50 protein-coding genes, 2 tRNA genes and 1 pseudogene (1 of these 53 running past the window's edge) are annotated in these 57,671 nt (G+C 69.5%); 32 read left to right on the top strand and 21 right to left on the bottom strand.

Annotated elements, in window-relative coordinates:
- Positions 1 to 2,306: 2,306 nt before the first annotated feature.
- From A3CQ_RS0139700 to rpmH, 8 genes are all read right to left on the bottom strand, one after another.
- Positions 2,307 to 3,305 carry a ParB/RepB/Spo0J family partition protein gene (locus A3CQ_RS0139700; RefSeq protein ID WP_020516536.1) on the bottom strand — a complete coding sequence of 333 codons (999 nt, stop codon included), beginning with the start codon at positions 3,303 to 3,305 and terminating at the stop codon, positions 2,307 to 2,309.
- The gene (locus A3CQ_RS0139705; RefSeq protein ID WP_281171535.1) at positions 3,302 to 4,462 is read right to left on the bottom strand and encodes a ParA family protein; all 1,161 of its coding nucleotides are present in this window, start codon (positions 4,460 to 4,462) and stop codon (positions 3,302 to 3,304) included. Before A3CQ_RS0139705 ends, A3CQ_RS0139700 begins: the two co-directional genes overlap by 4 nt.
- 912 nt (positions 4,463 to 5,374) lie before the next feature.
- Positions 5,375 to 6,127, bottom strand: coding sequence for a 16S rRNA (guanine(527)-N(7))-methyltransferase RsmG (gene rsmG / locus A3CQ_RS55705; protein WP_051115492.1), 753 nt, complete (start codon positions 6,125 to 6,127; stop codon positions 5,375 to 5,377).
- 326 nt (positions 6,128 to 6,453) lie between these two features.
- Positions 6,454 to 7,029, bottom strand: coding sequence for a Jag family protein (locus A3CQ_RS0139720; protein WP_020516540.1), 576 nt, complete (start codon positions 7,027 to 7,029; stop codon positions 6,454 to 6,456).
- Between the two features lie 119 nt (positions 7,030 to 7,148).
- Positions 7,149 to 8,183: a membrane protein insertase YidC gene (gene yidC / locus A3CQ_RS0139725; protein WP_020516541.1), complete on the bottom strand. Its 1,035-nt coding sequence runs from the start codon at positions 8,181 to 8,183 to the stop codon at positions 7,149 to 7,151.
- Positions 8,184 to 8,441 carry a membrane protein insertion efficiency factor YidD gene (gene yidD, locus A3CQ_RS59755; protein WP_084699432.1) on the bottom strand — a complete coding sequence of 86 codons (258 nt, stop codon included), beginning with the start codon at positions 8,439 to 8,441 and terminating at the stop codon, positions 8,184 to 8,186.
- Positions 8,438 to 8,794, bottom strand: coding sequence for a ribonuclease P protein component (rnpA, locus tag A3CQ_RS0139730; protein WP_020516542.1), 357 nt, complete (start codon positions 8,792 to 8,794; stop codon positions 8,438 to 8,440). The genes yidD and rnpA overlap by 4 nt, the downstream gene beginning before the upstream one ends.
- Before the next feature lie 35 nt (positions 8,795 to 8,829).
- On the bottom strand, positions 8,830 to 8,967 hold the full coding sequence (rpmH, locus tag A3CQ_RS0139735; RefSeq protein ID WP_020516543.1) for a 50S ribosomal protein L34: 138 nt from the start codon (positions 8,965 to 8,967) through the stop codon (positions 8,830 to 8,832).
- 679 nt (positions 8,968 to 9,646) lie between these two features.
- Between rpmH and dnaA the strand changes: the two are divergent.
- From dnaA to A3CQ_RS61385, 5 genes and pseudogenes are all read left to right on the top strand, one after another.
- Positions 9,647 to 11,368, top strand: a pseudogene (gene dnaA / locus A3CQ_RS0139740) (chromosomal replication initiator protein DnaA); the annotation flags it as partial.
- A 904-nt stretch (positions 11,369 to 12,272) separates the two neighbouring features.
- Positions 12,273 to 13,406 (top strand): DNA polymerase III subunit beta, encoded by a 1,134-nt coding sequence (dnaN, locus tag A3CQ_RS0139745; RefSeq protein ID WP_020516545.1) that lies wholly within the window; start codon positions 12,273 to 12,275, stop codon positions 13,404 to 13,406.
- 39 nt (positions 13,407 to 13,445) lie between these two features.
- Entirely contained in the window at positions 13,446 to 14,318 is an 873-nt protein-coding gene (gene gnd / locus A3CQ_RS0139750) for a phosphogluconate dehydrogenase (NAD(+)-dependent, decarboxylating) (RefSeq protein ID WP_020516546.1), read from the top strand.
- Between the two features lie 12 nt (positions 14,319 to 14,330).
- Positions 14,331 to 15,461, top strand: a complete 1,131-nt coding sequence (gene recF / locus A3CQ_RS0139755; RefSeq protein ID WP_020516547.1) for a DNA replication/repair protein RecF — start codon at positions 14,331 to 14,333, stop codon at positions 15,459 to 15,461.
- A gap of 313 nt (positions 15,462 to 15,774) precedes the next feature.
- Positions 15,775 to 16,257 carry a DciA family protein gene (locus A3CQ_RS61385; protein WP_157296907.1) on the top strand — a complete coding sequence of 161 codons (483 nt, stop codon included), beginning with the start codon at positions 15,775 to 15,777 and terminating at the stop codon, positions 16,255 to 16,257.
- Positions 16,258 to 16,321: 64 nt separating this feature from the next.
- On the opposite strand, the gene A3CQ_RS0139765 is transcribed toward A3CQ_RS61385, so the two are convergent.
- The gene (locus A3CQ_RS0139765) at positions 16,322 to 16,888 is read right to left on the bottom strand and encodes a hypothetical protein (protein WP_020516549.1); all 567 of its coding nucleotides are present in this window, start codon (positions 16,886 to 16,888) and stop codon (positions 16,322 to 16,324) included.
- A gap of 527 nt (positions 16,889 to 17,415) precedes the next feature.
- Here A3CQ_RS0139765 and gyrB point away from each other — a divergent pair.
- The 7 genes from gyrB (at position 17,416) to A3CQ_RS55710 (ending at position 24,551) form a co-directional block, all read left to right on the top strand.
- The gene (gene gyrB / locus A3CQ_RS0139770) at positions 17,416 to 19,362 is read left to right on the top strand and encodes a DNA topoisomerase (ATP-hydrolyzing) subunit B (RefSeq protein WP_026206727.1); all 1,947 of its coding nucleotides are present in this window, start codon (positions 17,416 to 17,418) and stop codon (positions 19,360 to 19,362) included.
- 116 nt (positions 19,363 to 19,478) lie between these two features.
- Positions 19,479 to 21,992, top strand: coding sequence for a DNA gyrase subunit A (gene gyrA / locus A3CQ_RS0139775; RefSeq protein WP_026206728.1), 2,514 nt, complete (start codon positions 19,479 to 19,481; stop codon positions 21,990 to 21,992).
- A 3-nt stretch (positions 21,993 to 21,995) separates the two neighbouring features.
- Positions 21,996 to 22,880, top strand: a complete 885-nt coding sequence (locus A3CQ_RS0139780; RefSeq protein WP_026206729.1) for a DUF3566 domain-containing protein — start codon at positions 21,996 to 21,998, stop codon at positions 22,878 to 22,880.
- A 76-nt stretch (positions 22,881 to 22,956) separates the two neighbouring features.
- Positions 22,957 to 23,030, top strand: a tRNA-Ile gene (locus A3CQ_RS0139785).
- A 157-nt stretch (positions 23,031 to 23,187) separates the two neighbouring features.
- On the top strand, positions 23,188 to 23,316 hold the full coding sequence (locus A3CQ_RS62330; protein WP_020516553.1) for a DLW-39 family protein: 129 nt from the start codon (positions 23,188 to 23,190) through the stop codon (positions 23,314 to 23,316).
- Between the two features lie 18 nt (positions 23,317 to 23,334).
- Positions 23,335 to 23,407, top strand: a tRNA-Ala gene (locus A3CQ_RS0139795).
- Positions 23,408 to 23,669: 262 nt separating this feature from the next.
- The gene (locus tag A3CQ_RS55710; RefSeq protein WP_245577555.1) at positions 23,670 to 24,551 is read left to right on the top strand and encodes a VanZ family protein; all 882 of its coding nucleotides are present in this window, start codon (positions 23,670 to 23,672) and stop codon (positions 24,549 to 24,551) included.
- Here the strand turns inward: A3CQ_RS55710 and A3CQ_RS0139805 are convergent.
- The 5 genes from A3CQ_RS0139805 to A3CQ_RS0139825 all read right to left on the bottom strand — a co-directional run bounded on the left by A3CQ_RS0139805 (position 24,474) and on the right by A3CQ_RS0139825 (position 28,235).
- Positions 24,474 to 24,872: an NUDIX domain-containing protein gene (locus A3CQ_RS0139805; RefSeq protein ID WP_020516555.1), complete on the bottom strand. Its 399-nt coding sequence runs from the start codon at positions 24,870 to 24,872 to the stop codon at positions 24,474 to 24,476. The two genes, A3CQ_RS55710 and A3CQ_RS0139805, sit on opposite strands and share 78 nt — an antisense overlap.
- A gap of 185 nt (positions 24,873 to 25,057) precedes the next feature.
- Positions 25,058 to 26,350 carry a class I SAM-dependent methyltransferase gene (locus A3CQ_RS0139810; RefSeq protein ID WP_020516556.1) on the bottom strand — a complete coding sequence of 431 codons (1,293 nt, stop codon included), beginning with the start codon at positions 26,348 to 26,350 and terminating at the stop codon, positions 25,058 to 25,060.
- Between the two features lie 128 nt (positions 26,351 to 26,478).
- Positions 26,479 to 27,033: a helix-turn-helix domain-containing protein gene (locus tag A3CQ_RS0139815; RefSeq protein WP_020516557.1), complete on the bottom strand. Its 555-nt coding sequence runs from the start codon at positions 27,031 to 27,033 to the stop codon at positions 26,479 to 26,481.
- Positions 27,034 to 27,104: 71 nt separating this feature from the next.
- The gene (locus A3CQ_RS58175; RefSeq protein WP_157296903.1) at positions 27,105 to 27,785 is read right to left on the bottom strand and encodes a DUF6461 domain-containing protein; all 681 of its coding nucleotides are present in this window, start codon (positions 27,783 to 27,785) and stop codon (positions 27,105 to 27,107) included.
- Between the two features lie 12 nt (positions 27,786 to 27,797).
- A complete protein-coding gene (locus tag A3CQ_RS0139825) occupies positions 27,798 to 28,235 on the bottom strand; it encodes a hypothetical protein (RefSeq protein WP_020516559.1) in 438 nt (145 codons plus the stop codon).
- A gap of 81 nt (positions 28,236 to 28,316) precedes the next feature.
- Between A3CQ_RS0139825 and A3CQ_RS0139830 the strand changes: the two genes are divergently transcribed.
- Together A3CQ_RS0139830 and A3CQ_RS0139835 are read left to right on the top strand one after the other, a co-directional pair.
- A complete protein-coding gene (locus A3CQ_RS0139830; protein WP_040433914.1) occupies positions 28,317 to 29,084 on the top strand; it encodes an SDR family oxidoreductase in 768 nt (255 codons plus the stop codon).
- A 21-nt stretch (positions 29,085 to 29,105) separates the two neighbouring features.
- On the top strand, positions 29,106 to 29,630 hold the full coding sequence (locus A3CQ_RS0139835; protein ID WP_026206730.1) for a YbaK/EbsC family protein: 525 nt from the start codon (positions 29,106 to 29,108) through the stop codon (positions 29,628 to 29,630).
- A 28-nt stretch (positions 29,631 to 29,658) separates the two neighbouring features.
- Here A3CQ_RS0139835 and A3CQ_RS0139840 read toward each other — a convergent pair whose 3' ends face one another.
- Genes A3CQ_RS0139840 through A3CQ_RS0139855 form a run of 4 tightly spaced genes read right to left on the bottom strand, consistent with a single transcriptional unit; the run spans position 29,659 to position 32,942 of the window.
- Positions 29,659 to 30,300: a DsbA family oxidoreductase gene (locus A3CQ_RS0139840; RefSeq protein ID WP_026206731.1), complete on the bottom strand. Its 642-nt coding sequence runs from the start codon at positions 30,298 to 30,300 to the stop codon at positions 29,659 to 29,661.
- A 15-nt stretch (positions 30,301 to 30,315) separates the two neighbouring features.
- The gene (locus A3CQ_RS0139845; protein ID WP_026206732.1) at positions 30,316 to 30,750 is read right to left on the bottom strand and encodes a SufE family protein; all 435 of its coding nucleotides are present in this window, start codon (positions 30,748 to 30,750) and stop codon (positions 30,316 to 30,318) included.
- Positions 30,751 to 30,788: 38 nt separating this feature from the next.
- Positions 30,789 to 31,181 carry a CBS domain-containing protein gene (locus A3CQ_RS0139850; RefSeq protein WP_020516564.1) on the bottom strand — a complete coding sequence of 131 codons (393 nt, stop codon included), beginning with the start codon at positions 31,179 to 31,181 and terminating at the stop codon, positions 30,789 to 30,791.
- Between the two features lie 27 nt (positions 31,182 to 31,208).
- On the bottom strand, positions 31,209 to 32,942 hold the full coding sequence (locus A3CQ_RS0139855; protein WP_020516565.1) for a proline--tRNA ligase: 1,734 nt from the start codon (positions 32,940 to 32,942) through the stop codon (positions 31,209 to 31,211).
- A 137-nt stretch (positions 32,943 to 33,079) separates the two neighbouring features.
- On the opposite strand from A3CQ_RS0139855, the gene A3CQ_RS0139860 reads away from it, so the two are divergent.
- The 12 genes from A3CQ_RS0139860 to A3CQ_RS0139915 all read left to right on the top strand — a co-directional run bounded on the left by A3CQ_RS0139860 (position 33,080) and on the right by A3CQ_RS0139915 (position 50,317).
- Positions 33,080 to 33,844 carry an SGNH/GDSL hydrolase family protein gene (locus A3CQ_RS0139860; protein WP_020516566.1) on the top strand — a complete coding sequence of 255 codons (765 nt, stop codon included), beginning with the start codon at positions 33,080 to 33,082 and terminating at the stop codon, positions 33,842 to 33,844.
- 25 nt (positions 33,845 to 33,869) lie between these two features.
- A complete protein-coding gene (locus A3CQ_RS0139865) occupies positions 33,870 to 34,769 on the top strand; it encodes a sulfurtransferase (protein ID WP_020516567.1) in 900 nt (299 codons plus the stop codon).
- Between the two features lie 64 nt (positions 34,770 to 34,833).
- The gene (locus tag A3CQ_RS55720; protein ID WP_020516568.1) at positions 34,834 to 36,603 is read left to right on the top strand and encodes an HSP90 family protein; all 1,770 of its coding nucleotides are present in this window, start codon (positions 34,834 to 34,836) and stop codon (positions 36,601 to 36,603) included.
- Positions 36,600 to 39,362, top strand: a complete 2,763-nt coding sequence (locus tag A3CQ_RS0139875; protein WP_020516569.1) for a hypothetical protein — start codon at positions 36,600 to 36,602, stop codon at positions 39,360 to 39,362. Before A3CQ_RS55720 ends, A3CQ_RS0139875 begins: the two co-directional genes overlap by 4 nt.
- Before the next feature lie 44 nt (positions 39,363 to 39,406).
- The gene (locus tag A3CQ_RS0139880) at positions 39,407 to 40,012 is read left to right on the top strand and encodes a TetR/AcrR family transcriptional regulator (RefSeq protein WP_020516570.1); all 606 of its coding nucleotides are present in this window, start codon (positions 39,407 to 39,409) and stop codon (positions 40,010 to 40,012) included.
- 2 nt (positions 40,013 to 40,014) lie between these two features.
- Positions 40,015 to 41,340, top strand: a complete 1,326-nt coding sequence (locus A3CQ_RS0139885) for an acetyl-CoA carboxylase biotin carboxylase subunit (protein WP_026206733.1) — start codon at positions 40,015 to 40,017, stop codon at positions 41,338 to 41,340.
- A 5-nt stretch (positions 41,341 to 41,345) separates the two neighbouring features.
- The gene (locus A3CQ_RS0139890) at positions 41,346 to 42,227 is read left to right on the top strand and encodes a hydroxymethylglutaryl-CoA lyase (RefSeq protein WP_020516572.1); all 882 of its coding nucleotides are present in this window, start codon (positions 41,346 to 41,348) and stop codon (positions 42,225 to 42,227) included.
- A 146-nt stretch (positions 42,228 to 42,373) separates the two neighbouring features.
- Entirely contained in the window at positions 42,374 to 43,411 is a 1,038-nt protein-coding gene (locus A3CQ_RS0139895; protein WP_157296905.1) for a hypothetical protein, read from the top strand.
- A 287-nt stretch (positions 43,412 to 43,698) separates the two neighbouring features.
- Complete coding sequence (locus A3CQ_RS0139900) at positions 43,699 to 44,862, top strand: chaplin family protein (protein WP_020516574.1); 1,164 nt, start codon at positions 43,699 to 43,701, stop codon at positions 44,860 to 44,862.
- A 227-nt stretch (positions 44,863 to 45,089) separates the two neighbouring features.
- On the top strand, positions 45,090 to 46,619 hold the full coding sequence (locus A3CQ_RS0139905; RefSeq protein WP_020516575.1) for an acyl-CoA carboxylase subunit beta: 1,530 nt from the start codon (positions 45,090 to 45,092) through the stop codon (positions 46,617 to 46,619).
- Between the two features lie 13 nt (positions 46,620 to 46,632).
- Positions 46,633 to 47,790: an acyl-CoA dehydrogenase family protein gene (locus A3CQ_RS0139910; protein ID WP_020516576.1), complete on the top strand. Its 1,158-nt coding sequence runs from the start codon at positions 46,633 to 46,635 to the stop codon at positions 47,788 to 47,790.
- Between the two features lie 100 nt (positions 47,791 to 47,890).
- Positions 47,891 to 50,317, top strand: coding sequence for an ATP-binding protein (locus tag A3CQ_RS0139915; RefSeq protein WP_026206734.1), 2,427 nt, complete (start codon positions 47,891 to 47,893; stop codon positions 50,315 to 50,317).
- Between the two features lie 271 nt (positions 50,318 to 50,588).
- Here A3CQ_RS0139915 and A3CQ_RS0139920 read toward each other — a convergent pair whose 3' ends face one another.
- Positions 50,589 to 51,080: a MarR family winged helix-turn-helix transcriptional regulator gene (locus A3CQ_RS0139920; protein ID WP_020516578.1), complete on the bottom strand. Its 492-nt coding sequence runs from the start codon at positions 51,078 to 51,080 to the stop codon at positions 50,589 to 50,591.
- A 104-nt stretch (positions 51,081 to 51,184) separates the two neighbouring features.
- Between A3CQ_RS0139920 and A3CQ_RS0139925 the strand changes: the two genes are divergently transcribed.
- Positions 51,185 to 51,760, top strand: coding sequence for a YceI family protein (locus A3CQ_RS0139925; protein ID WP_020516579.1), 576 nt, complete (start codon positions 51,185 to 51,187; stop codon positions 51,758 to 51,760).
- 168 nt (positions 51,761 to 51,928) lie between these two features.
- Entirely contained in the window at positions 51,929 to 53,407 is a 1,479-nt protein-coding gene (locus tag A3CQ_RS0139930; protein WP_026206735.1) for a glutamate-cysteine ligase family protein, read from the top strand.
- Positions 53,408 to 53,567: 160 nt separating this feature from the next.
- On the opposite strand, the gene A3CQ_RS0139935 is transcribed toward A3CQ_RS0139930, so the two are convergent.
- Positions 53,568 to 55,079 (bottom strand): Hansenula MRAKII killer toxin-resistant protein 1, encoded by a 1,512-nt coding sequence (locus tag A3CQ_RS0139935; protein ID WP_211216769.1) that lies wholly within the window; start codon positions 55,077 to 55,079, stop codon positions 53,568 to 53,570.
- A 112-nt stretch (positions 55,080 to 55,191) separates the two neighbouring features.
- Here A3CQ_RS0139935 and A3CQ_RS55725 point away from each other — a divergent pair, with 112 nt between their 5' ends.
- Positions 55,192 to 55,971 carry a PASTA domain-containing protein gene (locus A3CQ_RS55725; RefSeq protein WP_020516582.1) on the top strand — a complete coding sequence of 260 codons (780 nt, stop codon included), beginning with the start codon at positions 55,192 to 55,194 and terminating at the stop codon, positions 55,969 to 55,971.
- Here the strand turns inward: A3CQ_RS55725 and A3CQ_RS0139945 are convergent.
- Positions 55,968 to 56,264: a hypothetical protein gene (locus A3CQ_RS0139945; protein WP_026206737.1), complete on the bottom strand. Its 297-nt coding sequence runs from the start codon at positions 56,262 to 56,264 to the stop codon at positions 55,968 to 55,970. The two genes, A3CQ_RS55725 and A3CQ_RS0139945, sit on opposite strands and share 4 nt — an antisense overlap.
- A 69-nt stretch (positions 56,265 to 56,333) precedes the next feature.
- On the opposite strand from A3CQ_RS0139945, the gene A3CQ_RS63815 reads away from it, so the two are divergent.
- The 3 genes from A3CQ_RS63815 to A3CQ_RS0139960 form a co-directional block, all read left to right on the top strand.
- Positions 56,334 to 56,459, top strand: coding sequence for a hypothetical protein (locus A3CQ_RS63815; protein WP_020516584.1), 126 nt, complete (start codon positions 56,334 to 56,336; stop codon positions 56,457 to 56,459).
- 170 nt (positions 56,460 to 56,629) lie between these two features.
- Positions 56,630 to 57,511 carry a helix-turn-helix domain-containing protein gene (locus A3CQ_RS0139955; protein ID WP_026206738.1) on the top strand — a complete coding sequence of 294 codons (882 nt, stop codon included), beginning with the start codon at positions 56,630 to 56,632 and terminating at the stop codon, positions 57,509 to 57,511.
- Positions 57,481 to 57,671 carry the 5' portion of a DUF397 domain-containing protein gene (locus tag A3CQ_RS0139960; protein ID WP_040433919.1) on the top strand. Its footprint extends 28 nt past the window's final position, so the window shows 191 of its 219 coding nt (coding positions 1-191); the start codon lies at positions 57,481 to 57,483; its stop codon lies off the right edge, out of view. Before A3CQ_RS0139955 ends, A3CQ_RS0139960 begins: the two co-directional genes overlap by 31 nt.

Raw genomic sequence — 57,671 nt, forward strand, 5'->3', positions numbered from 1 at the left:
CTCCCGGCTCCCGGCTCCCGGCTCCCGGCTCCCGGCTCCCGGCTCCCGGCTCCCGGCTCCCGGCTCCCGGCTCCCGGCTCCCGGCTCCCGGCTCCGACGGAGTGTAGAGCGGGCTGTTTCACGTGAAACAGAGTGTCGGCGCGAAGGTTCCACGATCTTCAGTGCATGCGAGAGCACACGGCCGTGAGCTTGCCATTGAGCATCTCACCGTCCACGCACACCGGGCCCATTCGAGGTTGGCATCGCAAGACTCCGGACGGCATCGCTCGGCTTCTCCTCCTCGGCCCAAACTGCCGGCGGTAAGAAGCAGGCCTTGGAGCGAGTTGGATACCAACCCGCCCTCTTAACCCGCCGCGGGGGCGCCGGCGCTCATTGGCCAGACCTGGGAGCCGACGCGGGACGGGCGGTCGTCCGGCGGTGGGTGCGGGCTCGCGAGGTGCCTCCGACTGCGCCGCGACTGTCCGCTGCCGGGATTGGACGTTGGCCGGCAAAGGCCACTCGTCGAAACTCTCTGCATCCTGTTTCACGTGAAACGCGCTGCGGCACGCCTGTTCCCATCGGGGGCGTGAACAGGGCCCAGTGCCTGCGACCTCAGCGATCACGCCGACTGCATGAGTGCGACGGCCTGGACGCCGAGTGCCGCGGCCCTTGACCCGAGCTGGCCACCGTCGGGCGTCAGGGTGTGAGCCACTGAAACTGGACGGCGGGCGACCGGAGCACTCGAAAGGGAACAGCCGACGCCGACGAGGATCCTGGACGGGCAGGTGAACGGCGTGGCGGATGGGCGAGACGGCGGCTGAGGAGATGGCCGGGTGAGGGGACGTCGGCTGAGCGGCACGGCAATGAAATGCGACAGCCAGGAGCCGGGTGGCGAGAGGCAGGACGGCCAGAGGCAGAAGGTCGACAGTGGGACGTCGGGAGTTGAACAACTGAAGACAGGACCGCTCGGGAAGAAGCGAGCGCTGACTTAGATCTCCGAGAGCCCGGATAGAGGAACCGTCAGCAGCCGGCGCAGCCTGAGCCGTGTTTCACGTGAAACCTGTCGGGCGCGGCCACAGGCGAAGTCATGACCCCTCAGTGGGCGGTCGCGCCGGACCCATCTCTAGCTCGGGCAAGTCACAGGCTTCGGGCGGTCGAACGCACCAAGACGGATCCGGGAGGCTGTGGGGCGCCGATCCCACGAGACAAGTCCGCGCAGCGTGGGCGCGTGGCATTGGGTGGAACTCGGAAAGCGCCCGGGGACGTGCCTACGCCCGCCTGCCCGACGGCGACCTTCACACTCGCCGAGATCGGCCAGGCCCTCACGAACGACGCCTTCCGGATTCCGCACGACGATGGAACGCAACCGTCGTCCGCTCCTAAGAGGGCATCGAGAAAGGCTGACCGAGGACCCCGAGAAGGCTCGTCCTCGGAGCATTGGACACGATCGCCGGGCGGACCGCTGAGAAGCGGCCGGCCTCAACGCGAACTAGCCCGCACGATCCCGAGGGCGCCATAGTTGATCGCCAGACCGAGGACCAACGTTTCACGTGAAACATCAGCTCCATCTCGCAACGGATCCCCCGCCCATTCGCACGAGGGCAACGATTCCGCGATGTCGGGCCGGAGAGCTACTTCAGCTCAATCGGATCATCGTCACCGGAGGACGGCCACGGCTGGACGACGGATCTAAACAGCGACGCCCCGAGCCGGAACGATCAACCGGAACGGAGACCGTGGGCCGCAGCCGGCGACCCGAGTCACATCAAGAAGCCAGGAGCGAAATCTTGGCTCACCGAAGCCTCGATCTCCCGCGCCCGCTTCACCCGCGCGATCACCTACCCCGCCGGCGCTCGAGTGCGTTCGACCTCGGCCATGTGCGCCGAACCAGTCCGAGCAAGGTCAGCGTCCCCCCGGCAAATCTGCGTCCGAAAGGCTCTCGCATCTCACCGGCAGGGTCGCGCGATGGAAGCCGAGGAACACTCGCAGCATCTCCCGCTCACTACCGCCCCGCAGAGGTCCAGACACGACGGCAGTCAACCGCACCATCCAACAACTCATCGTCGAGACAAAGAGGGCCAACACGGAGGCCCCACCAGGGGCGATGGGACAGCAGAGATGAAGATCAAAGCGAACCAGGGACCCCCGTCCGTTTTGGTTCTCTCAGAGCCATTCTCCTGGGATTTCGGAAAGCGCCGGATCTGGAACGACAGGCAATTCTGAAGCCCCACAAAACGCCCAAACCAAAGAACAAGAAAGGCACGTGACGAATCACGTGCCTTAGACCAACCAAACCGAACCCGAACCGCCCATCTACCGAATAAAGCTCACTCCGAACCGCCCCCACCGCCACCGGAAGACAACCCCTCGTCCTCCACCCCGATCATGCCAACGATCCGCTCCAGGTCGTCGACCGTCGCGAACTCTATGGTGATCTTTCCCTTGTTCCGGCCGATGTCGACCTTCACTCGGGTGTCGAACCGATCGGACAAACGCTCGGCAAGCTCGTTCAGGGCCGGCGCGTGCACCTTGGCCCGCCGGGTCGGTGCCGCCTTCTTGGCCGGGCCGTCCGCCAGCGCGAGCGCCACAAGCTCCTCGGTCGCCCGTACGGAAATCCCCTCGGCGACGATCCGAAGCGCAAGCTTCTCCTGGGCCTCACCATCGTCAAGGCCGAGCAGCGCCCGCGCGTGCCCGGCCGAAAGCACCCCCGCGGCGACCCGCCGCTGCACCGGCGCCGGCAGGTTCAGCAAGCGGATCGTGTTGGAGATCTGCGGGCGGCTCCGGCCGATCCGTCGCGCCAGCTCCTCGTGCGTTGCCCCGAACTCCTCCAGCAGCTGCTGGTACGCGGCCGCCTCTTCGAGCGGGTTCAGGTTCGCCCGGTGGATGTTCTCGAGCAGCGCGTCCCGCAGCATCGCGTCGTCGCGGGTCTCGCGGACGATCGCCGGGATGGACTCCTTGCCGATCGCCTGCGCGGCCCGCCAACGCCGCTCGCCCATGACCAACTCGTACTGACCGTCGCCCAAATCGCGTACGACGATCGGTTGGAGAAAGCCGACCTCCCGGATGGAGGTCTTCAGCTCCTCGAGCGCTTCCTCGTCGAACACGTGCCGCGGCTGCTTGGCGTTGGGCACGATCGAGGTGACCGGCAGCTCGGCGAAGCGCGCCCCCGGCACCGGCGAAAGCTGATCATCCGGAAAGGCCGGCGGCGAATCGAGCGGAGCCGGAGCCGGCATCGGCGCCACCGGGGGAGAAGGGTCGACGGCCGGCGCCGTCGGAATCAGCGCGCCCAGGCCGCGGCCCAGGCCGCCCCGTGGACGGTTCTTCATGCCGTTCCTCCCGTGTTGACGCCACGCATCGCGATCTCAAGAGCGGCCTCGAAGTAGCTGGTCGCGCCCCTTGAACCCGGATCGTAGGTCATCACGGATTGTCCGTAGCTCGGAGCCTCCGACACCCGCACGTTCCGCGGGATGACGGCGTTGAGCACCTTGCTCCCGAAGTGGTTGCGCACGTCCTGCTCGACCGCGTCGGCGAGCCGGGTGCGCCGGTCGTACATGGTCAACAGGATCGTGGAGACGTCGAGCGTCGGGTTGAGGTGCTGCCGAACCAGGTTGATGTTGTTGATCAGCTGGTTGAGCCCCTCGAGCGCGTAGTACTCGCACTGGATCGGGATCAGCACCTCCTGCGCCGCGCAGAGCGCGTTGACCGTCAGCAGGCCGAGCGACGGCGGGCAGTCGATGAAGACGTAGTCGAACTTCTCCGGATGCGCCGAGATGGCCCGAGCCAGCCGGGACTCGCGCGCGACCACCGAGACGAGCTCGATCTCCGCGCCGGCGAGGTCGATCGTGGCCGGCACGCAGAAGAGGTTCGGAATGCCCTCCACCGGCTGCGCGACCTCGGACAGCGGAACGTTGTCGATCAGGCAGTCGTAGACGTCCGGTACGCCGGCGTGGTGAGGCACGTTGAGGCCGGTGGAGGCGTTGCCCTGCGGGTCGAGGTCGACGACGAGCACGCGGTTGCCATGCAGCGCCAGGGCGACCGCGAGGTTCACAGTCGTGGTCGTCTTACCGACGCCGCCCTTCTGGTTCGCGACGCAGAGCACCCTCGGGTGGTCCGGACGCGGCATGGTGATTTCGCCGCTCGGGTTGAGGATCTGCACAGCTCGCAACGCTTCCATGGCTAGCGGGGGATCGTCTTCATCCGCGCCCGGCGTTTCACGTGAAACATGCTCGTCAGCGCCGAACGTGGGGCTCGCCGGTCCGAACGAGGGTCCGGCCGGAGCAATCGGGTCACCCGATGTCGGCACCGGAGAAGCCGGGGAGGACGAGACGGGCGACGACGAGACCGGCGATGCCGAAACCGGGACTGGCGAAGACGCAACGGAGGGCGCGGGTGGCGCGGACCGCGGCGCAGGAAGGCGCGGCTCCTCGGGCCCGGGCGGCGGCACCGGCGTTCCGTAGACCTGCCCCGAGGCCGCGCGCGGCACATAACCGCTGCCTACTCGGGGCGATGGCACACCTTGATCCAAGGTGTTGGTGCCAAGGGGGTCGCCGAAGCCGATCCCCGCAGACCCACTGGGGCCGAGAGGCGACTCGGTTTCACGTGAAACACCGAACTCATGCACCGTTTTATCCCTGTTGGTGAGGAACGGGTCGGTAGGCGACACGTGCGTTCCGGAGACTGAAGACCGGTCCACACTATCGACGCCCGGCCAGCCTACGGCCGTCGGGCGAGCCTCGCCACGGCCGTCCGCCCGATGAGGCCCGTGCAAGGTAGACAGATCATCCACCTCGGGTGTCGCAAACACCATCACGCCCGGCACCAGCCTCAATGCCGCCGCCTCGGCGCATGATCCTCCCGCCTGCGCTTCCCCACCAAAGTCCCCCAAAAACCCCGCAACCACACCCGCATCTTCTTCTGAGTGCAGCGCGTCACTCTTGAGGCATTTTTTGTCCGTACGCGTGGAAGAGTCCCCAACCGCAAGACCGACAGAACCAATCTTCCCGGGCCCGAGCCCCCACCCGTGGCGCGCCCCCACTTCCCCTGAGTGCGGCCCCGAAACCGCCGCCCCCGAAGTCCAGACGTACCAGTCGCCCGACCACTCGGCCCCGACCCGCACGTCGACCGCATCGTCAACGACCCGAGGCGCCGGAACATCTCCCCGCCCCCGCTCGGAAGAACCGCGGACGCTCAGAGCCACACCGTCCCCGGGCCCTCCAACAGCCGAACGCCGCACCCCGTCATCCGGACGAGGGGCACCACCGCCACCAGAGCCCGTCCCGCCGAGCGCCTCACCGCCAGCGCGAACCGCACCACCGCCTCCGGGCAGCGGCGCGCCCTTGGCCTGGTCGGGACGTCGGTTCTTGACGGTTCTCTTCCGGGCGCCCCGCTTGGCCATCTAACCCCTCCGCGTTCTCCCTCGCCCGGAGTCGCGTCCGCCGGCTTGCCCGCCCGCGCCCCGCCCCCGAGTCGCCGCCCTGCCGGACGGCTTCGGCCGTGGTCGCACGACGTCCCGCTCCTTGACGATCTCCACGACCGTCGTCGGCGGGTCGATGACGCCCACCCCGCAGAGGTGCAGCACCGGGTCGGCTCCGCCCAGTTCGGCGATCACCGCACGGTGCTCCGCGGCCTCCTCGGCGGCCGAGCTGCCCTTGAGCGCGAGCAGTCGCCCGCCCGTACGGGCGAGCGGCAGGCACCAGCCGGCCAGCCGGTCGAGTGGAGCAACCGCCCGCGCGGTGACGACGTCGGCGCCGGCGGGGGGCCCGTCGACGACGTCCTCGGCGCGACCCCGGACGACCGTGACGGTCGACTCGAGGCCGAGTGCGGTCACCGCCTCCGACAGGAATGCGGTTCGTCGTGCCAGCGGCTCGACCAGGGTGATGCTGAGATCCGGCCGGGCCACTGCCAGCACGATACCGGGCAAACCGGCACCAGACCCCACGTCAACCACCGAAGCGCCGATAGGGATGATCTCGCTCATAACAGCACAATTCACCAGGTGGCGTTCCCAGATCCTCGGCGCCTCCCGCGGCCCGATCAGCCCCCGCACCACGCCATCGGTGACCAGCAGCCGCGCATAGTCAACCGCCAGTCCCAACCGCTCCCCAAAAACCCGCGACGCGGCCGCAGCAATCTCCGGCGGCGGCACAATCCCAACCGCGTCCGATGCCGAACCTGCGGAAGAAGCCGAACCCGCGGAAGAAACCGAACCCGCGGAAGAAACCGAGGACGGCAAGGCGCTTGATCCCGACGCCCGATCAGACCTGTCTGTCTGCCCGGTCAAAGGCGCAGAAGGGCCACCGTCTCCAGAAGAACGGGCAGAAGACCTCTTCCCCGGAAACGCAAGAGGCCGCCGCCCACCCCCACGCCCCGAGGAAGACGACGAAGAACCAGAAGACGAGCCCGGGAAAGACGACGGCCCGGGCGACGACTCGCCCGGGCCGCTCTCACCCGCGCCGAAGCGGGGTTCCGTCATTCTCAGTCCGCCGCCCGCACCACGATCCGGCGGTTGGGCTCGACGCCCTCCGACTCGCTCTGCACGCCCGGGATCGCGTTCACCACGTCGTGCACACACTTGCGCTCGAAGGCCGACATCGGCTCGAGCCGCACCGGGTCGCCGTGCTCCTTGACCTTCTCCACGGCGTTGCGGGCCACCGCGGCCAGTTCCTTACGACGGGACGCGCGGTAGCCGCCGATGTCGAGCAGCAAGCGGGAAGGCGACCCGGTGGCGCGGAAGATCGCCAGCCGGGTGAGCTCCTGCAGCGCCTCCAGCGTGGCACCACGCTGGCCGACGAGCGGCTGAAGCCGACCGCCGACCACCTCGACCATCGGGCGCCCGGCCGACACGAGCTCGTCGATGTCGCCGTCGTAGTCGAGGATGTCCAGCAGCCCCTCGACGTAGTCGGCCGCTATCTCGCTCTGCCGGAACAGGTCACTCTCGGAGGTGACGGTCTCCGACTTCTTGGTCTCCTCGGTCGCCTCTTCCGGGGCCGAAGCCTCGGACGATGGCGAATCGGCGGAGACCGGCGAATCGGGAGTACTGGTGTCGGTCACGGTTCATCTCCGTACTCATCGGGCCGGACCTGCTCGGTCCGCTGTTTCCCGCGGCGGCACCCGCGGGGAGGTTCAGGAAAGGGGAGCGCTCGGGCATCGCGACGACGCCCGAGCCGCGATCATCCCTTGGGTTTGCTCGCCGGTCGGGCGCCCTTCTTCGGATTCACCGGTTTGGCACCGGGCCGCGGGGCGAGCTTCTTGGTGTCGGCGACCGGCGGCTCCGGCTCGGCCTGGGCCTTGTTGCGGCCGAACAGGCCACCGGTGCGGCCGGGCTGAACCGGGTTCTTCGGGGCGTCGCCGGACTTCTTGGCCGGGCCGCTCATGGCGGGCTTCGCCGACGAGCCGCTGCCCTTCTTGCCGGCCATCTGCGGCGGCGGGAACTTGCGGAGCACCCACTGCTGCTGGGCCAGGGTGAAGCCGTTGTTCGTGACCCAGTAGATGATCACACCAATCGGGAACAGCGAACCGGAGACCAGCAGCGACAGCGGGATGCCGTAGAGCATCAGGCGCTGGATCATCTTCTGCTGCGGGTCCTCGGCCCAGCCGGTCTTGAGGATCATCTGACGGCTGGTCGCGTACGTGGTGGCCATCATGACCAGCACCAGGATGCCGGCGACGACCTTCACGGTCGTGCTGTTGGCGCCCAGGGCGGCGAGCTCCTGCGCCGTCGAGCCGAACTTCGAGGCCAGCGGCGCGTTGAACAGCGACGCGTGGGTGGCGTCGTTGAACTGCTCGGTGGTCCACCCGTACAGCGTGGTCTGCGTGTTCGCGGGGTTCAGCCGGCGCAGCGTGTGGAAGAGGCCGAGGAAGACGGGGATCTGCAGGAACATCGGAAGGCAGCCCATGAGCGGGTTCGCCTTCTCCGTCTTGTACAGCTCCATCATCTCTTTCTGGAGCGTCTCGCGGTCACCCTTGTGCTTCTCCTGCAGCGCCTTGACCTTGGGCTGCAACGCCTGCATCGCCCGCTGGCTCTTGATCTGCTTGACGAAGACCGGGAACAGGATGACGCGGACCGTCACCACGAGGAAGACGATGGCCAGCACCCAGGACCAGTTGGTCCCGAGGAACTTGCCGTCCATCCCGAGGGAGCTCCACAGGGATTGCCAGCGCAGGAGGATCCACGAAATGGCGTAGTAGATCCAGTCGAGGCTCATTCAGGCTCCAGTCACATCGGCAGGACGGTGACGGATCGGGTCAGGCACCGGGTCATACCCACCAGGGTGGAAGGGGTGGCAGCGCAGGAGCCGCCAGACAGTCAGCCCCGTCCCTCGTATCGCACCGTGCTTCTGCAGTGCCTCCAGGGAGTACGCGCTGCACGAGGGATAGAACCGACAGCGAGCCGGCAGCACCGGACTCACATAACGACGGTACGCGACGACCATCGCGGTCAGCACACGGGCGAGAACGCTCATCGCGGCCGCCGAGGTCGACGGGCCGCCGTGAGGGCCGCTTCCAGGTCGGCGCCGAGCGTGGCGAACGAGGCCGTCGCCGCCGCCGGCAGGGCCCTGACCACCAGCAACGATCCGTCCGGCAGGTCGGCGAGCAGCGGCCGGACCAGGTGCCGGAGCCGTCGGCGGACCGCGTTGCGGACCACCGCGTTGCCCACGGCCTTGGACACGACGAAGCCGGCGCGTGCCGCAGAGGCTCGCGCCGGCTCCTCGAGAAGCAGATGAACGACAACCGTGCCCCTGCCAACCCGCCGACCGCCGCGAATCGTCACGGCGAAGTCGGCGCTACGCCGCATACGCTGCGCGGCGGCCAGCACGACTACCTGGGCATTCTGGCCCGCAAGCCGCCGGCTCAGGCCGACAGCTTGTCGCGGCCCTTGGAGCGGCGGGCGGCGAGGATGGCACGGCCGGCCCGGGTGCGCATCCGCAGCCGGAAGCCGTGGGTCTTGGCACGCCGGCGGTTGTTCGGCTGGTAGGTGCGCTTGCTCACGTCAAAACTCCGTCTTCACTACGACGTCAGTGGAGGACAACGTCCAGGGGCATCAGGCTGCAAGACGCCACTTTATCAGAACGCGGCGGAGCAACCGCTCGACCCTACGCAGGCCAGCGATGCCGGTCAACTATAGCCTGGTCGCCACGCCGACCGCCGAGCCGGGGGTCACGCCCCAGACGAGTCTTTCTGCGCGGGTAGTGAACCTTTTCGTGCTCCCGGGCCGTTGTCGGGCGGTGCGACAGTTGTAGCTTCGGCAACCTCGCTGTTAGCGTGCCCGTTTGCTGGTCATCACTGCTCTGTGCATACCACGACGTACCGAGCCAAAACCGGACAAGCAGGTGAATCGTTCGGCACGGTGAGCCTGTTCAACCGCGCCGTTCCAGGCTCCGGTAAGTCTGCCGACCGTCCGGCCGGGGAGCGACCACCGGCAAGTGCACAGGTTGTGGATAACCTGTGGACAACCGGTGGCGTCGAGCGTGTTCAGCACGTTAAATGTGGTGCTGGATAGGGGGAGCCGTCGGGCGCCTGAGGTTGGGCGACGGCGGGGCAAAGGCGGGTAGCCGGACAAGGTCCACCGGGGGTCGGTGGCGATGGGGGTGGCGCGGCGGTGGCCGATCAGGTCGACCTGAGCGATGTGTGGAAGGCGACGCTGGAGGAGCTTGCCGACGAGATCTCGTCTCCTCAGCAGCGGGCCTATCTGCAGCTGACGAAGCTGCGCGCCATCGTCGAGGACACCGCTCTGCTGGCCGTCCCGGACGCCTTCACCCGGGACGTGATCGAGTCGCGCCTGCGTCCCGCGATCACCGAGGCGCTCAGCCGCCGGCTCAACCGCCCGATCCAGGTCGCCGTCACCGTGAAGCCTCCGGAGGACGGCACCGGCCTGCCCGGCACCGTCTACGGCACCCCGGTCGAGTCACCGGCCGAGGAGCCGCAGCCCCGGCATTACGCCGAGCCCGAGCAGCAGTCGGAACCGGAGTCGCGTCAGCATTCCGACATCCCCGCGTACGCACATGACGCGTACGCGGAAAGCCGACCCTCCTACCGCAACGTTCCCGCGGCCCGGGGTGGGCAGGAAGCTCTTTTCGCGGAGCCGGCCGCGGCCTCGGCCACGACCATTCCCCCCGCGCCGCCGATTCCGTCCCCCCTCACGAATCGCCCGTCGTACGACGCGCCCGACCAGACCCTCGGCCCGAACGAGCCCCCGCCGCACCGGATGGCCGCCGACCCGGTCCCGCTGCGCGACACCCAGCGCCGCCCCGACGACCGCCCGACGCTGATCGAGGACGCGCTGCCCACCCGCGGCGACAACGGCCCCGGCCGCGCCCCGATGGACATCCGCCCGTCCAGCAACCCGCGCGGCACCAACGACGGCAACCGGCTCAACCCGAAGTACATGTTCGAGACGTTCGTCATCGGCTCGTCCAACCGCTTCGCGCACGCTGCCGCCGTCGCCGTCGCCGAGTCACCCGCGAAGGCGTACAACCCACTGTTCATCTACGGCAGCTCGGGACTCGGCAAGACCCACCTGCTGCACGCGATCGGCCACTACGCGACGACCCTCGGCCACGCGCGCGCGGTCCGCTACGTCTCCACCGAAGAGTTCACCAACGACTTCATCAACAGCCTGCGCGACGACAAGACCCAGGCGTTCCAGCGGCGCTACCGCGACGTCGACATCCTGCTGATCGACGACATCCAGTTCCTGGAGAACCGCGAGCGCACCCAGGAGGAGTTCTTCCACACCTTCAATACGCTGCACAACGCCAACAAGCAGATCGTCATCAGCTCCGACCGCTCCCCGCGCCAGCTGGCCACGCTCGAAGACCGCATGCGCACGCGGTTCGAGTGGGGCCTGCTCGCCGACATCCAGCCGCCCGATCTGGAAACGCGTATCGCGATCCTCCAGAAGAAGGCCGCGCAGGAGCGGATGTACGCCCCCGACGACGTCCTCGAGTTCATCGCTTCGCGCGTCTCCAACTCGATTCGTGAGCTCGAGGGCGCCCTCATCCGGGTGACCGCCTTCGCCAGCCTCACCCGCTCGGTGGTCCAGCTCTCCCTGGCCGAGGAGGTCCTCCGCGACTTCATGCCAGACGGCGCGGGCCCCGAGATCACCGCCGACCAGATCATGGTCTCCACCGCCGACTACTTCGGCGTGAGCCTGGAAGATCTCCGCGGCCACTCCCGCAGCCGAGTTCTGGTCAACGCCCGCCAGGTGGCCATGTATCTGTGCCGCGAGCTGACCGACCTCTCCCTGCCGCGCATCGGACAGGCCTTCGGCGGCCGCGACCACACCACGGTCATGCACGCCGACCGCAAGATCCGCCAGCACATGGCCGAGCGCCGCTCGCTCTACAACCAGATCGCGGAGCTCACCAACCGGATCAAGCAAAACACCTGATTCATCCCGTACGCCCCGGCCGCTTCCACAACCGCAAGATCGCGGTCCCGCCTGCTCAGCCCCAGCTCGCCGCATGGCTGAGCCCTTGCCGGGCGTTCCGGGCTGAGCTGCCACGCCGGCCAAACCCCCAGCTGAATCCACAGCGGGACGAGTTACCCACAGCCCTCGACACCCGAAAGAGTGTCGTTTATCCGTTTTCCATAGTTTTTCCCACAGGCTGTGTATAACTCCGCCGCGCGCCTCAAAACTCTTTTCCCGAGCCCGATCCACGCTCAGACGCCGTTGTCAACGTCAGAACGCAACCGTCTCGTGCCAACGTTATCCACACTAATTCACAGGTCTCCACAGGTGTTTATCCCCAGCGGTGGACAACTGTCGGAGCGACTACCCACAGATGTGGAGAACTCCTGGGGAAATCGATGTGGACAGACACTCTCGGTGACAAAGCTGCCCACAGCCTGTGGACGGGTGTGGATTTCCTGTTGAAGGTTCTGGGGACGACGGGGCGGTAACGTCTCGACGTCATCCACAGGCCGGGGGACAAACCCCGTGGATATCCGGTGGATAGTCGGTGGACAACGGTGGACAACCGAAGTCCGGTCGACGACTGTGGACGCAGACCCGGGTTTGTACCCTGGTTGCCCACATGTGAATCACCGGTGGATAACCCTCTGACCTGCACCAACTTGAGTTCTCCACACTTTGCACAGCCCCGATGATTACGACTAGAGATTTTTCTAAGACAACAAAAAGCAATCAACGGCGTTGGGGATGTTGTGGATTGAGCCGCCAGCGGCTCCCCGCCCCTCCGCATCGGCAGGCCCGCGCACGCACGGACTTGCCGAGCGCAATAAAGTTCGTGGGGGTCCTGCCCCTGACATGAGGAAGCGACGCGGAGGACAGCATGAAGTTCCGGGTGGAGCGAGACGCACTCGCCGACGCCGTGGCTTGGACGGCGAAGAGCCTGCCGAGCCGGCCGTCAGTGCCGGTGCTCGCCGGCGTCATGCTGCGAGTCACCGACGGCCGGCTGCACGTCTCCGGTTTCGACTACGAGGTTTCCAGCCAGGTGAGCGTCGAGGTGCAGGCCGACGCCGACGGGGCCGCCCTGGTCTCCGGCCGCCTGCTCGCCGAGATCACCAAGGCCCTGCCGAACAAGCCGGTGGACATCGCCGCCGTCGGCGCGCATCTCGAGCTGGTCTGCGGCAGCGCCCGGTTCACGCTGCCGACGATGCCGGTGGAGGACTACCCGACCCTGCCGGAGATGCCTTCCAGCGCCGGCACGGTCGACGCCGCCGCCTTCGCGGCCGCGGTCGCCCAGGTGGCCATCGCCGCCGGCCGCGACGAGACACTGCCGATGATGACCGGCGTCCGCATCGAGCTGAACGGCTCGTCGATGGCGATGCTCGCGACCGACCGCTACCGCCTGGCCATGCGCGAGATGGAGTGGAACCCCGACGACCCCGAGATCAGCCTCAACGCGCTGGTCCCGGCGAAAACGCTGAACGACACGGCCAAGACCCTCGGCCCGCTCGGCGGCACGGTGACGCTGGCGCTCGCGCAGGGCAACGCGGGCGAGGGCATGATCGGCTTCGCGGGCGGCACCCGGCGTACCACCAGCCGCCTGCTCGACGGCGCCAACTACCCGCCGGTGCGCTCGCTGTTCCCGACCAGCCACAACGCGGAGGCCCGGGTCGCCGTGGCCGCCCTGGTCGAGGTCGTGCGTCGCGTCGCGCTGGTCGCCGAGCGCACCACCCCGGTGCTGCTGAGCTTCAGCGAGGACGGTCTGGTCGTCGAGGCCGGTGCGACGGAGGAGGCGCGGGCGAGCGAGGCGATGGAGGCCACGTTCACCGGCGAGGCGCTGACGATCGGCTTCAACCCGCAATATCTGATCGACGGCCTGCAGAACCTCGGCGCACCGCACGCGGTGCTCTCGTTCGTCGACGCGTTCAAGCCGGCTGTGATCTCCCCCGCAGGCGAAAACGGCGAAATCGTGCCCGGTTACCGCTATCTGATCATGCCGATCCGGGTAACGCGCTGATACTGAGCTGGAGAGAACCGCACATCTAGGGGGAACACCATGCAGCTTGGCCTTATCGGTCTCGGGCGGATGGGCGGCAACATGGCCGACCGCATCCGCAAAGCCGGGCATGAAGTGGTCGGATTCGATCACCACCCGGACAAGCGGGACGTCGGTTCGCTCGCCGAACTGGTCGACAAGCTCGCCGCTCCGCGGGTCGTGTGGACCATGGTTCCGGCGGGAGAGATCACCGAAAGCACGATCGACCAGCTGAGCGACCTGTTGTCGGCGGGTGACCTGATCATCGACGGCGGCAACTCCAAGTTCACCGACGACGGTCCCCGGGCCGAGCGGCTCGCCGCCAAGGGCATCGGGTACATGGACTGCGGCGTCTCCGGTGGCATCTGGGGCAACCAGAACGGCTACGCCCTGATGGTCGGCGGCACCGCTGAGCACGTGGCGATGGCCATGCCGATCTTCGAGGCGCTCAAGCCCGCCGGCCCGTACGGCTTCGTCCACGCCGGCCCGGTCGGCGCCGGCCACTACACCAAGATGGTCCACAACGGCATCGAGTACGGCATGATGCAGGCCCTCGCCGAGGGCTGGGAACTGCTCGAGGCCTCCGAGTACGTGGAGAACGTGCCCGGCGCGATCAAGAGCTGGCGCGAGGGCAGCGTCGTCAAGTCGTGGCTGCTCGACCTGCTCGACCGCGCCCTCGACGGCGACCCCGACCTCGTCAAGCTCAAGGGCTACGCGGAAGACACCGGCGAGGGCCGCTGGACGGTCGACGAGGCCGTGCGTCTCGCCGTGCCCGCCCACGTCATCGCCGCCTCGCTGTTCACCCGGTTCGAGTCGCGCCAGGTCGACTCGCCGGCCATGAAGGCCGTCGCCGCGCTGCGCCAGCAGTTCGGCGGCCACGCCGTCGTCGGCTGATCGCCGGCCGAAATGTATGTCCGCCGGGTCGAGTTGACCGACTTCCGTTCCTACGAGCGGCTGGCGGTCGACCTCGACCCGGGTGTGTCCGTGCTGGTCGGCCAGAACGGCATGGGTAAGACGAACCTCATCGAGGCGCTCGGCTACGTGGCCACACTGGACAGTCACCGGGTGGCCACGGACGCCCCGCTCGTCCGGGCCGGCGCCGCCTCCGCCGTGATCCGCTGCGCGATCGTCCACGATGGACGCGAGTTGCTGGTGGAGCTGGAGGTCGTCCCGGGCAAGGCCAACCGCGCCCGCCTCAACCGCTCGCCGGTGCGCCGCCCCCGCGAGGTGCTCGGGGCCCTGCGCATGGTCCTGTTCGCCCCGGAGGATCTCGAACTGGTCCGCGGTGACCCGGCCGCCCGCCGCCGCTACCTCGACGACCTGCTCGTGGCCCGCCAGCCCCGCTACGCCGGCGTGCGTGCCGACTACGATCGGGTGATCAAGCAACGCAACGCCCTGCTGCGCACCGCGTACCTGACCCGCAAGGTCGGCGGCACCCGCGGCCAGGACCTCTCCACGCTCATGGTCTGGGACCAGCACCTCGCCCACCACGGCGCCGAGCTGCTGGCCGGCCGGCTCGAGCTGGTCGCCGCCCTCGGCCCGCACCTGACCAAGGCCTACGACGCGGTGGCGGCCGGCCGGGCCGCGGCCTCGATCGCGTACACGTCGGGTCTGGGCGATGTCCTGGCGCCGGATCGCGCCGCCCTCGAGCAGGCGCTGCTCGACGCCCTGCAGGAGCGGCGCACCGCCGAGATCGAGCGCGGCGTCACCCTGGTCGGCCCCCACCGCGACGACCTCACCCTGTCCCTGGGCGACCTGCCGGCCAAGGGCTACGCGAGCCACGGCGAGTCCTGGTCGTTCGCCCTCGCCCTGCGCCTGGCCGCGTACGACCTGCTGCGCTCCGACGGCATCGAGCCGGTGCTGGTGCTCGACGACGTGTTCGCCGAGCTCGACGCCGGCCGCCGCGACCGCCTCGCCGCGCTGGTCGCCGACGCCGGCCAGCTGCTGGTCACGTGCGCGGTCCCCGAGGACGTGCCGCCTTCGCTGCGCGGCGTCCGCTTCGACGTCACGCTCGGATCGGTGACCCGTGCCCAGTGACGACGACCGCCGCGACGACGACCGCCGGTACGACCCGACCGCCGAGCGCTTCTTCCCCAAGGGCGACTTTCCACAGCCCGATCCGCACCTGGGCGAGGGCGACGTGGCCCCGTCCTGGTACGACACCCCGCCTCAGGACGGCCGCGACACCCCGCTCCGGGACGGCCGCGACACCCCCCGACGGCGCGATCGCGGCAGCCCGCCGCCGGACGAGCGGGGCGCTGCGCGCGATCCGGAGCCCGGTGCAGGAGGAGATCAGGGTCGGGCCGGTTCCGAGCCGCAGGGGACCGCTGAGGGCGCTGCCGGCCCGGAGCTGGCGCGGGCCGTGCTCGACGCCGCGCTCGCCAAGCGCCGGGCCGCCGCGTCCAATCCCCGGCGCCGCGACGGCGGGGGGACGACCGGCAAACGCCCCCGCGGCTATTCGGGCCCCGGCCCCGACCCGCGCGACCCCCAGCTCTTCGGCGACGTCCTGAACCGCCTCATGAGGGCCCGGGGCTGGGAGAAGCCGAAAGCCGAGGCCATGGTCTTCGGCGCCTGGGAAAAGGTCGTCGGGCCCGACATCGCCAAGCACAGCCGCCCGGTGAAACTCGACGGCGGCGTCCTGACGGTCGAGGCCGAGTCCACGGCCTGGGCCACCCAGCTGCGTATGCTGGCCGCCACCCTGCTCCGCAGCATCGCCGGCGAGGTGGGACACAACGTCGTCACCAAACTCAACATCCACGGCCCGGCGGCGCCGTCGTGGAGCAAGGGTCCGCGTCGCGTGCAGGGGCGGGGGCCGCGCGACACGTACGGCTGAGCCTGTTTTCAAAGATCGCGGAGCGTAGCCGCGTCAAGCGAATCGCCCGGGATTGAGAGTTTGCTCAGTAGTCGGCGAATACGGCGAAACCGCGGTCGGCGCAGCGGCGGTAGAAACCGCCCAGGATGGCCAGCTCGGAGCGGGCGAAGCTCCAGTGCGGCGCGTTGCCGGCGTCGTCGCGCAGGGCGGACAGCCGGTTCTCCAGCCAGCGCAGCTGCTGCTCGGCGAGACGGCCCTGGGTGATCGCCGTGCGCATGACCTCGGCGACGGTGTCGAAGGTGACCAGGTCGCCGAACTTCTCGTGGCCCTCGACGAACCGCTCGAGACCGCCGGCGATCCACGCGCAGCCGTCCGGATCGATCACCGGGTCCTCGTCCTCGGCCGCCGCGTCGGTCGCGTAGAGCACGCCGTCGAGGCCTAACAGCAGGTCAACGAGCTCGGTGTACGCGGTGGCGCGCACCGTGCCGGTCTTCGCGATGTGCAGGGCCAGCGCCCCGGTCGGTGCGGCGATCTCGGGCGCGTCGGCGATCGCCCCGAAGTCGACGAACTCGGCGGGAGCCACCGGGTCGTAGTACTGGTTCGTCCGGGGCCAGTGCACCGCGACGTTCTCCAGCCCCTTGTCATGCGCCATGTGGGGGCCACCCCTCCTCGACCTGCCGTCCGGCCGTCCGGCTCTGCACCGGTCCGCGCGGGCGAGGTTACGACACGACGGCCCGGTGTTGTGAGGCAGTGTCGCAGCGCGTGGCCGCTCGGCCCGGCAGGCGCGCGGTGGCGATCGACAGCCGGATGCTTTGTCGTTGCGTTGGGCGGTACTTCCGTGTAGGGGGAGACGTGGGTGGCAGCCTCGACGGCGCTACGGCGATCTGAGGCACCCGGACGGGGTGCCGGACCCTCACGAACGCGCTTCGGCGAGGTAGAATCGACACAGACCGGGAAAGCATTGCAGAGCGTTGACAGTCGTCACGCTACGCGGTTTTTCCAGCCGATCACGATCCGCGGGCCTGCCGCGGCGACCGGCGTGCACGGTTCCACCGGTGGTCCGCTCCTCTCCGCGGCGTCTGCCCCTGTGGCCCGTCATGCCCGCCGGCTGTCCGCCGCGTGTCCGCCAACCCCGTCGCGGGGCCCCTCACCGGGCCCGGCACGAGAAAGTGGCCCAGGGTGGCAGAGAAGAAGCAGGAATACGGTGCCGAGTCGATCACCGTGCTCGAAGGCCTCGAAGCAGTTCGCAAGCGTCCCGGTATGTACATCGGTTCCACCGGTGAGCGCGGCCTCCACCACCTGGTGTGGGAGGTTGTGGACAACGCCGTCGACGAGGCCATGGCCGGCTACTGCGACACCATCGATGTGGTCCTGCTCGCCGACGGTGGCGTCTCGGTCACCGACAACGGCCGCGGCTTCCCCGTCGACCTGCACCCGAAGCTGAAGAAGCCCGGCGTCGAGGTCGCGCTGACCGTCCTGCACGCCGGCGGCAAGTTCGAGGGCACGGTCTACAAGGTCTCCGGCGGCCTGCACGGCGTCGGCGTCTCGGTCGTGAACGCCCTCTCCACCCGGATGCACGTCGAGATCCACAAGACTGGCTTCGTCTGGCGGCAGGACTACAACGCCTCCAAGCCCGGTCCGCTGCAGAAGGGCGAGCCGACCACCACGACCGGCTCGACGGTGCAGTTCTGGCCCGACCCGAAGGTCTTCGAGACCACCGAGTTCGACTTCCAGACCATCTACCGCCGCCTCCAGGAGTACGCGTTCCTCAACCGGGCGCTGACGATCAACTTCACCGACCTGCGCAGCGTCGACGAGACCGGCGAGCACCGCAAGGTCTCGTTCATGTACAAGGACGGCATCTCCGACTTCGTCCGACACCTGAACATGACCAAGAACCCGATCCACAAGACGGTCATCGACTTCGGCACCGAGTCGGTCGATGAGGGCATGGCCGTCGAGATCGCCATGCAGTGGAACGAGTCGTACGGCGAATCGGTCTACACCTTCGCCAACTCGATCAACACGCACGAGGGCGGAACGCACGAGGAGGGCTTCCGTGCCGCGCTGACCACCATCGTCAACCGGTACGGCACCGAGAAGAAGTTCCTCAAGAGCGACGAGAAGCTCTCCGGTGAGGACATCCGCGAGGGCCTCGCCGCGATCATCTCGGTCAAGCTGGCCAACCCGCAGTTCGAGGGCCAGACCAAGACCAAGCTCGGCAACACCGACATGAAGAGCTTCGTCCAGCGGGTCGCGAACGAGCAGCTCGCCGACTGGTTCGACCGCAACCCCGCGGACGCCAAGATGATCATCACGAAGGCGTCCCAGGCCGCCCGCGCCCGCATCGCCGCCCAGCAGGCCCGCAAGCTCGCCCGGCGCAAGTCGCTGCTCGAGTCCGGCTCGATGCCCGGCAAGCTGGCCGACTGCCAGTCCACCGACCCCCGGGTCAGCGAGCTGTTCATCGTCGAGGGCGACTCGGCCGGCGGCTCGGCGAAACAGGGCCGCGACAGCCAGATCCAGGCCATCCTGCCGATCCGCGGCAAGATCCTGAACGTCGAGAAGGCCCGCATCGACCGGGTGCTGAAAAACAACGAGGTCCAGTCGCTGATCACGGCGCTGGGCACCGGCATCCACGACGACTTCGACATCGCCAAGCTGCGGTACCACAAGATCGTGCTGATGGCCGACGCCGACGTCGACGGCCAGCACATCCAGACGCTGCTGCTCACCCTGCTGTTCCGCTTCATGCGGCCGCTGGTCGAGCAGGGCCACGTCTACCTGGCCGCGCCGCCGCTCTACAAGATCAAGTGGAACAAGCGGGGTGACGACGCGCAGTACGCCTACTCCGACCGGGAGCGGGACGGCCTGATCGCGCTGCGCCAGCAGAAAAAGCCGAACGCCAAGCCCGACGACATCCAGCGGTTCAAGGGCCTCGGCGAGATGAACTTCCACGAGCTGTGGGACACGACGATGGACCCGGCCACGCGCACGCTGCGTCAGGTGACTCTCGACGACGCTGCAACGGCGGACGAGCTCTTCAGCGTCTTGATGGGTGAGGACGTCGAGGCGCGGCGCTCGTTCATCCAGCGCAACGCCAAGGACGTGCGCTTCCTCGACATCTGACGGCTTACGGGCGCTGTGGATATCCACAGCGTCCACCCGGTTTCCACAACGTTATCCACAGCAAGATGCGCGCTTCCGACGTACTTGTCTGGTTTCACCTTGAGTAAGGGTTAACAGTGACTGACACTCCCGAACCGCCTGCCGGCGACGAATCCCCCGAGGAAACCGGCGGTGGCGTGACCCAGCGAGTCGAGCCCGTCGGCCTCGAAGTCGAGATGCAGCGCTCGTACCTCGACTACGCGATGAGCGTGATCGTGGGCCGAGCGCTCCCCGACGTCCGAGACGGCCTCAAGCCCGTCCACCGCAAGATCCTCTACGCGATGTACGACTCCGGCTTCCGCCCCGACCGCGGCTACGTGAAGTGCGCCCGCGTCGTCGGCGACGTCATGGGCAACTACCACCCCCACGGCGACTCCTCGATCTACGACGCCCTCGTCCGCATGGGCCAGCCGTGGTCGTTGCGCTACCCCCTGATCGACGGCAACGGCAACTTCGGCTCCCCCGGCAACGATCCGCCGGCCGCCATGAGATACACGGAGTCGAAACTGTCGCCGCTGGCGATGGAGATGCTGCGGGACATCGACGAAGACACCGTCGACATGCAGGACAACTACGACGGGCGTACGCACGAGCCGACGATCCTGCCGGCGCGCTTCCCCAACCTGCTGGTCAACGGGTCCGAGGGCATCGCGGTCGGCATGGCCACGAAGATCCCGCCGCACAACCTGCGCGAGATCGCGGCGGCCGTGCAGTGGCAGCTGGACAACCCGAGCTCGACCGAGGAAGAGGCGCTCGAGGCCATGCTCGGCCTCGTCAAGGGTCCCGACTTCCCGACCAAGGGGCTGATCGTCGGTCAGCAGGCGATTCAGGACGCCTACCGCACCGGCCGTGGATCGATCCGGATGCGCGCGGTCGTCGAGGTGGAGGAGGACCCGCGCGGCCGGCCCTGCCTCGTCGTCACCGAGCTGCCGTATCAGGTCAACCCCGACAACCTTGCCGAGCGGGTCGCTGAGCTGGTCAAGGAGGGCAAGCTCACCGGCATCGCCGACATCAAGGACGAGTCGTCCGGGCGTACGGGCATGCGGTTGATCATTGTCTTGAAGCGCGACGCGGTCGCCAAGGTCGTGCTGAACAACCTGTACAAGCACACGCAGCTGCAGGAGACGTTCGGCGCGAACATGCTGGCGCTGGTCGACGGCGTGCCGCGCACGCTCAACCTGGCGCAGTTCATCCGCTACTACGTCGACCACCAGATCGAGGTCATCCGCAGGCGTACGGCGTTCCGGCTGCGCAAGGCCGAGGAGCGCGCGCACATCCTGCGTGGCCTGGTCAAGGCGCTGGACATGCTCGACGAGGTCATCGCCCTGATCCGGCGCTCGCCGACGGTGGACGACGCTCGTACCGGCCTGATCCAGCTGCTCGACATCGACGAGGTGCAGGCCGGCGCCATCCTCGACATGCAGCTGCGCCGTCTGGCCGCCCTGGAGCGCCAGCGGATCATCGACGAGCTCGCGAAGATCGAGATCGAGATCGCCGACCTCAAGGACATCCTCGCCAAGCCGGAGCGGCAGCGGGCGATCGTCTCCGAGGAGCTCCGCGAGATCGTGCAGAAGTTCGGCGACGACCGGCTGACGCAGATCATCCCGTTCGACGGCGAGGTCTCCATGGAGGACCTCATCGCGCGCGAGGACGTTGTGGTGACCATCACACGTACCGGATATGCGAAGCGCACGAAGGTCGACCTGTATCGATCGCAGAAGCGCGGCGGCAAGGGCGTGAGCGGCGCCACGCTGCGGCAGGACGACATCGTCTCGCACTTCTTCGTGATCTCGACGCACGACTGGATCCTGTTCTTCACGAACAAGGGCCGGGTGTACCGGGCGAAGGCGTACGAGCTGCCGGAAGCGGCCCGGGTCGCGAAGGGTCAGCACGTCGCGAACCTGCTGGCATTCCTGCCGGACGAGCACATCGCCCAGGTGATCCAGATCCCGAATTACCAGGTGGCGCCCTACCTTGTGCTCGCCACTAAGAATGGTCTCGTGAAGAAGACTCGTCTCGAGGAATTTGACTCCAACCGCACGGGTGGCATCATCGCCATCAACCTGCGGGAGGATGACGAGTTGGTGGGCGCGGCCCTGGCGGCATCGGAGAATGATCTTCTTCTGGTCTCCAAGCACGCCCAGGCGATCCGGTTCAACGCGACCGACGAGGCGCTGCGCCCGATGGGCCGGGCCACCTCGGGCGTGATCGGCATGCGCTTCGGTGACAACGACGAGCTCCTCGCGATGGAAGTCGTACGCGAGGGCATGGATGTGTTGGTCGCCACCGATGGTGGGTATGCGAAGCGGACACCGATCGAGGAGTATCCGGTACAGGGCAGGGGCGGCAAGGGGGTGCTCACCGCGAAAATCACGGAGCGTCGTGGTGGACTGGTGGGCGCGCTGGTGATCAGCCCCGAGGATGAACTATTTGCCATCACCAGCAATGGTGGTGTCATCCGGACTCCCGTGAAGCCTGTACGGCGCACGCGGGATCGGAACACAATGGGGGTCAAGCTGATGGACCTCCCAGAAGGTGTAACCATCGTGGCGCTTGCTCGCAATGCCGACGAGCCTGACGAACAGGACTAGTTGATGCCGGAGACACAGGCGAAGTCGGGGGCCGCGGGGGCCTCAGCGACTCCGGACGAGGCGGCCAAGAAGGACGCCGCCGCGAACGGGCGCGATGGCGCGGGTCGTCCCGCGAACCCCGCCGATGCTCCGTCCCCGCCGAAGTTCACCCGGGCGCCGGGCATGGCCCCGCCCCCGGGTGAGCCGCCCGCCGACAGCGACGGTTCGTCCGACCCGAAACGGCCCGGGCCCGCCGGCCCCGCGGTGGCCAAGGGCTCGGCGACCGTGCCGATCGTCACCAAGGGCAAGGGCGCCGCGCCGGGCCGTCCGGCGGGCCCCCCGCCCGGCACCGGCCCGCAGCAGCGTCCCGGCCCGGCCGGCCCGATCGGACCGGCCGGTCAGCCCGGCAACGTGACCGGCGGCAACAAGCCGCAGCAGCGCCCCGGTGGCGTCAGCGGCGCCGTCGGTGCGGCCCGCGTCACCGAGGCCGCGCGCTCCGCCCGGTCCACGGTTGCCGGCGCCGCCGCCCGCGGTCCCCGCCGTGCCCGGCTGAACCTCAAGCGGATCGACCCCTGGTCCGTGATGAAGTTCTCGTTCGCCGTCTCCGTGGTGCTGTTCATCGTCGTGGTCGTCGCCACCTCGGTGCTCTACCTCGCCCTGGACGCCATGGGCGTCTGGAGTGAGGTCAACAACAGCCTCAAGGAACTGGTGAGCGCCAGCGGCGGCACCGACACGTCCTCGAGCGGCGGTTTCCGCATCACCGCGTGGGGCGTCATCGGCACGTCCATGCTCATCGGCGCGGTCAACGTCGTCCTGTTCACGGCCCTTGCCACGCTCGGCGCGTTCATCTACAACGTGTGCGCCGACCTCGTCGGCGGCGTCGAGCTGACGCTCGCCGAGCGCGACTGATTCGCGAGCCGGCGCGGGCCACCCCGTTTTGGTGGCCCGCGACCCGGTGCGGTAACCTTCGGTGTCGCAATCGCGCGGGGCTATAGCTCAGTCGGTTAGAGCGCAGAGCTGATAACTCTGAGGTCGATGGTTCGATTCCATCTAGCCCCACGAGCGATGGGAGTTCCCTGTCTGCTGAAAGCGCAGACCCGGATCGCTCGTCATGTCTACTCCGGGGGCCGAGCCCCCGGAAACCCCGCGATCTACTGGTTGCGGTGAGTGAGCAGCTCGCGCACAATTCGCCGAAGCGAACTTGGGGGAACCAGCCGTGCTGAAGAAGCTCCTGATTGTGGCCGCGGTCGTCGGGGTTGCCGCACTCGTGGTGAAAAGGGTCAAGGCGTCCAGCGACGAGCGGGCGCTCTGGCACGAGGCGACCACCGCGCCCGACCTGCGATAGATCCTCTGGGTTTACCCGGGGGCCCTAGCTCAACTGGCAGAGCACCGCCTTTGCAAGGCGGGGGTTAGGGGTTCAAGTCCCCTGGGCTCCACAATCGATGGCCGCTGAACAGGACAAACGTCCAGGCAAGATCGCGGGGCCCAGATCGGCCCAAGCTCATCATCGGCCCCCCCGCGACCGGTCGGAACGCCTCGCCGTCGCGTCGAGCAGCTCGTGATACAGCCGAACGCTCGACGGCGCGATCCCGTCCGCGAGACACCGCATCAGCCAAGTCAGGGCGAGGCAACTGAAACACGGGCCAGTGGGCCGGCGTCGAGCGGTGCATCGGCAGGGCGGGCGCCCTTCATGGCGGCATGCTGCTCGGCCAAACCCTGCGGTGCCCCGAGCCGTTACGAGATTCTCTCAACGCCGTCCTCGGCCGCGTCGAGTCCTACGCCATCGTGCCGCCTGGGCTTCACAAAGTCGCTTTTTCGCTTACGTTGCCGCTACAGGTGTCCGGGTTGAATGCGCGCATGGACTACAGCGCATCCCCGTCAGTTCCGTTTCGCCGTGTGCGCACGATCGTGCTGCTTGGGCTGGCTCTCGTTGGCATCGTCGGCGCCGGGTTTGTGATGCGGCGGATGCTTATGATGCCCGCTTCCCGGTGCATGGCGGGGCAGTGGCACGGGTGCCTCGACACGGAGAACGGCGTTGTGCTCATGACGCTGGTTGGGCTGCCGTCGGCGGGGCTGGTGGTGTGGGTTCTGGCGCGTCGGCGGCTGGCCGCGGGGGTCGCGTCGGCTTGGCGGATTTCGGTGGCTGAGGTGGGCATGGTCTACGGGACGGTGCCGTTCGTGTGGATGACCATGATGCCTGGTCTCGACGCCGGCATTGCTCACGGCCGGGTCAGCCTGGTTCCGCTGCGGGACCTGGTCACGATGGGTGCGCTCGGGATCGGGGGAAACCTGCTGGTCCTCGCCTCGCTGGGGTTCTTCGCCCCGATGCGGTTCGCGGCGCTGGCGTCCCTGCCACGGATTCTGGCGTTGGGGGTGGGCTGCTCGGTCCTGATCGAGACCGCCCAGTACGTCCTGCGCCTGGATCGGGTGTCCTCCGTGGATGACGTCCTCGTCAACGCCACCGGCGCCGTGCTCGCCGGGCTGCTGTCGCGGCCGTGGTGGTCAGGCCGGCAAAACGACGATCATCGGCGGGATCGGCACGCCGTGGGCGGACTCGATGGGGAGATCGGGGGCCGGTAGCCAGTCGAGGCCCAGGGGCTCGGGGCCGATGCCGTCGTCGGTGCCGAGGCGGGGCTCGCCGTCGGCGACCGTGACCGAGAAGACGCTGGTCATGCCGGTGGGGTAGGGCATTTCCAGGACGTGCTTGGCGGCCGAGACTATGAGGCCGGTCTCTTCGAAGACCTCTCGGCGTAGAGCTTCCTCGGTGGTTTCACCCGGCTCCACGCCGCCACCGGGGAGGGTCCACCACTCGCCGCCGCCGGATCGTCGGCTTCGCTCGTGCACCATCAGCACACGGCCTTCCCGCACGATCACGGCGGCCGCCCGTTTTCGTTCGTCCACGAAGCGCAGGCTAACCGGCCCACGGAGATCGTGCTGAAGGCTGTGGATAACTTAGGGAGTTATCGGGCGGTAACCGGCAGCGACTGACCGATTTGGACGGTTAAGGAACCGGCGGATCAGCGGTTGAGGAGCCGTGGTGCCACGTCGGGGCAGGTGACGGGGCACCACGGCCGTCTTCGGGCTCGTCAGGCGATGAAGCCGGAGCGGGTGGGCGGCATGTCGCTCACGCCGTTGCGGTGTGTCTTGACGGCCAGAACCTGGTTGACGTTGATGCGGGCCTGCTCGAAGGCGAGAGCCGAAGCCGCCATGTACAGGCGCCACACCCGGGCCCGGCCGGGGCTGGTCAGGCGTACCGCGGCGGACCAGTCGGATTCCAGGTTCGCCACCCAGGCGCGGAGTGTGCGGGCGTAATGCTCGCGAAGGGCGTGCACGTCGCGTACCTCGAAACCGGCCTCCTCCAGGAGACCGACCGTGGTGCCGATCGGTGCGAGCTCACCGTCGGGGAAGACGTACGAGTCGATGAAGCTCCGCGGCTGATGCGGCTGCTTGTCGGGCAGGCGCAGTCGGCCGATCTGGTGGTTGAGCAGGCGGCCGCCGGGCTTGAGCTGGCCGTGGAGGATCTCGGCGTACTCCTTGTAGGGGCCGGTACCGACGTGCTCGGCCATGCCGACGCTGGAGATCGCGTCGAACGGGCCGTCGTCGAGGTCCCGGTAGTCCTGGATGCGGATCTCGACCTGGTCGGTGAGGCCGGCCTCGGCGACCTGCTTGCGGGCGTAGTCGGCCTGCTCGCCGGAGAGCGTGATGCCGAGCACCGAGACGCCGTACTCGCGGGCCGCGTGCATGGCCAGACTGCCCCAGCCGCAGCCGACGTCGAGCAGCCGCATGCCGGGCTCGAGGTCGAGCTTGCGGCAGATCAGGTCGAGCTTGTCGCGCTGCGCATCGGCCAGGCCATAGCCGGGCTCGTCCGACGTCCAGTACGCGCAGGAGTAGACCATGCTCTCGCCGAGCACGATCCGGTAGAACTCGTTGCCCACGTCGTAGTGCTGGCTGACGGCCTGCCTGTCCCGGCGCTTGCTGTGTCGGGTGCCGGTGACCTGCATCTCCTCCGGCGGCGGCTTGGGCTGGGTGCCGAGCACGCCGAGGCGTACGAGATCGGCGGCGACGGTGTGGAACGGCAGGTCCTTGACGTCGGGCGAGCGCCAGACGAGGGCCTGTAACCGATCCAGGGCGTCGTAGATGTCACCCTCGAGCTCGAGCTCGCCGGCTATGTAGCCGCGGGCCAGGCCCAGCTCGTTGGGCTGCCACAGGATGCGGCGCATCGCGCGCTTGTGGCGGATGATCAGGGTCGGAGCGTCGGCCGGACCGGCGGTGGAGCCATCCCAGGCTCTGATACGCACCGGTATGGGCGTCTGCAGGACGGTCTCGAGGAGGCTGCTGAGCCTGGTCGCGACGGTCGAATGGGGGGTGGTGGTCGGCATGGAAACCTCCCGGGGGCGCAGCCAGTCGCGCGGCGTGATCGCATCGGGCGGCCGGGGTTGAACTGATCCACTATCCGCCCATTGCGGCAATATGCATAAGGTCCTTTTATAGCTTTGTGATCGACGACTCACACTGTCCGTAGCACTCGCTCGAGCTTCTCCGGGGGCACCGGGCGGGCCCGATCGCGGCGGCTGTCGGCCAGCGCCTCGAGCACCGTGCGGCGCTCCACTTCGGACAATATGCCGGTGAACGGCGACGTGCTACGCAATTCGATCGCGTACGGGGCCGAGGAGGTCAGCGCGTCGAGAACGGCCTCGGCGCCGGTGTCGATGACGGCCTGCCACCGGTCGAGCCACTCCCAGGAATGGCCCTCGGGATGCAGCCGCCGCAGTCGCCGCAGGGTGATCGTGGCCGCCGCGAGCAACGCCATCGGGCTCGACACGAACTTGCCGGCGATCGCCCGGTGCAGCCACAACTGTTGGAGCTGTTCCTTGGTGAGCGCCGGCCGGATGAGCGCCTCCACGTCGGCCCGGCGCAGGCGCCGATGGGAGCCGTCGGCGACGTACGGCAGCAGGCCGCGCGCACAGAGATCGATGACCTGCTCCCGCGAGGCGCGGAGCATGATCGCCGCCTGGCCGACGCTCAGCAAATCCGGACTGGCGCTCGGCTCCGAGGAACGCATCGTCACGGGTGAATGCTGGCCCTGTGTCGATCACCCGTGCAAGAGCCGAACGGCCAATGATTCTTTCACCGTCAGGCTCGGGGCACGGTCGTGAGCAGGTAGGTGCGGCTGCGCAGCAGCTCCTGGGTCATCTCGGTGCCGGTGAGTCGCTCGGTCAGCGCGAACGCCGCCGCCGTGCCCTGGGCGGGGTCGTCCCCGCGGCCGAACCCGACCGAGGACATCATCGAGGCCAGCTCGGCGGCCCGGCTGCCGGCCACGGTCGCGGGCGCCAGCGGGTCGAAGTCGAGCTCGATCGCCGAATCCTCCAGCAGCAGGAAGCGGCCGTGCCCGTCGGGGCCGCGCTGATGGGCCACGACGGTGGTGCCGGCCGACAGCGGACGCACCAGCTGCTCGGTCACCCCGAGATCGCCGGCGTCCTCGACGATCAGCGACCAGTCCTCGACCCGGGCCACGCCGATGAAGTACCGGTCTGTCGGCTCGGACGGGCCGTCGCCGGAGCCAACCAGCTGCTGCCAGGTGATCCGCTCGAGCTCCTTGCCACCGAGCCGCTTGAGCACCTGCTGCGGCGTGAGGCCCTTGACCCACGTGAAGCAGAAACCTCTGTCGAGGTCGGGTTCGAGAGCGAACCACCAGTAGTCGTCGGCCACCGCGGCGCGTGCGGTCGCGGCGGCCGCCGGGGTGCCGGAGCGGCGTGGACTACAGGCCGCGAGAGCACCCGCGGTCAGCAGCAGGGCGAGAGATCGACGACGCACGGCGAGATTAGATCAAAGACCGGGCCCGGCCGGGACCCTTGCCGGCATCGGCATGTCGATGTCGGCTGGGCGGGCCGCGATCGCCCTCCGCCGCTCGGTGACAAAAAACCCACAGCTTCCCGCGTACGCGGCCGCGAGCAGGCCACCGACGACGCGGACCGCCGTCCCGCCCGGCTCCACGATGGTCAGGACGAGAGCGGCCTCGGTCCAGCAGGCGAGCAGGACGGCGTTGACCGTGTCGGCCCGGCCCCAGCCGCCGGGCGTCCGCCGCCGCGCCTGGCGCCGGATCTCGACGAGCAGTGAGTGGCCCATGCCGAGCGCGAGCAGCCCGAGCAGGATCGTCGCGAAGACCGAGTGGGCGCCGCCGGCGACGGCCGCGACCGCGGTGCCGCCGGCCAGCAGCGCGAGACCGCTGACGGTCCCGATGCGCGCGCCGCGACGTTCCTCCACAACCCCTGATAGTCGGCAAGATCTGCAGAACACTGAGGCGGACGGCTGTCACGTTTCCGTGGGGTGGGTCGTCCGGATCGCATGAACGAGAACGCAGCGACAACGACAGTGCTGGTGACCGGGGCGAGCGGGACGCTGGGGTCCGCGGTGGTGCCCCGGCTGGAGAAAGAGGGCTATCGAGTGCGGCCGACGAGCCGCCGGGCGCGGGCGGGCTGGGTCGCCGCCGACCTGCGCACCGGCGAGGGACTGGCCGAGGCGGTCGAGGACGTGGACGTGATCGTGCACCTGGCCTCGGCGCCCGGCCGGCCGCAGCAGACCGACGTCGAGGGGACCCGGCGGCTGCTCGAGGCGGCCAAGCCGGCCGGGGTGCGGCATGTCCTCTACGTCTCGATCAACGGCATCGACCGCGTGCCCTACCGCTACTACCAGGCCAAGCTCGACACGGAGGCGGTCGTCGAGCGGAGCGGCATCCCGTACACGATCCTGCGGGCCGCCCAGTTCCACCCGTTCGTCGAGATGCTGCTGTCCACCACCAGCAAGCTCGGCCCGGTGGTCATCGACCCGAAGTGGCAGGTCCAGCCGGTGGCGATCGAGGACGTGGCCGACCGCATCGCCGACCTGATCGCCGTGCCCGGGACCGGCGAGGTCATCGAGTACGCGGGCCCACAGGTGCTCACCTTCGACGAGATGGCCCGCACCTGGCTGACCGCCCGCGGCTCGAAGCGGCCGATCTGGCGGTTGCGCTTCCCCGGCGGCATGGCGAGGGCGATCCGGTCGGGCGCGCAGACCACCACCGCCACCCCGACGGGGACCCGGACGTGGCGGGACTACCTGGCCTCCAAGTATTGAGTAAGGATGGCGGGCGTGATGATGGGAACTCTCAAGCTCGAACCCGCCCAGTCCCGCCCCGACCTGCTGGCCCCGCCGGTGGCCAAGGCGCTGGCCGAGGACGACCAGGTGCTGGTGGCGCCGATCGACCCGGACCTGGCCGACACCGCCGCGTTCTGCGAGGCGTACGACGTGGGTCTCGATGTCTCGGCGAACTGCGTGGTGGTCGCCGGCAAGCGTGACGGCGTGACCCGGTACGCGGCCTGCATCATCCTCGCCACCACCCGGGCCGACGTGAACGGCGTGGTCCGCCGCCACCTGGACGTCCGCAAGTGCAGCTTCGCGCCGATGGACGACGCGGTCGCGCTGACCGGCATGGAGTACGGCGGGATCACCCCGATCGGCCTGCCCGCCGACTGGCCGATCCTGGTCGACGCCAGGGTGGCGGCCACGCCGCACGTCATCGTCGGCTCCGGCGTGCGGCACAGCAAGATCGCCATTGCGGGCCCGGCACTGGGCGCGCTGCCGAATGCCCAGGTGATCGAGGGCCTGGCGAAAGAGGTCTAAAGCGGTCGATGCCGTTCCACGTGAAACGTCATTGATCGATGTCGACGGTCTCCCGGCGGGCGATCTCCTCGAGGGCGGCCAGGATCGTGGCCGACTCCTGAGCGCCCTGGATCGCGTACTTCCCGTCGATCACGAAGGTCGGCACGCTGGTGATGCCGAGCTCGCGCGCCTCGGCGAGGTCGGTGTTCACCGCGTCCGTCCCGGCGGGGGATTCCAGGTAGGCCCGCGCCGCCGCCGGGTCGAGCCCGATCGAGCCGGCCACCTGGGCGAGCGCCGGCCGGGAGCCGATGTCGATGCCCTTGGTGAAGTGGGCCCGCTGCAGCGCGTCGAGCAGGTCGGCCTGCCGGCCCTGCCCGGCCGCCCAGGCGATCAGCCGGTGGGCGTCGAACGTGTTGGCCGCGATCGACCGGTCGAAATCGAGGCGCAGCCCGTCGCGGGCGGCGATCGACGTCACGTGCGCGAACATCTGCTCGGCGCGCTCGCGCCCGCCGAACTTCGCGGCCAGCGCGTCCTTGGTGCGCACCGGCACCGGCACCGGTGAGGCGTCGAGCTGGTACGCCCGGAAGGTCACGGCCACCTCGCCGGGGAACTCGGCGATCGCTTTCTCGAGCCGCTTCTTGCCGATGTAGCACCACGGGCACACAACGTCGGCCCAGACCTGAATATCCACGAGCACTCCGGGGGGTCAGCGAGGGGAAAGCTGGGCGGCGACCTGCCGCTTGAGCCGGGCGAGGATCGCCGACCCGCCACGGATGCGCAGCGGGCTGATCGCCTGCCCGAGGCCCATCCGAGCATAAAGATCATCCGGTACGGCGAGGATCTCGGCGGTCGACGCGCCCTCCAGCCCCTCGGCCAGGACGCCGGCGAACGCCCGCGTCGTCGGGGCCTCGGGCGGGCAGTCGAACCAGGTCGTCACCGTGTCGTCCGGGTTGACCGTCGCCTTGAGGAAGAACTGGGTCTGGCACTCGGGCACCTGCTCCATGCCGTCGTGCCCGGCCAACTCGGCCGGCAGCGGCGGCATCGCGTCGGAGAACTCGATCAGCATCTCCAGCACGACCTCGCGCGGCGCCGAGGCGAACTCGTCGACGATCTCGGCAAGCTTCGGGGGCATGTCGCTCACGACAAAACCCTACGTCGCCCAAAAGGCCGGCAGCAGCGTCAGGCCGGCGTCGACGTCGGGAGGAGGGCCACGTCACTCAGGCTGATGATCCCGACGACCTTGCGGTCGGCGTCGCAGACCAGCAGGCGGCGGACCCCGCGCTCGCGCATGGCCCGGACCGCTTCCTCGACGGTGGCCGACTGCTCCACCATGATCAGCTCACGTGAGGTGATCGAGCCGAGCGTCGTCTGTTTGGGCGGGAGGTTCTCCGCGATCGCGCGGATCACGATGTCGCGGTCGGTGACCAGGCCGACCATGGTCGGTCCGTCGGTCACCACCACGTCACCGATGCCCTGGTCGCGCATCGCCTGCGCGGCCTCGTCGAGCGTCGTGGCCACGGGCAGGTAGACGACCCGCCGGGTCATCACGTCGCCGACCGACACCTTCGCCATGGTGAAACCTCCCGTTATGAACCTCTGTTACCCGAGTGCATCCGTGATTACACGTGGTACGTCAGCCAGCGGTACGTCGGATCGCTCGCCCGTGCGGCGGTCGCGAAATTCGACGATCCCCTCGGCGAGACGGCGGCCGACCACCACCGACCGGGCGACGCCGATCAGCTCGGCGTCGGTGAACTTGACGCCCGCCGACAGCTGCGGCCGGTCGTCGACCAGCACCCGCAGGCCGGCCGCGACCAGGCGTTCGCCGAGCTCGAGGGCCGCCTCGACCTGACCGGCCTTGCCCGCTGCGATCACGTGTACGTCGGCCGGCGCGACCTCGTCCGGCCAGAGCAGGCCCCGCTCGTCGTGGTGCTGCTCGGCGATCGTCGCGACGGCCCGGGACACCCCGATCCCGTACGAGCCCATGGTCGGGCGCACCGTCTTGCCGTCCACCCCGAGCACGTCGACCTTGAACGTGTCGGTGTACTTGCGGCCGAGCTGGAAGACGTGCCCGATCTCGATGCCGCGCCGGATCGTGAGCGTGCCGTCGGCGCAGGCCGGGCAGGGGTCGCCGGCCCGCACCTCGGCCGCCTCGATCGTGCCGTCGGGAGTGAAGTCGCGGCCGGCCACGACGTTCGTCGCGTGCTTGCCGGGCTCGTTGGCGCCGGTCAGCCAGGCGGTGCCGGCGACGACGCGGGGGTCGGCCAGGTATCGCGCGGTGATTCCCTGCGGGCCGATGTAGCCCTTCACCAGGTCGGGGCGGGACGCGAAGTCGTCGAAGAGGGTCGCGGTGGCCGGGGCGAGCGCGGCGTCGAGCCGTTTCAGGTCGACCTCGCGGTCGCCGGGCACGCCGATCACCAGCAGCTCGTCCTTGCCGCCGGGCTGGTGCACGGTCACGACCACGTTTTTCAGGGTGTCGGCCGCTGTCCAGTCGGTGCGGCCCTCGAGCGCCCGGTCGTTGGCCAGCTCGACGAGGGAGGCGATGGTCGGGGTCGACGGGGTGTCGTGCACGGCGATCGGGCCGGCCTCGACGGGTGTGATCGAGGGCACGGGCGTGACGACCGCCTCGGTGTTCGCCGCGTACTCGCAGGAGGAGCAGCCGACGAATGTGTCCTCGCCGACATCGGACGTGGCCAGGAACTCCTCGGACGCCGAGCCGCCCATGGCGCCGGACATCGCGGCGACGATCGTGTGCGCCAGCCCGAGCCGGTCGAAGATCCGCTGGTAGGACGCGCGTACGGCGGCGTACGCCGCCGCGAGGCCCTCGTCGGTGAGCGTGAACGAGTACGCGTCCTTCATCAGGAACTCGCGGCCGCGCAGCAGCCCGGCCCGCGGGCGAGCCTCGTCCCGGTATTTCGTCTGCACCTGGAACAGCAGCTGCGGGAAGTCGCGGTAGGAGCTGGTCATGTCCTGCACGAGCAGGGTGAACATCTCCTCGTGTGTGGGCGCGAGAAGGTAGTCGCCGCCGCGGCGGTCCTGCAGTGTGAAGATGTCGTCGCCGTACTCGGTCCAGCGGTTGGTCAGGTCGTAGGGCTCGCGCGGCAGCAGCGCCGGAAAGGCGACTTCCTGCCCGCCGATGGCGACCATCTCCTCGCGGACCACGGCGATCACCCGGTCGAGGACGATCTTGCCGAGCGGGAGCCAGGTGTACCCACCCGGGGCGGCGCGACGGATGAATCCGGCGCGCAGCAGCAGCCGATGGCTCGGCACCTCCGCGTCCGCCGGCTCCTCGCGCAGTGTCTTGAGCAGCAAGGTGGACATTCGCAACAGCATGCAGAGCAGCGTATTGAGGGGGTCCGACGGAAACCACCGGATATCCCGGGTGTCGCCATCGTCACGCTGCGATGTCCGCCCTTCCGGTGGAAAACTGACTGTCAATTACAGGTGAAGGGACGTTAAGGGGGCGGCGGATGACCTGGCGCAGCTTCGTGGCGATGGGGGACAGCTTCACCGAGGGCCTCAGCGACGCGTATCCCGACGGCAGCTACCGAGGCTGGGCGGACCTGGTCGCCGCCCGGCTCGCCGTGGACTACGGACCCGACTTCGGCTACGCGAACCTCGCGATCCGTGGCCGACTGCTCAACCAGATCGTCGACGAGCAGCTGGAACCGACCCTGGCGATGCACCCCGACCTGGTCAGCTTCGCGGGCGGCGGCAACGACGTGCTGCGGCCGCGGGTCGACCCGCATGCGCTGGTGGCGCGGATGGATCCGATGGTCGCCGAGCTGCGTGCGGCCGGCGCCGACGTGATCCTGTTCCGGTTCGCCGACGTCACCGCCCACCTGCCCGGGCAGCGCATCATGAGCCCGCGGGCGGCCGTGCTCAACGACGGAGCCACCATGCTCGGCGAGAAGTACGGCGCGTACGTGATCGACCTCTTCGGCGACGACAAGTTCCACCACCCGCACATGTGGGCGCCCGACCGGCTGCACCTGTCGGCCGCCGGCCACCGCCGGGTCGCCGCGCACGTACTCAACGCGCTGGGTGTCGGCATCGAGGAAGAGTGGATGCTGGTGCCGCCCGCGCCCGAGCCCACGCCGTGGCTGCTGGCCCGGGGCGCCGACGTGCGCTGGGCCCGCGAGCACCTGGTGCCCTGGATGGGCCGGCACCTGCTCGGTCACTCGAGTGGCGACAGCGTCACAGCCAAGCGTCCGGCGTTGGCCCCCATCGAATGACCACCAAAGCGCTAGCGTGACAAGCATGTCCGTTGCGAACGATCCGGCGCCCGCACTGCAGGCGTACGCGCACCCCGAGAAACTGGTCACCACCGAGTGGCTGGCCGCCAACCTCGACACGCCCGGCCTCGTGGTCGTGGAGTCGGACGAGGACGTGCTGCTCTACGACACCGGGCACATCCCGGGCGCGGTCAAGGTCGACTGGCACCTCGAACTGAACGACCAGGTCACCCGCGACTACCTCGACCCCGCCGCGTTCGCCGCCCTGTGCGAGGCGAAGGGCATCGGCCGGGACGACACGATCGTGTTCTACGGCGACAACTTCAACTGGTGGGCCGCGTACGCCCTCTGGGTCTTCAGTCTGTTCGGCCACCGCGACGTTCGGCTGCTGGATGGCGGCCGGCAGAAATGGGTGGCCGAAGGCCGCCCGGTGACCAGGGACAAGACCGAGCGCCCGAAGGCGGACTACCCGGTTCCGGTCCGCAACGACGCCGAGATCCGTGCCTTCCGCGACCAGGTCATGGGTCACATCGCGAGCGGACGGCCGCTGGTCGACGTGCGTTCGCCGCAGGAGTACACGGGCGAGCTCACCCATATGGCGGCCTATCCGCAGGAGGGCGCGCTGCGCGGCGGGCACATCCCGGGCGCGCTGAGCAAGCCGTGGAAGTCGGCGGCGAACGAGGACGGCTCGTTCAAGCAGGCCGACGAGCTCACCAAGATCTACCACGACGAGCTGGGCCTCGACTCGGCCGACGACATCATCGCCTACTGCCGGATCGGCGAGCGGTCCAGTCACACCTGGTTCGTGCTGCACCACCTGCTCGGCTACCCGCAGGTCCGCAACTACGACGGATCCTGGACGGAGTGGGGCAACCTGGTGCGCGCGCCGATCGTCAAGGGGCCCGAGCCGGGCGGCATGCACTGAGTTGATCGACTGAAAACGGGAACGGGGCGAGAAACTGTCGGGGGCACCCGGTAGCTTCTCGCCCGTGAGCAACACGTTCCAGGTCGATCTACGGGGCATCGTCGATCTGCTGAGTCACCACCTCTACGCGAGCCCGCGCGTCTACGTCCGTGAGCTGCTGCAGAACGCGGTTGATGCGATCACCGCCACCGATCTCGCCGAAAAGGGCCAGATCCGCATCACCACCGGCTCCGACGAGCTGCGCATCACCGACAACGGCATCGGGCTGACCGAGGCGCAGGTGCACGAGCTGCTGGCCACGATCGGCCGCAGCTCGAAACGCGACGAGCTGGGCTTCGCCCGCCACGAGTTCCTCGGCCAGTTCGGCATCGGCCTGCTCTCCTGTTTCCTGGTGGCCGACGAGATCCGGGTGCACACCCGGCGGGCCGGCGCCGAGCCGGTGGTCTGGGTGGGGTATTCCGACGGCCGCTACGAGGTGCGCCCCGGCAAAGAGCGCGAGCCGGGTACCACGGTCACCCTGCTGCCGCGCCGCGGCGCCGAACACCTTCTTTCCGGTACGACGGTGCGCGAGCTCGCCGAGCTTTACGGTTCGATGCTGCCGGTCAGCGTCGAGGTCGACGATCAGCGGGTGACGGCCGGCGAGGTGCCCTGGGAATCCGGTCGCGCCGCCCTCTTCTCGTACGCGGAGAAGGTCTTTGGCTTTGTCCCCTTCGACGTCGTCGAGCTCGACGTGCCCGAGGCCGGTCTGAAGGGCGCGGCGTTCGTGCTGCCCACGCCGGTCAACCCGGCGACCCGCGGCGGTCACCGGGTCTATCTGAAACGCATGCTGCTCGCCGAGAACGTCGAGGGCCTGCTGCCCGAGTGGGCGTTCTTCGCCCGCTGCGTGGTCGACAGCACCGAGCTGCGCCCGACCGCGAGCCGCGAGTCGCTCTACGACGACGGCCTGCTCAACGCCGCTCGCGACGCGATCGCCGACCAGCTGCGCGGCTGGCTGGTGCGGCTGGCCGCGACCGATCCGCGGCGGCTCACCCGCTTCCTCGACGTGCACCATCTCGGGGTCAAGGCGCTCGCCCTGCACGACGACGAGATGCTGCGCATCGTCGAGCAGTGGTACCCCATCGAGACCAACATGGGCCAGGTCACGCTGGCCGAGTTCCGCGAGCGCCACGGCATCATCCGGTACGCGTCGACCGCCGACGAGTTCCGCCAGCTCGCCGCCGTCGCCGCCGCGCAGGACGTCGGCCTGGTCAACGGCGGGTACGTGTACGACACCGAGATCATCGAACGGCTGGCCACAGTGGACCCGGAGGTCCGGGCCGAGCGGCTCGAGCCGACCGACCTGGCGACCCGCTTCACCGGGCTGGACGCCGAGACCGAGCTGGCCCTGCGCCCGTTCCTCGCGATCGCGCAGCGCCGCCTCGACCGGCTCGGTTGTGAGGTCGTGATCCGCGCGTTCGACCCGGTCACTTTGCCGGCGCTCTATCTGGTCAGTCGGGCCGCCGCGTTCCACGACCAGTTCACGGCCACCCGCGACAAGTCCGACGACCTGTGGAGCGGCGTGCTCGACGCGCTCGCCTCGGTCGCGCCGCCCGAGCGACCGCAGCTGGTGCTCAACCATCGCAACCCCCTGGTGCGGCGCGTGGTCGGCATCGCCGATCCCGAGCTCGCGGGCCTGGCCGTCGAGTCGCTCTACGGCCAGTCGCTGATGCTCGGCCACCACCCGATCCGGCCGGCCGACGCCGCGCTGCTCACCACGTCGTTCGTCGGGCTGCTCGACCGGGCCGTGCCCGCCATCGTCGCCGAGGAAAACAGTGTCGCCGAGGAGGACCGATGAGGGCCGCCGACGAGTTGTGGGGCCTGCTCGAGCAGGCCCGCCGGATGCCCTACGGCTCGGCCCAGATCGCGCTGGTCGAGCAGCTCCTGCCGCAGGTCGACGCCGCGGGCGACCCCGATCTCGCCTTCACCACCCGGCTGATCGCCACGAACGCGTACGTCTACGGCGGCGAGAAGGTCAAGTCGTTCGTCACCTTCTCCTGGTGCCTGAGCGACTTCGACAACAACCCCGGCCCGCACCACCAGCGCCGCACCCACACCCTGTTGTGGCACTTCAAGTACATGGTGAACGCGCTCGAGCAGTTCCCCGAGATTCCCCTGGCCCGCACCTACGCGGTGCTCGACGACATGGAACGCCGCTACCGCGAGGCCGGCCACAGCATGCAGGTCGTGCACAAGCACCGGTACCTCGTCGCCAAGCACCTCGGCCTCGATGACGAGGCCGACCAGTGGTATTCGAGGTGGCAGGCCGCGCCGCGGGACAGCATCTCCGACTGCGCCGGGTGCGACCCGACCGACATGGCCGCCTACCTCAACTCCCGCGGGCGGTACCGCGAGGTCGTCGAGCTGGCCGAGCCGGTGCTGGCCGGCGAGCTGTCCTGCAACGAGCAGCCGCAGGGGATTCTGCGCGAGCTGACCACGGCGTACCTGTTCACCGGCGACCTGGAGAAAGCCGCCGACGCGCACCGCCGGGCGTACCGCCTGGAGCGGGGCAACCTCGCCGACCTGTGGACCATCGGAACGCACATCGCCTTCTGCGCCCGCACCGGCAACGAGCACCGCGGTCTCGAGATGCTCCAGCGGCACATCGACTGGTTGGAAAAGGCGCCGTCGCCGGCCGCCGAGATGAACTTCGCCGCCGACGCGGCGATGCTGCTGCGCCGGCTCACCGAGCTCGGGCACGGCGACCTTACCGTCCGCCGTCAGGAGCGCGGCGACATCGCGGTCACGAAACTCGCCACCGAGCTGGCCGAGCGGGCCACCGAGCTGGCCGCCCGCTTCGACGCCCGCAACGGCAGCGGCTACCAGGGACGCCGCATCGCCGAGCGGATCGCCGCCGAGCCGTACGGGATCGATCTCGCCCTGTCGCCGACCGCCCGGCCCGTGGTCGCGACCACGAAACCGGAGCCGTCGCCCGAGCCCGAGGTTCCCGACACGGCCGGCCCGGCCGAGCTGCTCGACCTCGCGGCCGCGCAGTACGAGCAGGACAGGATCGAGGAGCTGACCGCCACCCTGGCCGCACTGGACGCGCGCTTCCCGGCGCTGGATGACCCGCTGCTGATCGCCCGCCGCGCCGCGCTGGCCGGAAACCTGCTGAGCTGGAACGAGAAGGGCGACCCGCGGCCGTTGTGGGCGGAGGCGATCGCGCTCCTCGAGGCCGCCGGCGCCGAGGGCGAGGCCAGCGTGCTCCGGGCCCGGGCGGCGATCACCAAGACCGCCCCCGGCGAGATCGACGCCGAGCCGATCCGGGCCGACGTCGACTACCAGGAAAAACACGGCGACGCCGCCGCCCGCGCGACCGCCTGGGCGCGACTGTCCATCTTGCACGTCATGCGGCAGGAACTCGCCGAGGCGATCCGGGCCGACGACCGGGCGTACGACTACGCGAACCAGACCGGCGACCCGTGGCGGATCGCCCGGCACGCCTTGCAGCGGGCCCGCATCCGGGCCAACGCCGATGACTCCGACGCCGCCCTCGACGCGGCGCGGGTCGCCTGGAACCACTACCGCGAGCACGGCCCGAAATTCCGGCTGGCGGAGGTTGCCGTCTTCTACGGCCATCTCAACGAGGACGCGGAGGAGCGGGTCGAGGCGTTCGGCGTGGCGATCTCCAGCGGTGTGCCCGGCGAGCAACTACCGGCCAGGGTCGGCCGCGGCCACGCGCTCAAGCAGCTCGATCGGCCGCACGAGGCAGTCGACGACCTGGTCGAGGCGGTCGCGCTCTGCGCCGAGCAGGGCTTCGACGCGGGCGGTGCCTTCGCCCGGTACGAGCTGGCCGAGGCGTACGCGATGGCCGGCCGCCCGTTCGAGGCGGCCGAAGTCGCCGAGGAGGCACTGCGCGGTTTCGAGGACGGCGGCAACGAGCAGGAGGCCGACAACACCCGTCACCTGCTGGCCCAGCAGTACCGGGCGATCGGCGACACGGCCGGCGCCGTGGCGCGCTACCGCGAGCTGATCGAGCGGCTCGCCGACAACCCCGGCGGCCGCGGCCGGATCGGGGAGGAGGCCGCCGGCCTGCTCTACGACCTCAACCGGGACGCCGAGGCCGCGGCGGCGTTCCTGGCCGCGGCGCGGGCCCTGCACGAGGCCGGCGACCTGATCGGGGAGCTGCGGGTGCTGCGCCGACGGGTGGGCGCGCTGCATTTCGCCGACGACCCGGACGCCGCGGTCGAGACCGCCCGGCTGGCCGACGAGCGGTTCGCGGCGCTGCCCGCCGACCTGGCCGACGAGCCCAACGCGATCTGGCAGAACAGCCTGACCGCCTGGGGTCACGCCCGGGTCCTCGTGGCTCGGGACCGGCACGCCGAAGCCGTGCCGGTGCTGCGCGATGTGGCGCCCCGGCTGCGGGCGATCGGCGCCGCCGACGACGCCGACCAGATCACCGGTATGTACGGGGAGGCGCTGCTGGGGGCAGGTGAAGTCGCCGAGGCCGAGGCGGTCATGCGGAACCTGCTCGATGTGATGGCCCCGGACGCGCCGGGACGGGAGACTGCTGAGAAGGTGTACGCGGAGATCCGAGAGGCGCTCGGCACATCCTGAACGTCCGTTAAGGCGAATCCTTGACAGCGGGTTAAAGTGGCCACGTGACGACGGTTGATCAGCAGCAGCGGTCGGGGCCGCCCGCGCCCCGGCGGCGCTCGCGGCGCGACGAGATCCTCGAGATCGCCGTGGGCCTGTTCGCGGCCCGCGGCTATCACGGCGTGTCGATGGATGACATCGGCTCGGCCGCCGGGGTGACCGGTCCGGCGCTCTACCACCACTTCGCCGGCAAGGAAGCCATGCTGGTGGCCGCCCTGATCCCGGTGAGCGAGGGCCTGCTGCACGGCGGCAAGGCCCGGGTGGCCGAGCACCCCGACGACGCCGGCGCCGCGCTGGCCGACCTGATCGACTTCCACGTCGAGTTCGCCCTGGCCAACCCGGCCGTCATCGCCCTGCACCTGCACGAGCTCGACCGCCTGCCCGACGAGCCTCGCCGGCAGATCCGCCGCCTGCAGCGCCTCTACGTCGAGGAATGGGTGGTCGTGCTGGGCAAGCTGCGGCCCGAGCTCGAGCCGGCCGAGGCGCGGGTGCTCGCCCACTCGGCGTTCGGCCTGATGAACTCCACGCCGTTCCTGGGCGGCGAGGTCGACCGTCGCCGCCGCGCGGCCCTGCTGCGCGACGCGACCGGCCACGCGTTGCTGGGTCGGTGACGATGATCGAGTCGCTGCTCATCGCCAACCGGGGCGAGATCGCCCGCCGGGTCATCCGCACCGCCAAGCGCCTGGGTGTCCGCACGATCGCGGTCCACTCCGAGGCCGACGCCGACCTGCCGTTCGTCGCCGAGGCCGACGAGACGGTGAACATCGGCGCGCCGCAGAGCTACCGCAACGCCGAGGCCATCCTCGCCGCCGCTAAGGCGACCGGCGCCCAGGCCATCCACCCCGGCTACGGCTTCCTCAGCGAGAACGCCGACTTCGCCCGCGCGGTCGAGGACCACGGCCTGATCTGGGTCGGTCCGCCCGCCGCCGCGATCGCCGCGATGGGCGACAAGATCAACGCCCGGAACCTGATGGCCGCGGCCGGCGTCCCGGTCGCACCGGGCACCCACGACCCGGCCGCCACCGTCGAGGCGGCGGTCGAGGCGGCCACCGCCATCGGCTATCCGGTGATGGTCAAGGCCGCGGCCGGCGGCGGTGGCATGGGCATGGCGGTCGCCGCCGACGAGAAAAGCCTGCGTACCGAGTACGACAAGGTTCGCGCGTTCGCCGAGCGGATGTTCGGCGACGGCTCGGTGCTGATCGAGCGCTACTTCCCCCGGGTGCGCCACGTCGAGGTGCAGATCCTCGGCCTCGCCGACGGCCGGGTGATCGCGCTGAGCGAGCGCGAGTGCTCGGTGCAGCGCCGCAACCAGAAACTGGTGGAGGAGGCGCCGTCCCCGGCGGTCGACCCGGCATTGCGGCAGCGCATCCTGGCCGCTGCCGTCACCGCGGGCGAGGCGGTCGACTACCGCAACGCGGGCACGGTCGAGTGCCTGCTCGACCCCGAGACCGGCGACTTCTTCTTCCTTGAGATGAACACGCGGCTCCAGGTCGAGCACCCGATCACCGAGCTGATCCACGGCATCGATCTGGTCGAACAGCAGCTGTTGATCGCCTCCGGCGAGCCGGTGACCTTCGACCACACCGCACAGACCAGCGGCCACGCGATCGAGCTGCGGGTCAACGCCGAGGACCCGAAGCGCTTCCTCCCGGGCCCCGGCAAGGTCGCGACCTGGGTCGAGCCGACCGGTGACGGCGTGCGCGTCGACTCGGGCTATGCCGCGGGCACCACCGTCACCCCGTTCTACGACTCGCTCATGGCCAAGCTGATCCTCTTCGGCGCCGACCGGGCCGACGCGATCGCCAAGGCGCGGGCCGCGGTGGCGGGCTTCCAGATCGCCGGCCCCAAGAACAACCTGCCTTTCTTCGCCGAGCTGCTGGAGAACGAGGAGTTTCTCTCCGGCGACTACGACACCGGCATCGTTTCCCGGATGAGGTGACCCCCATGACGTCGTCGGTCAGCATTCGCGAGGTCGCCCCGCGGGACGGTCTGCAGAACGAGGAGCCGATCCCGACCGAGTCCAAGGTCCGCCTGATCGACGCGTTGAGCGAAACGGGCGTCGGGCGCATCGAGGCGGTTTCCTTCGTCCACCCCAAGGCCATTCCGCAGATGGCCGACGCCGACGACGTCTGGGCCAATATACGGAAAAATCCGGACGTTAGGTATTCGGCCCTCATTCCTAACACCCGGGGCGCGCAGCGAGCCCTCGCCGCGGGATTCCGCGAGATCGAGGTCGTGGTCTCGGCGAGCGACACGCACAACCGCCGCAACCTCAACCGGTCCACAGAGGAGTCGGTCGAGGACATCGCCGCCCTGATCCCGCTCGTGCACGAGGCCGGCGCCAGTCTCGAGGTCATCGTGGCGACCAGTTTCGGCTGCCCGTTCGAGGGCGACATCGACCCCGAGCGGGTGGCGGGCATCGTCGCTCGCGTCCGCGCCGACGGCGCGGACCGCATTGCCTTCGGCGACACGACCGGCATGGCGACTCCCCGCCGGGTCCGTGACCTTCTTTCGGCCGTACGCCCCGATCTCCTGCACTTCCACAACACGAGGGGTACGGGGCTCGCGAACATCCTGACGGCCCTGGAACTCGGGGTGACCGAGTTCGACGCGAGTGCCGGCGGCATCGGCGGCTGCCCCTACGCCCCGGGCGCCTCGGGCAACGTGGCGACCGAGGAGGTCGTCCACATGCTGCACGACATGGGCATCGACACCGGAATCGACCTGGACCGCCTGATCGAAACGGCCGAGATGGCCGAGAAACTGCTCGGCCGCACTCTTCCGTCCGGTGTTCTCCGGGCCGGGCCGCGTACCAGATTGGTGTGATTTCCCCCGCAGTGCGCTGCGATCATTTTTCCTATTTGTCCGCGTGACCCCCGCTCGGTCGCTTCGTTACCAATAACGAGTGGCCGATGTCGCCGGGTTCCGGCGGATCCGCCACCGGTCGAGAGTCGACGACGAGGGGCGGACCGATGACGGGGATGGCGGGCAAGCGCTTCATGCGCGCCGCGTACCCGTCCGTGTCCCCCGCCGGGGTTCCGGCGCCCTTGCCGCCTCACATCCAGGGGGCGGAGCGGCGTTGGAGCCGGTGGGGTCTGCGCCTGCTCGTCGTCGGCGGTCTGGCCGGTGCGGCCTGGCTGCTCACCGGTGCCGCCGCGCAAGCCGCGGACCGGGCGGACGAGCCCGACGGCTCGTTGCTCGGCACGGTCGTCGACGGCGACGCCATCGCGCCGGTCTCCGGACTCCTGACAGCGGCCGCCCAGCCGCTGGAGGCCGTCCCGGCCCACCAGCACCACGTCGTGGCCGACATTCTCGAGGTTCCGCAGCGGGTGCTCGCCCGGCCTGCGGAAACCGTGAGCGAGGTCGCCCACGGCCACATCGGGACCACAGTGGACACCGCCGCCGGCGGGGTCGACGCGGTCCTGCGGGAGGTTGCCGGCCCACTCCGCCTCACCGGCGGCTCGGAGCTCGTCCCGCAGCAGATCATCGCCGCGGTGGCCGACACGGCCGTCGACAAGACGACCGACACTGTCGTCACCACCCGGACCGATACGACCGGCGCCACGGCGACCGACATCGTCGCCGCCGAGGTGACCGACACCGTCGCCGCTGAGGACGCGCTCCCGGCCCCGACGGCCCCGCGAGGGCCCGGGCTGTCCGCGCCGTCCGAACGACCGGGCGCCGGTAGCACGGCACAGCAGCACGCCAAGGCCATCGCCCACCGCATAGCCCATCGGCACCGGGCCGCTCATCCGGCGGTCACCGAGCGGGCGACGGCGAGCGAGGAACAAACCGGCGGTGACGTTCCTGCCGCACCACTACAGCTGCACCTCGGGGACGTCAGCGGAACTCCGACCAGCGGGTCGGGGATGAGGACGGAAGGTGCCTCCGCGGCCTTCCTGCCGGCCACGATCGCGAACAGCTCGATGGCCTGCCATCGGCTGCCGATCGTCGCCGACGTCCAGGTCCGGTGCCACGACGCCGAGGCGCCGACCGTCTCACCTGACTGAGTGATGGCGTCCGGCGGTCCGCCCGACCGCCGGCAACCGGCCGGCACCGGCTTCGGTGTCCGCGTACCGGGTCGATTCCCCAACCGCTTGCGAACAAGCGGCGAATCGCACGACGCCTCCATCACGCAACCGCACACCGAAGCCCCACAGGGGCGCGCGTCGACAAGCGGAGTCAGGGCAGAAGAAAAGAGCCAGGGCACCGCTGCGCCCGAAATGCAGTTCCGGAACGCCGCTAACTGAATATGTCACACCATTCGCCGAAACATTTCTGAAAGGCATTTCTTCGCATGAAGAGTTGGGTTCGCAAGACTCTGAGCGTCGGTGTCCTGGCCGCTGGCGCCCTGCTGTTCGCCCCGGGCGCCGCCAACGCCGACACCCGCCAGGTGACCGGTGCCAACAACGGCATCGCCAACGGCACGCAGATCGCGATCCCGGTGCGGATCCCGGTCAACATCGTCGGCAACTCGGTGGGCATCCTCGGCGAGGCGAACTCGCAGGGCGTCGGTGTCAACAACACCGAGAGCGCCCGGGACATCCAGGCCACCGGCGCCAACAACGGCATCCTCAACGGCACCCAGGTGCTCGTGCCGATCAGCGTTCCGATCAACGCGGTCGGCAACTCGGCGGCGGTGCTGGGCGAGGCCAACGCGACCGGTGTCGGCGCCAACAACGTCGGCGGCCGCAAGACCGAGAGCGCGCAGACCACCGAGGGCCTCTGGCCGGGTAGCACTGCGCAGGTGACCGGGGCCAACAACGGGATCCTGAACGGGACCCAGGTCGCGGTGCCGATCAGTGTTCCGATCAACGTCTGCGGCAACTCGCTGGCCTTGCTCGGCGAGGCGAACTCCCGCGCGCTCTGCGGCAACAACGTGCTCGTGCACCGCGGCAAGGGCTGGAAGAAGGAAAGCGCCCACGTCACCGAGGGCGGCGGTCCGGACGTGGTCCAGGCCACCGGGAGCAACAACGGGATCCTGAACGGGACCCAGATCGCGGTGCCGATCAGCGTTCCGATCAACGTCTGCGGCAACTCGCTGGGCATCCTCGGTGAGGCCAACGCGGCGGCCCTGTGCGCCAACAACGTCGACTGGGGCTGGGGCATCGGCAACGGTGGCCGCGGGCACGGCAACGGCGGCCACGGCAACGGGCACGGCAACGGGAACGGGCACGGCCACGGGAACGGCGGCCAGAACGCCGGCGACAACGGCGGCAACGACGGCAGCTACCTCGGCGACAACGGCGCCCAGGGCGCGGGCGACCACGGCTACGGCCAGGGCACCCAGCCGGCGAGCAACGGCTACGGCGACAACGCGGGCGACAACGCCGGCTACGGCGCGGCCCAGCCCGCCTCCACCGGCTCGGGCAGCGACGCCACCGGTGGCCGGGAGAGCTCGCCGGTCGACGGCCTGACCGAGACCGTCGGCGGCCTGGGCCTGCTGAACACGCTGCACTGACAGTGGGATAGATCCGGGTAGCGCCGTCCCGGGCGCGACCCGTGCGACGCCAGGAGGCGTCGGTTAGGGCCGGTGCCCCTCCACGGCACCGGAAGCAGGAAAAACGGACGGGAGTCTCCGCAGCCGGCGGGGGCTCCCGTCCGTCGTTGTCGACCCTCGACCGGGTGCGCTACCCTAACGCTCGTTAAGGTTCTAACGTTCGTTAAGGGCCCACCGGGAGGGACGAGTTGACCATCGACGAGGAGGCGCTCGCGCAGGTACGCAAGCGCGTGCTGGCCGGCGGCGCCGAGCGGTACCACGCGGCCAACGCGGCCAAGGGCAAGCTGTTCGCTCGCGAGCGGATCGCCCTGCTGGTCGACGAGGGCTCCTTCGTCGAGGACGGCCTCTATGCCAACAGTCTCGCCGACGGCCTGCCCGCCGACGGCGTCATTACCGGAACCGCCCGGATAGCCGGCCGCGACGTCTGCCTCATGGCCAACGACTCCACGGTCAAGGCCGGATCCTGGGGCGCCCGCACGGTCGAAAAGATCATCCGCATCATCGAGCGGGCCTATCAGTACAGCGTCCCGATGATCTACCTGGTCGACTCGGCCGGCGCGCGCATCACCGACCAGGTCGACCTCTTCCCGGGTCGCCGGGGCGCCGGCAAGATCTTCCACACCCAGGTGCGGGCCTCCGGCTCGATCCCGCAGGTGTGCGCGCTGTTCGGCCCGTCCGCGGCCGGCGGGGCGTACATTCCGGCGTTCTGCGATGTGGTTGCCATGGTCGACGGCAACGCCAGCATGTACCTCGGTTCCGACCGCATGGTCGAGATGGTCACGGGGGAGAAGACGACTCTCGAGGCGATGGGCGGCGCCCGCGTGCACTGCGCCGAGTCGGGCGTCGGGCACTTCCTCTGCAAGACCGAGCAGGAGGCGCTCGACACCGTCCGCACCTACCTGTCCTACCTGCCGTCCAACTGGCAGAACCTCCCGCCTGCGGCGGAGGCCAAAGATCCTTCGGGCATCGATCTGGCCGCGTTGGTTCCGGCGAGCGAGCGTCAGGCCTTCGACATGCGACGGTACGTCAAAGGGCTCGTCGACAAGGATTCGTTCTTCGAGATCCAGGCCCTGTGGGCGAAGGAGCTCACGGTCGGGTTCGCCCGGCTGAACGGCGAGGTCATCGGGGTACTCGGCAACAACTCGATGTTCAAGGGCGGGGTGCTCTTCGTCGACTCGGCCGACAAGGCGACCCGCTTCATCCAGCTCTGCGACGCCTTCAACGTGCCGCTGCTGTTCCTCTCCGACGTGCCCGGCTTCATGGTCGGCTCGGCGGTCGAGAAACAGGGCATCATCCGGCACGGCGCCAAGATGATCACCGCGGTCTCCGAGGCCACGGTTCCCAAGATCTGCGTGGTGGTCCGCAAGGCCTACGGCGCCGGCCTGTACGCGATGGCCGGCCCCGGATTCGACCCGGACGCCACGATCGCCCTGCCCACCGCCAAGATCGCGGTGATGGGCGCCGAGGCCGCGGTCAACGCGGTCTACGCCAACAAGATCGCCGCGCTCGGCTCGGACGAGGAGCGGGCCGCGTTCGTCGCGGAGCGCCGCGCCGAGTACGAGCGCGACATCGACATCATGCGGCTGGCCAGCGAACTGGTCGTCGATGCGGTCGTCGAGCCGGCCGACCTGCGTACCGAAATCATCAGCCGCCTCGCCGCCGCCCGCGGCAAGGAGCGCGGCTTCTCCCGGCGCCGTCACGGCGTCACGCCAGTCTGACAGGAGTGGGGACATGGTCGACTTCCGGCTCAACGAGGAGCAGGAGGCGCTGCGTGCCAGCGTGCGGGACTTCGCCCGCGAGCAGGTGGCGCCGGTCATCGGCAAGCACTACGAGAGTGAGTCGTTCCCGTACGACCTGGTGCGGCAGATGGGAAAGATGGGCCTGTTCGGCCTGCCGTTCGCCGAGGAGCACGGCGGCATGGGCGGCGACTACTTCACGCTCTGCATCGCGCTCGAGGAACTGGCCAGAGTGGACAGCTCGCTGGCGGTCACCCTGGAGGCGGCCGTCTCGCTGGGCGCCACCCCGATCTACCGGTTCGGCACGGCCGAGCAGAAGGAGCAGTGGCTGCCCCGGCTGACCAGCGGTGAAGGGCTGGCCGCGTTCGGTCTCACCGAGCCGGGCTCGGGCACCGACGCCGCCGCGATCCGCACCCGCGCCGTGCTCGACGAGTCGACGAACGAGTGGGTGATCAACGGCAGCAAGGCGTTCATCACGAACTCCGGCACCGACATGACGCTGCTGGTCACCGTGATGGCGGCGACGGGGACGAACCCGGACGGCTCGAAGGAGCTCTCCACGATCATCGTCCCGGCCGGCACCCCGGGCTTCACCGTCGCGCCCGCCTACTCCAAGGTCGGCTGGTGCGCCTCCGATACCCACGAGCTTTCCTTCGACGACGTACGCGTCCCGGCCGGTAACCTGCTCGGCCCGCGCGGTCGCGGCTTGGCCCAGTTCCTGCGCATCCTCGACGAGGGACGGATCGCGATCGCGGCGCTCGCCGTCGGCCTGGCCCAGGGCTGCGTCGACGAGTCGGTGCGGTACGCCAACGAGCGCCAGGCGTTCGGCCGTTCGATCGGCAACTACCAGGCCGTCCAGTTCATGATCGCGGACATGGACATGCGGGCGCACACGGCTCGGCTCGGCTACTACGACGCCGCGGCCCGGATGCTCGCCGGCGAGGACTTCAAGCGGTACGCGGCGATCGCCAAGCTGAACGCCAGCAACGCCGCCATGGAGAACAGCCGGTACGCGACCCAGGTCCACGGCGGGTACGGCTTCATGAACGAGTCGGCGGTCGGGCGCTTCTACCGCGACGCGAAGATCCTTGAGGTCGGCGAGGGAACGTCCGAGGTACAGCGCATGTTGATCGCTCGAGGGCTCGGCCTCTAACCTGGACATTTACCGCCTTTACCGGCAAGCTTTGCGTCCGCTTTCCGACATGGTTGGATGTCCGCTCGCCGGTACGCCCATACGTGCATAGGTTCGCACCATGGCGGTAGAGGGAGCGGGCCAGAGCGGCTCAGGCTTCGATGCCGTGCTGCGCCGGAACAGGCTGCAGGCCAAGCTCACCCAGGAAGAGCTGGCCGCACGGGCCGCGATCGGAGTGCGCACCGTTCGTGACCTCGAGCGCGGCCGAGCCTCCCGCCCGCAACGCACGACGGTCGAGCTGCTCGCCGCCGCGCTCGGCCTCTCCGGCGCCGAGCGCGACGCGTTTCTCGCCGCCGCCCGCGGCCAGTCCGCCGACGAGCCGCTGCCGACCACCTCATTCCTGCAGATCCCGCCGGCCACCGAGCTGATCGGCCGCGACGACGACGTCGCCGAGCTCGTCGCCCGGCTCACCGCCCCCGACGGGCCGCGCGGCGTCACCCTGGTCGGCATCGCCGGGGTCGGCAAGACCAGCCTCGCCGTCGTGGTCTCGCACCGGGTCGCCGAGGCCTACCCGGGCGGTGTCGCCGGCATCGTGATCACCGACGGCGCGTCGATCGGCGAGATCCTCGGCAGCATCGCGGCCGCCTTCGCCGTGGGCCACCCCGACGACCTGGTCGGCCGGTTCGCCGGGCGGGCCGGGCTGCTCTTCGTCGACGCGGTCGAGCGCTCGCCCGACGCCACCACCGAGATGCTCACCCGACTGCTCGACCGCATCCCGACGCTGCGGTTCCTCGCCACCGGCCGGCATCCGGTCGGCCTGCCCGCGGAGCGCGTCTGGCCGCTGGCGCCGCTGGTCGCACCGCCGGTCGAGACACCGGACACGCTGGCCGCCGTCGAGGCGTACCCGGCGGTGGGTCTCTTCCTGGAACGTCTCGGCCGAGTGCGCCGCACCCAGGTTGAGCCCGATGAGATCGCGCCCTTGGCCACTCTGGTCCGCCGTCTCGGCGGCCTCCCGCTCGCGATCGAGCTCGCGGCGGCCCGCGGGCGCGTGCTGACCATCCCCGAGATCCTCGACCGGTACGGCGACCGCCTGCTCGACCTCGATCGTCCGGGCACCGGCTCGGTCTCGCTGCGCGACGCCGTGGCGGCCAGCTACCGCCTGCTCAACCCCGGCGAGCAGCGGGCGCTGCGACTGCTCGCGATGTTCCGGTACCGCTGGTCGCTGGCGCTCGCCGAGCAGATGACCGACGGCGCGCAGACCGACGGCGCCGACATCGTCCACCTGCTCGACCGACTGCTCGAGCTGGGCCTGCTCAGTGTCCGGGGCAGCCGCACGGTCCGGTTCCGGCTGCTCGAGTTCGTCCGCGACTACGCGGCCGAGCGCGCCGCGGCCGAGGGCGAGCTGACCGAGGCGCGGCGGCGGCACGCGCTGGTCCTGGCCGACCTGGCCCAGCAGATCGCGCCCGACCTGATCGGGGTCCGGCTGGCCGAGGCGGCCGGTCGGCTCGACGACGTCTCCGGCGACCTGGGCACCGCGCTCGCCTTCGCGGCCGGCGAAGACCCGCACACCGCACTGCGTCTCGCGGCCGCGCTGCCGCGCTGGTGGCGGTTCCGCGGTCGGGATGTCAGCGGCCGCCAGTGGCTGCGTCGCCTGCTGGACGACCCGCGCACCGCCGACGCCGACCCGGCGACCCGGGCCTGGGCCAAGGTCGGGCTGGCCCAGCTCGCGCTCGAGCACGGCGCCGGCGCTGAGGAGATCGGGTCGGCGATCGCCGCCGTGGCCGAGTTCGAGCGGCTCGGCTCGGTCGGCGGGCAGCTCGCTGCGCACACCCAGCTGGCCGGCCTGTTCATGACCATCGGCGGCTACGACGAGGCACGCCGGCACGGGATGGCGGCGCTGGCCCTGGCCCGCCGGGAAAACAAGATCCGTGACATGGCCGTCGCCGAGAACAACCTGACCTGGCACGAGATCCGCGAGGGCGACCTGGCGGCGGCGCGGCGCCGGCTCGCGGCGGTCGACGACCTGGCCAGTCAGTGCGGCGAGGAGCGGCTGCGGGCGCTCGCGATGGCCAACCTCGCCGAGGTGGCCCGGCTGGACGGCAAGGCCGACGAGGCCGAGCGGCTGGGCCGCGGCGTGATGCCCGAGCTCGAGCGGGTCGGCGACCCCAACCACCGGCGCCGGCTGCGGGCCACGATCGGACTCGCGCTGGCCGAGCTGGGACGGGTCGACGAGGCGCTCGAGGTGCTGGAGCTGCTGCGACTGCCCGAGGAGCTGCCGCCGGACGGGCCGGCCGCGGTGGTCGAGGCGGCGATCGCGCTGAGGCAGGGTGAGCAGAAACACGCGGCCGAGTGCTTCGCGAGGGCGGCCGAGGCGTACGACGGCGCGCACGACAAGCGGGACGTGGTCGAGGCGCTGGTCGGCTTCATCGTCAGCACGCCCGACCAGCAGGAACGGGCGGCCGCGCGGCGCCGGCTGCGGGACCTGTGCGAGGCGGGCGGCATCACCTTGCTACCCCGTGAGCAGGAACGACTGGCCGCCGCGGGCTGATCGCGCTGAGCTCGCGGGGCGCGGACGGCCGGCGTTCGTGCCCCCCACGCGCCGGCCGTCGCAACGCCCCACCACTAAGCGGCGAGAACGAAGCTCCCCCGTCAGCCCCGTAGTCGCCTCGGTCGCGCCGCATCCCCCTTGCGCTGATCACAGTAGCCGCGCCCCGCCCGCAATCGAGGAGATATGTCCGTTTGGACCCTCGGATCGGCCGGTTCTGCCGGTAGTTCTGCCGGTTTGCCGCTCGACGAGCCGGGGACGTGCTTCGATGGAATCAGGCCGCCTCGGCCGAGGCCGACTCGCCGCTGCCGGCGGTGGCGCACGGGTTGACCGCGTCACGGATGGTGCGCAGCGACTCGAGCAGGCCCGTCAGCTGGTCGGGAGTGAGCTGGCCGATGAACCACTGCTGCACGAGGGCGAGATGACCGGGCAGAACCTCGTCGAGACGCCGCAGACCCGCGTCGGTGACCACCGCGTACGAGCTGCGGCGGTCGCTGGAACAGGCCTCGCGGCGGACCAGGCCGTCGCGGTCCATGCGGTCGACGACGCGGGTGACACCGCTGGTGGACAGCGAGGTCTGACCGGCCAGGTCGGTCATCCGCAGGCGGTTGCGGGGCGAGCGGGCGAGGCGCATGAGCACCTCGAACTCGACGGCGGAGAGGCGGTGCTCCTCGAACTGCGCGGTGAAGCGGGCGGTCAGCCCGACAAACGCCTCGGTGAACAAGCCGACCGCGGTGAAGCGGTCGTCATCCAGGTTGGTACTCACGGGTTACATCTTAACCCAGTCACTTGACAGGTGGAATGTTGCGCAGACTATAGTTGTTACGTCACGCAAAGACGACCACCAGTGCTCGAAAGAAGGAACTAGTCATGACCGAGTCCGTTGCCACCCGTGCGTTCGAGGGTCTGCAGATCCCGGCTGCCGGCACCTACGTGCTCGACGCCGCGCACAAGCGAGTCGGATTTGTGGCGAAGCACCTCATGATCGCCAAGGTTCGTGGCCACTTCGCCGAGGCCTCCGCGACCATCACCGTCGGCGAGGACCCGCTGCAGTCCACGGTCTCCGCGTCGATCGTCGCCGCCAGCATCGAGACCGGCCAGGTCGACCGCGACAACCACCTGCGCAGCGGCGACTTTTTCGAGGCCGAGAAGTACCCGACGCTCGAGTTCCGTACCACCGGTATCAAGTCGCACGCCGGCGCCGAGTTCGTGCTCGACGGCGAGCTGACCATCAAGGGCACCACCAAGCCGGTCGAGCTGGTCGTGGAGTTCGAGGGCGCCGCCGTGAACGGCTACGGCAAGGCGATCTTCGCGTTCAGCGCGCACACCGAGATCGACCGCGAGGACTGGGGCCTGACCTGGAACATGGCTCTTGAGTCCGGCGGCGTCATGGTCGGCAAGAAGGTCAAGATCGAGATCGAGGGCGAGGCCATTCGCCAGGACTGATCTCCGGCAAATCGTCCACAGTCGAGCCGCCGTCCGCATCATGGACGGCGGCTCGCTGCTGTCTGGCGCAGTGGCCCCGCGGGATGGCAAGGTGGACCGAGCGCACATGTTCGCTCACAGGGTGGTGATCGAAAGTCCGTTTCGTCCCTGGCTGTGCCGGGAGGGTACGTGGGCAAGGATCTCTCAACCATCGCCTTTGCGCCCGAGGACCGGGTGACCTATCGGCACAAGGTGCGCCGATGTCTCGACGTGTTCGCGCGGATGCTGGACGAGGGCGCGTTCGAGACCGCCGACGGGATGACCGGGCTGGAGATCGAGCTCAACCTCGTCGAGGACAACGGACGGCCGGCCATGCGCAACGCCGAGGTCCTCGGCTATCTGGCTGACCCGACATTCCAGTCCGAGCTCGGGCAATTCAACCTTGAGCTCAACGCGCCGCCCCGGCTCATCGGGGGCGACGGCTTCGGGGCGTACGAGCGGGAGATCCTCGAATCGCTGCGGCGGGCCGCCGATCGTGCCGCGAAGGCCGACAGCGGGATCGTGCTGATCGGGATGCTGCCCACGCTGACCCCCGACGACCTGGTGCTGGCGAACCTCTCGGCGAACCACCGGTATCGCCTGCTCAACGACGAGATGGCGGTGGCGCGGGGCGAGCAGTTCCACCTCGACATCCACGGCATCGAGCGGCTGCAGAGCGCCAGCGACTCGATCGCTCCCGAGGCCGCCTGCACCAGCGTGCAGTTCCACCGGCAGGTGTCGCCCGACCGGTTCGCCCGGTACTGGAACGCGTCGCAGGCCGTCGCCGGGGTGCAGGTGGCGATCGGTGCGAACTCTCCGTACTTCCACGGCCGGCGCCTGTGGGCCGAGACCCGGATCGCGCTTTTCGAACAGGCCACCGACGTGCGGCCGGACGAGCTCAAGGCCCAGGGTGTACGCCCGAGAGTCTGGTTCGGCGAGCGCTGGATCGACTCGGTGCTCGACCTCTTCGAGGAGAACGTCCGGTTTTTCCCGCCGCTCCTGCCGATCATGACCGACGAGGACCCGGCGGGCGTCCTGGCCGCCGGCGGTGTGCCGCACCTCGGCGAGTTGCGCCTGCACAACGGCACGGTCTACCGCTGGAACCGGCCGGTCTACGACGTCATGAACGGCCGCCCGCATCTGCGCGTGGAAAATCGGGTGCTGCCGTCCGGCCCGACCGTCGTCGACCTGCTGGCCAACGCCGCCTTCTACTTCGGCCTGATCCACCAGCTCGCCGAGGAGGAGCGGCCGATCTGGCACCGGTTGCCGTTCGCCACCGCCGAGGACAACTTCCACCGCGGCGCCCGCGACGGCATCACGGCGATCATGAACTGGCCGACGCTGGGCGAGATTCCGGTGACTGAGCTGGTCCGCGCGGTTCTGCTGCCCCGGGCCTACCGCGGCCTCGACCTGCTGGGCGTCCACCCCATCCACCGCGACCGGCTGCTGCGGATCATCGAGGAGCGCTGCCGCACGGCCCGCAACGGCGCCAGCTGGCAGACCGAGGCCGTCTGCACCGCCGAGCTGCGCCGCGGCCTGAGTCGGCAGGCCGCCCTGCACGACATGCTGATGCGGTACTGGGCCCTGCAACAGAGCAACGAGCCGGTACACACCTGGCCAACGGACTGACGCGCCGACGCGCCGATGCGCCGACCGGCTGGCGGATGGGCCGATGCGCCGACCGGCTTGCGGATGGGCCGACCGGCTGGCGGATGGGCCGACGGGGCGACCGGCTTGCGGATGGGCCGACGGGCTGGCGGATGGGCCCACCGGCTGGCGCATGGGCTGCTCAGGTGGCGGGGGGCTTGGGGTTGATCTGGGCGACCGTGGGCGTGGTCGGTGGGGGCGTGACCGTTGACTTCGGGGACTCGGGCTCGGGGGGCTTGGGAGCGGCCTTCTTGGCGCGGGGGCGACCGGTGCGTGCGGCCGCGGCGATTTCCGGGTCGCCGTTTTCGTCCGATGCGGACGATGGGGTCGCCAGTGCGCCGGGGTGGTTGGCGATCGGCGACGGAGCCTTGGGCGGATCGGTGACCGGTCTGGGGGCTTTGGGTGGGTCGGTGAGGGCGTTCGGGGCGCGCGTCGCGGCGGTGCCGATCACCGGGTCGGGCTTGGGCGTGCCGGACGGCCTCGGCGTGGGTGCCGGGCGTGGCGCGGGCGTCGGCTCGGACCGCTGAGCGGGTGCGGGCTGGCCGGGTGCGGGCTGGCCGGGTGCAGGCTGGCCGGGTGCAGGCTGGCCAGGCGTGGGCTGGCCGAGTGCAGGCTGGGCCGACGCGGGCTGGGCGGACGGCTTTGCCCGGCCGGTTACCGCCGCGGAGCTTGCGGCGGGGGCTTGTGTGGCGTCGGTGAGGTGCAGGTCTTCCGTACGGTCGGGGTCGTCCTCGTCCTCCGGGGTGGGTGCCACCTCGTCGGCGGGGGTGCGCGGGGCCGCGGACCTGGCCACCGCGACCGTGAGGGCCGAACCGGCCAGGCCGGCCAGGACCGCGTACGGCGCGATCAGGTAGGCCGACTCGATCGGGCCGGGCGTGCCGGTCAGGCGAGGGGAGAGGGCCAGGAAGGAGAGGGCCACCAGAAGCGGCCCGACCGCGCCGGAGGTGGCGGCGCCCAGGCCCAGATCGCCGCGGCGGACGGCGGGGACGACCGCGATCACGCCGATCACGAAGGCCGCGATCAGGGTGAGCAGCGCGCTGGGCCAATAGATCACGCCGTACCGGGTCGTGGTCGACTCGACGAACTGCCAGCTCGTCAGGTAGGTGGCGGTGTCGCGGTTGAGGCTCAGCTCGACGACGATCGCGGTGATCGCCAGCGCCCACAGCCAGGCCGCGGTGGCGATGAGGTTGGCCGCGACCGGTCGGGAGCCGACCGCCCAGAACGCGATGAGGACGCCGAGGGCCACGCCGAGAAGGGCGTACCCGGCGGCGATCGTCTGTGGCGTGTGCGCGTCGAGGCGTACGGCCGATCTTGCTGGAAGCGCGATGAGCGCGACGGCCACGAGGGCCCCGATCCCCGCGGAGATCGCGTAGGCCAACCGCCAGGGCCAGGTGGGCCGCGCGGCTTGAGCCCCACCCGTCCGGCTCGCGATGACGGCGCCCAGAACCGTGGCGCTCGCGGTGATCCAGGTGGCCCAGCCGAGGCTGCCCAGCCACTCGCTGCGATCCTGAGTCACGGTGATCGGCCAGACGATGACGCCCAGGCCGTAGCCCAGACCCAGTTGCGCGGCACCGGTCCCCGCGGCCACTCCGGCCGCGGTGGCCACCCGTGCTGTCCAGCCCTTGTCGGCCATGCCGGGCACTGTAGCGGTCACTGCCTACACCTGCTAATCCATCGGCGGTTGTCTCATCGGGAGCGCCAGTTAACACGCGTCCCGCAAGATTGGATACGTTGACCCGGGCGGGTGACGACGCGGAGGAGCGGCCATGTCCGACGAGAGCGACGAGACGCGGAGCGTCCCGCCCGCCGGCGATGACACCGTTCCCCAGAAACGGCTCGACGACACCCTCGCCGACGACGCGACCCAGGTCTCGCCGTCGTCCTCGACGCCTTCGCCGTCGTCTCCCTCACCGTCGTCCTCGTCGTCGGAGGAGGACTGGTCGGTCTGGGCGGGTCGGGCATCCGTGCGGGCGCCTCGCCCAGGGCAGAGCATCTACGACACCGACTGGTCGGATGGTCCGGTGCCGCCGGTGACGGGCGAGCGTGACCGCTGGTGGTTGCCGATCGTCGTCGGGATCATCGTGCTGGTGCTGCTCGGCGTGCTGGCCTGGGCGATCTACCTCATCGTGCAGAACTCGGGCGACAACCCCAGCCCGGTGCCGACGACGCCGCCCACGGCGGTGGTCACGACGAACCCGCCGTCGCCCGCGCCGAGCGCCGCGGCCACGACCTCGACCGCGCCGTCGAGCGAGCCGACGACCGTTCCGACCACGACGGCCACGACCCAGGAGCCGACGGCCGCCGTGACCGTGCCGGCGCTGCGCGGGCTGCCGCTGGCGGAGGCGCGAGCCGCGCTGAACCGCACCGGCCTGCGGTACCGGGTGCTCTACCTGAACAGCACGGCGGCGCCCGGGACGGTGATCGACAGTGATCCGGCGGAGGGGCAGGAGGTACCACCGGACACGCGAGTCACCATCGTGGTCGCTCAGGAGGGTGCCGCCACCACCACGCCGACGGCGACGGTCACCACGACCGCGGGCGGCTAGCGGTTCGTGCGGGCGCGGGCCGGAATGGTGCCCGTGCCCAGGCCGGGCTGGCGACCGTTGCGGGCCCGCGGGTCGGGTGCCTTGCCGACCGCGCGCAGACCGCTGATCTGCACGAAGATGGAGCGTCTCTCCACCGCGTCGCCCGCGGTGTTGAGCTCGTAGCCGTCAAGCCAGATCCAGCCCTCGTACGTCGGCCAGTCGTGGACCCGGATGACGCGGAAGAGCATCGGCGCCGCGAATTGGACGCTCGCTGCCTTCGTCACGTGTATGACATCACCGGACCGAGGAAGCACGTCATCTCCTGCCCTTGACACGAAAGCACTTAGTGTGCCCGGTCCCGACGCCATTGCAAGCTCATGGCAATGCCAATCGCCAAATCGTTGCGGAACGTCACCGTCGCCGATCTGTCGAACGCCCTGGAGTGGATCAGTCCACCCTGGACGATCGGTTACCCGACCCCCCGCAAACGGCGCCGTTTCGGCGCGTAGAGCCGGACCCTCGGCCGCATCACCCGAAGGTGCGCAGTGACGCGAGCCATACGGAAAAGATTGCACCACGAGTCGTGTCGATGCAAGTTGCATGTACGTCTTCCGTGATTGTTGGTCTTGTCGGACGGGTTGTCTTGAACGATTAAATGATCGACAGAGAGACTGAAGAAGTGAATCAGCACCGGAGTCCCACCATTCGGCGGCGGCGTCTCGGGGTCGAGCTGCGCCGGCACCGCGAGGAGGCGGGCGTGACGATCGACGTCGTAGCGGACCGCCTTGGCTGTTCGACGTCCAAAGTGTCCAGGATTGAGACGGGACATACCAGTGCTTCACCCAGCGATGTACAGCACATATTGGACATATACGGCGTGGGTGAGTCGATTAAGGCCGAGCTCGTTCAAATTGCCCGGGAAGCCCGGCAAAAGGGATGGTGGCATCCATACTCCACGGTGCTGACCGGGGCGTACGTCGGGCTCGAGACGGCCGCCCGCTCCATCGTCGCGTACGAGCAGCATGTTGTTCCGGGATTGCTGCAGAGCGAAGAGTACGCAATTGCCCTAATTCGTGGTGCCCGTCTGGATGACACCGAGCAGGAAATCGAGCAGCGGGTCCGTGTCCGGATGCAAAGACAGGCGTTATTGATTCTGGACGATCCGATCGATCTTCGGGTGGTGCTCGATGAGGCGGTGCTGAGCCGGCCGGTCGGTGGTGACGCGGTCATGCGTGATCAATTGGCGAAATTGATCGAGACCGCCCGCCTGCCGAACGTCGCGTTGCAGATCTTGCCGTTTGCGGCCGGCGCCCATGCCGGCATGGATGGCTCGTTCGTGATTCTCGAGTTCGAAGAGGAGGGAGACGCGGATGTGGTGTTCATCGACAACGCGACCGGTGGACTGTTCCTGGAGAAGTCCGAGGAGCTCGGCAAGTACACGACCATCTTCGACAGCGTCCGGGCGACGGCCCTCCCTCCGGAGGAGTCCATCGAGATGATTGAAATGCTGGTAGAGGAGCCATTGTGGAAATCGAAGCGAAGGGTTTCCGGCTCGATCTGAGCCGGGCACAGTGGTTCAAGAGCACGCGTAGTGGTCCCAACTCCGACAACTGCGTCGAGGTCGCGTTCGTCGACGACGCCATCGCGGTCCGGGACTCGAAGAACCAGGACGGCGCCGTGCTGATCTTCACGGCCGCCGAATGGGACGCGTTCGTGGGCGG

It is taken from the genome of Paractinoplanes globisporus DSM 43857, assembly GCF_000379645.1.
Classification (GTDB): domain Bacteria; phylum Actinomycetota; class Actinomycetes; order Mycobacteriales; family Micromonosporaceae; genus Actinoplanes; species Actinoplanes globisporus.

Bases quoted from the DNA above. Each gene is read 5' to 3' on its own strand.
- A3CQ_RS0139700 (WP_020516536.1), bottom strand. From the start codon at position 3,305: ATGAAGAACCGTCCACGGGGCGGCCTGGGCCGCGGCCTGGGCGCGCTG.
- yidC (WP_020516541.1), bottom strand. From the start codon at position 8,183: ATGAGCCTCGACTGGATCTACTACGCCATTTCGTGGATCCTCCTGCGC.
- yidD (WP_084699432.1), bottom strand. From the start codon at position 8,441: ATGAGCGTTCTCGCCCGTGTGCTGACCGCGATGGTCGTCGCGTACCGT.
- dnaN (WP_020516545.1), top strand. From the start codon at position 12,273: ATGAAGTTCCGGGTGGAGCGAGACGCACTCGCCGACGCCGTGGCTTGG.
- gnd (WP_020516546.1), top strand. From the start codon at position 13,446: ATGCAGCTTGGCCTTATCGGTCTCGGGCGGATGGGCGGCAACATGGCC.
- recF (WP_020516547.1), top strand. From the start codon at position 14,331: ATGTATGTCCGCCGGGTCGAGTTGACCGACTTCCGTTCCTACGAGCGG.
- A3CQ_RS0139765 (WP_020516549.1), bottom strand. From the start codon at position 16,888: ATGGCGCATGACAAGGGGCTGGAGAACGTCGCGGTGCACTGGCCCCGG.
- A3CQ_RS0139780 (WP_026206729.1), top strand. From the start codon at position 21,996: ATGCCGGAGACACAGGCGAAGTCGGGGGCCGCGGGGGCCTCAGCGACT.
- A3CQ_RS55710 (WP_245577555.1), top strand. From the start codon at position 23,670: ATGCTGCTCGGCCAAACCCTGCGGTGCCCCGAGCCGTTACGAGATTCT.
- A3CQ_RS0139810 (WP_020516556.1), bottom strand. From the start codon at position 26,350: ATGCCGACCACCACCCCCCATTCGACCGTCGCGACCAGGCTCAGCAGC.
- A3CQ_RS0139815 (WP_020516557.1), bottom strand. From the start codon at position 27,033: ATGCGTTCCTCGGAGCCGAGCGCCAGTCCGGATTTGCTGAGCGTCGGC.
- A3CQ_RS0139830 (WP_040433914.1), top strand. From the start codon at position 28,317: ATGAACGAGAACGCAGCGACAACGACAGTGCTGGTGACCGGGGCGAGC.
- A3CQ_RS0139835 (WP_026206730.1), top strand. From the start codon at position 29,106: ATGGGAACTCTCAAGCTCGAACCCGCCCAGTCCCGCCCCGACCTGCTG.
- A3CQ_RS0139850 (WP_020516564.1), bottom strand. From the start codon at position 31,181: ATGGCGAAGGTGTCGGTCGGCGACGTGATGACCCGGCGGGTCGTCTAC.
- A3CQ_RS0139855 (WP_020516565.1), bottom strand. From the start codon at position 32,942: ATGCTGTTGCGAATGTCCACCTTGCTGCTCAAGACACTGCGCGAGGAG.
- A3CQ_RS0139860 (WP_020516566.1), top strand. From the start codon at position 33,080: ATGACCTGGCGCAGCTTCGTGGCGATGGGGGACAGCTTCACCGAGGGC.
- A3CQ_RS0139865 (WP_020516567.1), top strand. From the start codon at position 33,870: ATGTCCGTTGCGAACGATCCGGCGCCCGCACTGCAGGCGTACGCGCAC.
- A3CQ_RS0139875 (WP_020516569.1), top strand. From the start codon at position 36,600: ATGAGGGCCGCCGACGAGTTGTGGGGCCTGCTCGAGCAGGCCCGCCGG.
- A3CQ_RS0139885 (WP_026206733.1), top strand. From the start codon at position 40,015: ATGATCGAGTCGCTGCTCATCGCCAACCGGGGCGAGATCGCCCGCCGG.
- A3CQ_RS0139890 (WP_020516572.1), top strand. From the start codon at position 41,346: ATGACGTCGTCGGTCAGCATTCGCGAGGTCGCCCCGCGGGACGGTCTG.
- A3CQ_RS0139895 (WP_157296905.1), top strand. From the start codon at position 42,374: ATGACGGGGATGGCGGGCAAGCGCTTCATGCGCGCCGCGTACCCGTCC.
- A3CQ_RS0139900 (WP_020516574.1), top strand. From the start codon at position 43,699: ATGAAGAGTTGGGTTCGCAAGACTCTGAGCGTCGGTGTCCTGGCCGCT.
- A3CQ_RS0139910 (WP_020516576.1), top strand. From the start codon at position 46,633: ATGGTCGACTTCCGGCTCAACGAGGAGCAGGAGGCGCTGCGTGCCAGC.
- A3CQ_RS0139915 (WP_026206734.1), top strand. From the start codon at position 47,891: ATGGCGGTAGAGGGAGCGGGCCAGAGCGGCTCAGGCTTCGATGCCGTG.
- A3CQ_RS0139925 (WP_020516579.1), top strand. From the start codon at position 51,185: ATGACCGAGTCCGTTGCCACCCGTGCGTTCGAGGGTCTGCAGATCCCG.
- A3CQ_RS55725 (WP_020516582.1), top strand. From the start codon at position 55,192: ATGTCCGACGAGAGCGACGAGACGCGGAGCGTCCCGCCCGCCGGCGAT.
- A3CQ_RS63815 (WP_020516584.1), top strand. From the start codon at position 56,334: ATGCCAATCGCCAAATCGTTGCGGAACGTCACCGTCGCCGATCTGTCG.